At 60.0% G+C, this 57,671-nt stretch carries 47 protein-coding genes (1 of these 47 cut by a window edge); 20 read left to right on the top strand and 27 right to left on the bottom strand.

The genetic code is table 11. The annotated features are described in order from the left end of the window. Together IPJ76_18270 and IPJ76_18275 are read left to right on the top strand one after the other, a co-directional pair. Positions 1-2,010: the 3' portion of an efflux RND transporter permease subunit gene (locus tag IPJ76_18270; GenBank protein QQR86501.1), read on the top strand. Its footprint begins 1,227 nt before the window's first position; only the last 2,010 of its 3,237 coding nucleotides appear in the window; the start codon falls outside the window, past its left edge; it ends in the stop codon at positions 2,008-2,010. A 3-nt stretch (positions 2,011-2,013) separates the two neighbouring features. Further along, complete coding sequence (locus tag IPJ76_18275) at positions 2,014-3,444, top strand: efflux transporter outer membrane subunit (protein ID QQR86502.1); 1,431 nt, start codon at positions 2,014-2,016, stop codon at positions 3,442-3,444. Between the two features lie 17 nt (positions 3,445-3,461). Here IPJ76_18275 and IPJ76_18280 read toward each other — a convergent pair whose 3' ends face one another. After that, positions 3,462-4,955 (bottom strand): hypothetical protein, encoded by a 1,494-nt coding sequence (locus IPJ76_18280; protein ID QQR86503.1) that lies wholly within the window; start codon positions 4,953-4,955, stop codon positions 3,462-3,464. Between the two features lie 93 nt (positions 4,956-5,048). Further along, positions 5,049-5,861, bottom strand: a complete 813-nt coding sequence (gene yaaA, locus IPJ76_18285) for a peroxide stress protein YaaA (protein ID QQR86504.1) — start codon at positions 5,859-5,861, stop codon at positions 5,049-5,051. A gap of 62 nt (positions 5,862-5,923) precedes the next feature. Here yaaA and IPJ76_18290 point away from each other — a divergent pair, with 62 nt between their 5' ends. The 3 genes from IPJ76_18290 (at position 5,924) to IPJ76_18300 (ending at position 12,406) form a co-directional block, all read left to right on the top strand. Beyond that, complete coding sequence (locus tag IPJ76_18290) at positions 5,924-7,132, top strand: MFS transporter (GenBank protein QQR86505.1); 1,209 nt, start codon at positions 5,924-5,926, stop codon at positions 7,130-7,132. 135 nt (positions 7,133-7,267) lie between these two features. Further along, positions 7,268-11,404, top strand: coding sequence for a PKD domain-containing protein (locus IPJ76_18295; protein QQR86506.1), 4,137 nt, complete (start codon positions 7,268-7,270; stop codon positions 11,402-11,404). Positions 11,405-11,407: 3 nt separating this feature from the next. Next, a complete protein-coding gene (locus IPJ76_18300; protein ID QQR86507.1) occupies positions 11,408-12,406 on the top strand; it encodes a type IX secretion system membrane protein PorP/SprF in 999 nt (332 codons plus the stop codon). Positions 12,407-12,463: 57 nt separating this feature from the next. Here the strand turns inward: IPJ76_18300 and IPJ76_18305 are convergent, their stop codons facing one another. The 4 genes from IPJ76_18305 to IPJ76_18320 form a co-directional block, all read right to left on the bottom strand. Further along, entirely contained in the window at positions 12,464-14,254 is a 1,791-nt protein-coding gene (locus tag IPJ76_18305; protein QQR86508.1) for an arginine--tRNA ligase, read from the bottom strand. 62 nt (positions 14,255-14,316) lie between these two features. Next, on the bottom strand, positions 14,317-15,183 hold the full coding sequence (locus tag IPJ76_18310) for a hydroxymethylglutaryl-CoA lyase (GenBank protein QQR86509.1): 867 nt from the start codon (positions 15,181-15,183) through the stop codon (positions 14,317-14,319). After that, complete coding sequence (locus IPJ76_18315) at positions 15,165-16,202, bottom strand: quinone-dependent dihydroorotate dehydrogenase (GenBank protein ID QQR86510.1); 1,038 nt, start codon at positions 16,200-16,202, stop codon at positions 15,165-15,167. The genes IPJ76_18310 and IPJ76_18315 overlap by 19 nt, the downstream gene beginning before the upstream one ends. 33 nt (positions 16,203-16,235) lie before the next feature. Continuing rightward, positions 16,236-18,461, bottom strand: coding sequence for a TonB-dependent receptor (locus IPJ76_18320; GenBank protein QQR86511.1), 2,226 nt, complete (start codon positions 18,459-18,461; stop codon positions 16,236-16,238). A gap of 67 nt (positions 18,462-18,528) precedes the next feature. Here IPJ76_18320 and IPJ76_18325 point away from each other — a divergent pair, with 67 nt between their 5' ends. The 10 genes from IPJ76_18325 to IPJ76_18370 all read left to right on the top strand — a co-directional run bounded on the left by IPJ76_18325 (position 18,529) and on the right by IPJ76_18370 (position 27,755). Further along, the gene (locus IPJ76_18325) at positions 18,529-19,176 is read left to right on the top strand and encodes a metal-dependent transcriptional regulator (GenBank protein ID QQR86512.1); all 648 of its coding nucleotides are present in this window, start codon (positions 18,529-18,531) and stop codon (positions 19,174-19,176) included. After that, a complete protein-coding gene (locus tag IPJ76_18330; protein QQR86513.1) occupies positions 19,173-19,994 on the top strand; it encodes a ZIP family metal transporter in 822 nt (273 codons plus the stop codon). Before IPJ76_18325 ends, IPJ76_18330 begins: the two co-directional genes overlap by 4 nt. Before the next feature lie 25 nt (positions 19,995-20,019). Continuing rightward, entirely contained in the window at positions 20,020-21,186 is a 1,167-nt protein-coding gene (locus tag IPJ76_18335) for a site-specific integrase (GenBank protein QQR86514.1), read from the top strand. Between the two features lie 123 nt (positions 21,187-21,309). After that, complete coding sequence (locus IPJ76_18340) at positions 21,310-21,888, top strand: hypothetical protein (protein QQR86515.1); 579 nt, start codon at positions 21,310-21,312, stop codon at positions 21,886-21,888. 259 nt (positions 21,889-22,147) lie between these two features. Then, the gene (locus tag IPJ76_18345) at positions 22,148-22,549 is read left to right on the top strand and encodes a hypothetical protein (protein QQR86516.1); all 402 of its coding nucleotides are present in this window, start codon (positions 22,148-22,150) and stop codon (positions 22,547-22,549) included. A gap of 176 nt (positions 22,550-22,725) precedes the next feature. Continuing rightward, positions 22,726-23,679, top strand: coding sequence for a glycosyl transferase (locus IPJ76_18350; GenBank protein QQR86517.1), 954 nt, complete (start codon positions 22,726-22,728; stop codon positions 23,677-23,679). 342 nt (positions 23,680-24,021) lie between these two features. Next, on the top strand, positions 24,022-24,894 hold the full coding sequence (locus IPJ76_18355; protein QQR86518.1) for a ParB-like nuclease domain-containing protein: 873 nt from the start codon (positions 24,022-24,024) through the stop codon (positions 24,892-24,894). Positions 24,895-25,136: 242 nt separating this feature from the next. Further along, positions 25,137-25,577 carry an SsrA-binding protein SmpB gene (gene smpB / locus IPJ76_18360; GenBank protein ID QQR86519.1) on the top strand — a complete coding sequence of 147 codons (441 nt, stop codon included), beginning with the start codon at positions 25,137-25,139 and terminating at the stop codon, positions 25,575-25,577. Beyond that, complete coding sequence (locus tag IPJ76_18365; protein ID QQR86520.1) at positions 25,574-27,418, top strand: glycosyltransferase family 39 protein; 1,845 nt, start codon at positions 25,574-25,576, stop codon at positions 27,416-27,418. The genes smpB and IPJ76_18365 overlap by 4 nt, the downstream gene beginning before the upstream one ends. Positions 27,419-27,563: 145 nt before the next feature. Further along, the gene (locus IPJ76_18370) at positions 27,564-27,755 is read left to right on the top strand and encodes a hypothetical protein (GenBank protein ID QQR86521.1); all 192 of its coding nucleotides are present in this window, start codon (positions 27,564-27,566) and stop codon (positions 27,753-27,755) included. Positions 27,756-28,036: 281 nt separating this feature from the next. Here IPJ76_18370 and IPJ76_18375 read toward each other — a convergent pair whose 3' ends face one another. Both IPJ76_18375 and IPJ76_18380 read right to left on the bottom strand, forming a co-directional pair. Further along, entirely contained in the window at positions 28,037-28,444 is a 408-nt protein-coding gene (locus IPJ76_18375) for a hypothetical protein (protein ID QQR86522.1), read from the bottom strand. Between the two features lie 19 nt (positions 28,445-28,463). Further along, entirely contained in the window at positions 28,464-29,228 is a 765-nt protein-coding gene (locus tag IPJ76_18380) for a TerB family tellurite resistance protein (protein ID QQR86523.1), read from the bottom strand. A 219-nt stretch (positions 29,229-29,447) separates the two neighbouring features. Between IPJ76_18380 and IPJ76_18385 the strand changes: the two genes are divergently transcribed. Genes IPJ76_18385 through IPJ76_18395 form a run of 3 tightly spaced genes read left to right on the top strand, consistent with a single transcriptional unit; the run spans position 29,448 to position 31,487 of the window. Next, positions 29,448-30,335 (top strand): WD40 repeat domain-containing protein, encoded by an 888-nt coding sequence (locus IPJ76_18385; protein QQR86524.1) that lies wholly within the window; start codon positions 29,448-29,450, stop codon positions 30,333-30,335. A 26-nt stretch (positions 30,336-30,361) separates the two neighbouring features. Next, positions 30,362-30,859 (top strand): hypothetical protein, encoded by a 498-nt coding sequence (locus IPJ76_18390; protein ID QQR86525.1) that lies wholly within the window; start codon positions 30,362-30,364, stop codon positions 30,857-30,859. Further along, complete coding sequence (locus tag IPJ76_18395; protein QQR86526.1) at positions 30,840-31,487, top strand: CoA pyrophosphatase; 648 nt, start codon at positions 30,840-30,842, stop codon at positions 31,485-31,487. Before IPJ76_18390 ends, IPJ76_18395 begins: the two co-directional genes overlap by 20 nt. On the opposite strand, the gene IPJ76_18400 is transcribed toward IPJ76_18395, so the two are convergent. From IPJ76_18400 to IPJ76_18425, 6 genes are all read right to left on the bottom strand, one after another. Next, on the bottom strand, positions 31,452-34,574 hold the full coding sequence (locus tag IPJ76_18400) for a hypothetical protein (protein QQR86527.1): 3,123 nt from the start codon (positions 34,572-34,574) through the stop codon (positions 31,452-31,454). The genes IPJ76_18395 and IPJ76_18400 overlap by 36 nt on opposite strands. Then, positions 34,571-36,781, bottom strand: coding sequence for a tetratricopeptide repeat protein (locus IPJ76_18405; GenBank protein QQR86528.1), 2,211 nt, complete (start codon positions 36,779-36,781; stop codon positions 34,571-34,573). Before IPJ76_18405 ends, IPJ76_18400 begins: the two co-directional genes overlap by 4 nt. A 169-nt stretch (positions 36,782-36,950) precedes the next feature. After that, positions 36,951-37,715 (bottom strand): DUF3575 domain-containing protein, encoded by a 765-nt coding sequence (locus IPJ76_18410; protein ID QQR86529.1) that lies wholly within the window; start codon positions 37,713-37,715, stop codon positions 36,951-36,953. Between the two features lie 138 nt (positions 37,716-37,853). Further along, positions 37,854-38,672, bottom strand: a complete 819-nt coding sequence (locus IPJ76_18415) for an SDR family oxidoreductase (GenBank protein ID QQR86530.1) — start codon at positions 38,670-38,672, stop codon at positions 37,854-37,856. A 53-nt stretch (positions 38,673-38,725) separates the two neighbouring features. Continuing rightward, positions 38,726-40,375 (bottom strand): DNA repair protein RecN, encoded by a 1,650-nt coding sequence (gene recN / locus IPJ76_18420; protein QQR86531.1) that lies wholly within the window; start codon positions 40,373-40,375, stop codon positions 38,726-38,728. Between the two features lie 207 nt (positions 40,376-40,582). After that, positions 40,583-40,960, bottom strand: a complete 378-nt coding sequence (locus IPJ76_18425; GenBank protein ID QQR86532.1) for a GxxExxY protein — start codon at positions 40,958-40,960, stop codon at positions 40,583-40,585. A gap of 349 nt (positions 40,961-41,309) precedes the next feature. Here IPJ76_18425 and IPJ76_18430 point away from each other — a divergent pair, with 349 nt between their 5' ends. Beyond that, positions 41,310-42,938: an acyl-CoA carboxylase subunit beta gene (locus IPJ76_18430; GenBank protein ID QQR88508.1), complete on the top strand. Its 1,629-nt coding sequence runs from the start codon at positions 41,310-41,312 to the stop codon at positions 42,936-42,938. A 106-nt stretch (positions 42,939-43,044) separates the two neighbouring features. Here IPJ76_18430 and IPJ76_18435 read toward each other — a convergent pair whose 3' ends face one another. The 11 genes from IPJ76_18435 to IPJ76_18485 all read right to left on the bottom strand — a co-directional run bounded on the left by IPJ76_18435 (position 43,045) and on the right by IPJ76_18485 (position 54,554). Continuing rightward, on the bottom strand, positions 43,045-43,389 hold the full coding sequence (locus IPJ76_18435; protein QQR86533.1) for a transposase: 345 nt from the start codon (positions 43,387-43,389) through the stop codon (positions 43,045-43,047). Next, a complete protein-coding gene (locus tag IPJ76_18440; protein QQR86534.1) occupies positions 43,275-43,940 on the bottom strand; it encodes an IS3 family transposase in 666 nt (221 codons plus the stop codon). The genes IPJ76_18435 and IPJ76_18440 overlap by 115 nt, the downstream gene beginning before the upstream one ends. Before the next feature lie 23 nt (positions 43,941-43,963). Continuing rightward, complete coding sequence (locus tag IPJ76_18445; protein QQR86535.1) at positions 43,964-44,230, bottom strand: transposase; 267 nt, start codon at positions 44,228-44,230, stop codon at positions 43,964-43,966. 97 nt (positions 44,231-44,327) lie between these two features. Then, positions 44,328-45,530, bottom strand: coding sequence for a hypothetical protein (locus IPJ76_18450; protein QQR86536.1), 1,203 nt, complete (start codon positions 45,528-45,530; stop codon positions 44,328-44,330). A gap of 90 nt (positions 45,531-45,620) precedes the next feature. Beyond that, positions 45,621-46,145 carry a hypothetical protein gene (locus IPJ76_18455; protein QQR86537.1) on the bottom strand — a complete coding sequence of 175 codons (525 nt, stop codon included), beginning with the start codon at positions 46,143-46,145 and terminating at the stop codon, positions 45,621-45,623. 209 nt (positions 46,146-46,354) lie between these two features. After that, positions 46,355-46,783, bottom strand: a complete 429-nt coding sequence (locus tag IPJ76_18460) for a hypothetical protein (GenBank protein QQR86538.1) — start codon at positions 46,781-46,783, stop codon at positions 46,355-46,357. A gap of 277 nt (positions 46,784-47,060) precedes the next feature. After that, complete coding sequence (locus IPJ76_18465; GenBank protein QQR86539.1) at positions 47,061-49,946, bottom strand: T9SS type A sorting domain-containing protein; 2,886 nt, start codon at positions 49,944-49,946, stop codon at positions 47,061-47,063. Positions 49,947-50,498: 552 nt separating this feature from the next. Then, positions 50,499-50,804, bottom strand: a complete 306-nt coding sequence (locus tag IPJ76_18470; GenBank protein ID QQR86540.1) for a hypothetical protein — start codon at positions 50,802-50,804, stop codon at positions 50,499-50,501. A gap of 533 nt (positions 50,805-51,337) precedes the next feature. After that, positions 51,338-52,102 (bottom strand): serine hydrolase, encoded by a 765-nt coding sequence (locus IPJ76_18475; protein ID QQR86541.1) that lies wholly within the window; start codon positions 52,100-52,102, stop codon positions 51,338-51,340. Between the two features lie 175 nt (positions 52,103-52,277). Beyond that, positions 52,278-53,354 (bottom strand): hypothetical protein, encoded by a 1,077-nt coding sequence (locus tag IPJ76_18480; protein ID QQR86542.1) that lies wholly within the window; start codon positions 53,352-53,354, stop codon positions 52,278-52,280. Positions 53,355-53,567: 213 nt separating this feature from the next. Next, a complete protein-coding gene (locus IPJ76_18485) occupies positions 53,568-54,554 on the bottom strand; it encodes a hypothetical protein (protein QQR86543.1) in 987 nt (328 codons plus the stop codon). A gap of 245 nt (positions 54,555-54,799) precedes the next feature. Between IPJ76_18485 and IPJ76_18490 the strand changes: the two genes are divergently transcribed. Beyond that, positions 54,800-56,725 (top strand): tetratricopeptide repeat protein, encoded by a 1,926-nt coding sequence (locus IPJ76_18490; protein QQR86544.1) that lies wholly within the window; start codon positions 54,800-54,802, stop codon positions 56,723-56,725. 106 nt (positions 56,726-56,831) lie between these two features. Here IPJ76_18490 and IPJ76_18495 read toward each other — a convergent pair whose 3' ends face one another. Together IPJ76_18495 and IPJ76_18500 are read right to left on the bottom strand one after the other, a co-directional pair. Beyond that, complete coding sequence (locus IPJ76_18495) at positions 56,832-57,020, bottom strand: RNA-binding protein (protein QQR86545.1); 189 nt, start codon at positions 57,018-57,020, stop codon at positions 56,832-56,834. A gap of 111 nt (positions 57,021-57,131) precedes the next feature. Beyond that, positions 57,132-57,590: a GNAT family N-acetyltransferase gene (locus IPJ76_18500; GenBank protein ID QQR86546.1), complete on the bottom strand. Its 459-nt coding sequence runs from the start codon at positions 57,588-57,590 to the stop codon at positions 57,132-57,134. Between the last annotated feature and the right edge of the window lie 81 nt (positions 57,591-57,671).

Genomic DNA, 57,671 nt, shown 5'->3' on the forward strand with positions numbered 1-57,671 from the left:
GCGATCGTCGTGGTGGAGGCCGTGCACGCCAAGATGGAGGGCAACCACGCCCTCACGCCATACGCTGCGGTGAAGGAGGTGATGGGCGAGATCGGTGGTGCCATCATCGCCATCACGCTGGTAATGGTCTCCGTGTTCATCCCCGTCTCGTTCATGACCGGTCCGGTCGGTGTGTTCTACCGTCAGTTCTCCATCACGATGGCGGGCTCCATCATCATTTCGGGCCTGGTGGCGCTCACCCTTACGCCAGTGCTCTGTGCGATGCTCTTGAAGGCCCATGGGACGCGCAAGAGGACGTTTCTCGACAAGGGCATCGACGCCTTCAACCGCTGGTTCGAGGGCTTGACCGGTCGGTATGTGGCCGTGCTGAACAGGATCGTCGTTCTGCGCGTGCTCACGTTCGGTGCGCTCATCGGTTTCTGCTTCGCGATCTACCTCACCAACCAGGTGCTGCCGGCCGGCTTCATCCCCAGCGAGGACCAAGGCACCATCTACGCCATCGTGCAAACGCCGCCCGGTTCCACGCTGGAGACCACCAACGAGGTAGCGCGCGACCTGCAGAAGATCTGCGAGGAGATCCCCGAAGTGGAATCGGTGTCGTCGCTGGCGGGTTATGAGATCATGACCGAGGGCCGCGGCTCGAACGCCGGGACGTGTCTCATCGACCTGAAGCCCTGGGACGAACGCGACAAGAATGTGAACGAGGTGATGGAGGAGCTCGAGGAGAAGACGAAGGACCTCGGTGCGGTCATCGAGTTCTTCGAACCACCGGCCGTACCGGGCTTCGGTTCATCGGCCGGCTTCTCGCTGCGCATGCTGGACAAGACGAACGGCACGGACTACCACGAGTTCGAACGCATCAACAACGAGTTCATGGAAGCGCTGGCCAAGCGCAAGGAACTCACCGGCCTGTTCACCTTCTATGCGGCCAACTTCCCGCAGTACGAGATGATCATCGACAACGACCTGGCCATGCAGAAAGGCGTGAGCATCGGTAAGGCCGTCGAGAACCTGAACATCCTCATCGGCAGCACCTATGAGCAGGGCTTCATCCGCTTCGGCCGTTTCTTCAAGGTGTATGCGCAGGCCGCGCCGGAGTATCGCCGGTATCCGACCGATCTCACTGGCCTGTTCGTGAAGAACGAGGAAGGTGAGATGGTGCCCTACTCCTCCTTCATGCACTTCGAGAAGCGCTTGGGCCCGAACGAGATCACGCGCTACAACCTCTACAATTCCGCGACCATCCGAGGGCTTTCGGTAGAGGGCTACACCAGCGGCGATGCGATCAAGGCGATCCAGGAGGTGGCCAAGAAAACGCTGCCGCGCGGCTACGATATCGCGTGGGAAGGGCTCTCGTACGACGAAGCACGTCGCGGCAACGAAGCCATCTACATCTTCCTGGTCGTGCTCATTTTCGTGTACCTGGTACTCGCCGCCCAGTATGAGAGCTTCGTTCTACCGCTGGTGGTGATCCTCTCCCTTCCGGTCGGTGTGCTCGGCTCCTTGCTACTGCTCAAAGCGATGGGCCTGGCGAACGACGTGTACGCGCAGATCGGCATCATCATGCTCATCGGTCTGCTGGGCAAGAACGCGGTGCTGATAGTCGAGTTCGCCGTGCAGAAGCAGCGCGCGGGAGCCTCCGTGCTCGAAGCTACGATCGAGGGTTCGAAGGCACGGTTCCGCCCCATCCTCATGACTTCTTTCGCCTTCGTGGCAGGCCTGATCCCATTGGTCCTGGCTTCGGGTGCTGGTGCGATCGGCAATCGGACGATCGGTTCGTCATCCCTCGGCGGCATGCTCGTGGGCACGGTGCTCGGTGTGCTTGTGATCCCAGGCCTGTACTACGTCTTTGCCAACATGATCAAGGGGCGCAAGCTCATCAGCGACGAGCGCGATGAACCGGTCTCGGAGGAATTCGTGCGGCACGCCGAAGAGGACACTGCCTCCAAAGAGGTCATCCGGTCGCTCTCCGTGCGCTTGCGCGAGGCCTTGAAACGCAAGAAGGACTGAACCATGAGCCGAACGATCAATTTCCTCGGAACCGCCTGCGTGCTGGCCCTGCTCGGGCTCTCTTCCTGTGTTCCGGCACTGAAGGTGCGCGAAGTCCGGAAGGACACGCCCGCGTCCTACGCCAGCAATTCGGACACGACGAATGCCGCGAACACGCCATGGCGCGCATTCTTCATCGACCCCCACCTCCGCATGCTCATCGATAGCGCCCTGGCCAACAACCAGGAGCTTAACATCATGCTGCAGGAGATCGCCGTGGCGCAGAGCGAGGTGCGCGCACGCAAAGGAGAATACCTGCCCTTCGTGGAAGCGGGTGCCGCAGCGGAGGTTGACAAGGTGGGCGAATTCACGCGTAACGGGGCCGTGGAGCACAACCTTGACATCAAGGAGGAGACCAGGTTCCCTGAGCCGCTGCCGAACTATATCGTGGCCGCACGCGCATCGTGGGAGATCGACATCTGGAAGAAGCTGCGAAACGCGAAGAAGGCGGCGATGATGCGCTACCTGGGCACCGTGGAGGGCCGGAACTTCATGATCACTCACCTGGTCGCGGAGATCGCCAACAGCTACTACGAGTTGATGGCGTTGGACAACCAGCTGGAGATCCTGCGCAACAACATCGCCATCCAGCAGGACGCGTTGGAGATCGTGAAGCTGGAAAAGCAGGCAGCGAAAGTCACGGAACTGGCCGTGCGGCGATTCGAGGCTGAAGTGCTCAAGAACTGCAGCAACCTGTTCGATATCCAGCAGCGCATCACGGAGACGGAGAACCGCATCAACTTCCTGGTGGGCCGCTACCCGCAGGCAGTGACGCGCGGTTCCGCATCGTTCGCCAGCCTCGTGCTGGACAGCATCTCCGCGGGCGTTCCATCACAGCTGCTCTCCTATCGCCCGGACATCCGCCAGGCGGAGCTCGAGCTCGCTGCTGCCAAGCTGGATGTGAAGGCCGCAAAGGCGAACTTCTATCCTTCCGTGCGGCTCACCGCGGGCATCGGCCTCAATGCGTTCGATGCTGCGTTGCTGACGGAAACGCCTGCATCGCTCATCTACAGCGTAGCTGGGGATCTGGTTGCACCGCTGGTGAACAGGAACGCGATCAAAGCAACCTACATCGGCGCCAATGCGCATCAAATGCAGGCGGTGTACCAGTACGAGCAGACCGTTCTCAACGCCTACGTGGAAGTGGTGAACCAGCTCTCGAACATCGAGAACCTGCGCAACAGCTACGACCTGCGGAAGCAACAAGTGGATGCGCTCTCCAGCTCCATCAACCTTTCCACCAACCTGTTCCGCTCCGCACGCGCCGATTACATGGAAGTGCTGCTCACCCAGCGCGATGCGCTCGAAAGCAAGTTCGAATTGGTGGAAACCCAGAAGCAGCGCATGACCGCCGTGGTTGGCATGTACCATGCGCTGGGCGGAGGCTGGAGGTGACCGGCAGCCCGTCGGGCTCAGTGTTGCACTACGAAGCGGAAGCTCCGTTGCCCGGTGCGCGCGGCGTAGAGGCCGTTGGGCAAATGCCGCACATCGAACCTGTTGCCGAATCGCGGCACGGCCACTGTCCTACCGTCCGCGTCCAAAACGGACACGATCGCGAGCGGGTCCAAACCTTCCACAACCACCTCTTGCTGTGCCGGGTTGGGGAACACGGATAAAACGGCCAGCGGCGCCATGGCTGAAGGAACAGCCGCTACCAGTGAACTGTCCATCAGCACATCCTCATCACCGGCCTGGTAGCTGGCCCAGATGAAATAGCACAGGAACATCTCATCCTCCGTGGTGCTTCCCAAGTACACGTTCTGCGGTGGGTTGTGCGGATTGTGCGGATTGCCGACCGTATTGTCGTACACGCCCTCGCTCTTGATCACCGCGCCGGCCGGGATGGGCTGCACGTACTGGAACGTGTAGTAGCGCTGCCAGTGGAAGTGCCACCAGGGGATATCGATGAGCGGGATGCTGTCGCCCTGGTGCTCATACCACACTTTGTAGCTCCGCCCCAATTGGTGCATGTGTGGGCAGATGGAGATGAACGAGCGGCTGTTCGGCACGTTGTACTCTTGGTGGAACGTACTGATCGTGTTCGCAGGTAGCACGAAAGGACCATCCACAAGACCTGGCGGGTTCTGGGACAACAACCAACCCACCCGCACAGGGCGCACGTCGCTGGCGTTCGTCACGAATTGCAGGTTCAGCACGGTGCTGTCCACCTGGCCTTGGTGGTAGGGTCCGTAATGGATCTCCAGCACGAAGTCAGCACCGGGCGGCACCGCAATGCCCCAATCCTGCGGATAGCGCACGATGTCACCCCCAGGTTGCCAAGCGTTCATGTAGAACGTGTAGGTGGGTTGGCCGGTTGATCCGTTGAACCCGGGCAGTGGGTCCTGCATGTCGTTCGCCATCGTGTTGCCCGTCATGTCGAACGAGATGTCAACGTGGTGCACTACATCGTCAATACCGGGCAGCACCTCTATCGCGTTCACGTACACGGTGTCGGGGAAGTTTGTCGGTATGGCGAACCAGCGGTACTCGTCGAGGTCGCTCTGCAACGTGTACGGCGGAATGGCCACCACATGATCGACGGTAGTGAGCATGGAGCCTCCGCTGGGGAACGTAGGGGGATCGGGCTCCAGCAAGGGGTCGCCGAAGGGCGTGCCTTGCAGCACCCAATTCGCAACGGCATCGATCTCGCCTTGCGTGAGGATGTTCTCATTGGCGAAATGCCTGTAGTCCGGATCAGCAGGCCAAGGTGGCATGTGCCCGAGCACAACGGCCTCGCTGATGGCGATACTGTTGGTGACCGCATCCTGATAACCCATCAGGTCGAAGGGCGCCGCTGTGCCGGGGTGATGGCAGCCGGTGCAATGCGTGTAGACGATGTTCGCCACATCGGGGCTCCACACCGGGTTCTGCGCAGTGCATAGCGCACTCAGCAGTATGGATGCCATCCAAACATGACGAACACGGCTTTGCATGCAACCAAGGTAGCCGCGCGGCCCACAGACGAGCGCAACGCCCCGTGACCAGTCGAGGCCGGGCACCTACCGTATCCTTCCCCCGGCCAACTTCTTCGGCACCAGTGGCGGCCGTTCAGCCCGTAGGAACACCCATTCGTCCTCGGTGCTTTCATCGGGCGCGAAGCGGTAGCCGTCACCGTCGTACGCCTTCACACGCTCGTGACCCATGATGCGGTGCTGGATGATATAGCGCGCCATGGCCCCGCGCTGCTGCTTGGCGAAGACCATCACCACTTTGTAACCGCTCGGCGTCTTGTCCTTGAACACCGGTGTGATGATGCGTGCGTTCAGTTGCTCGGTGTCCACCACGCTTGCGTATTCGCTGGACGCACAGTTGAGGACCACCGTGCTCTTGGTCGCCTTCAGGTCCGCGTTCAGCGCGTCGGTAACAAGCACGCCCCAATAGGCATAAAGATCCTTGGCCTTGCCCACACCGAAGGGTGTGCCCATCATCAAGCGGTAGTCCTGCATAAGGTCCAACGGACGCAGCACGCCGTACAGCCCGCTGAGGATGCGCAGGTGGTGCTGTGCGAAGTCCAGGTCGGCGGAAGTCAGGGAACGGGCATCGAGGCCACGGTACACTTCACCGTTGAAGGTGAACGCAGCCGGGCGCGCGTTCTTCAGCGTGAAGGGCGGCTTCCAGTCGGCGTAGCGTTGGCGGTTGAGTTCGCCCAGCTTCGCGCTGAGGTCCATAAGGCCCGAGAGCTTCTTAGCGCTGAGGGTCTTCAGTTTCTCCACCAATGGCACGGCATGCTTGAGCAGCACCGGCTGCGTTGCGCTAGCGAGAACAGGCGTTTCTTGGGCGAGGTCCTTTGCAGGAGAGAGCAGTACTATCATGCGTCATCGTCCCGCTGTGCCGGGGGCCGAAAAGTAGTCCTGCCCGATCGCACCTTTGGCCCGTGCTCCGCTCCCGTCCGTTCAACCGTGTTGTGCTGGCCGCCGGCTTGGGCTTCTTCGTTGACGCCTTCGACATCTTCCTCTTCAACATCTACCGCATCCCTAGTCTGAAGGAACTTGGCCTCACGGGCGACGAGCTCAGCAACGCCGGGGAGTGGCTGCTGTGGATGCAGATGGCAGGCATGATGCTCGGCGGCATCCTCACCGGGATCCTCGGGGACAAGCGCGGCCGCGTGAGCGTGCTCTTCGGCAGTATTGTTCTGTATTCGTTGGCCAACATCGCCAACGCGTTCGTTGACAGCGTAGCGGCCTACGCCGTGATCCGCTTCCTCGCGGGCCTTGGCTTGGCCGGTGAGCTGGGCGCGGGTATCACACTGGTGGGCGAAAGCATGACGAAGGAACGCCGGGGCTACGGCACCATCCTCGTGGCCACGCTCGGTGCCTTCGGGGCCGTATGCGCGGGCCTCGCTGGCGATGTGCTGCACTGGCGAACGGCCTTCGCACTGGCCGGAGGAGCAGGCCTGCTCCTGCTTTTCTTCCGCGTACGGAGCATGGAGAGCGGCATGTTCAAGCGTGCGCGGCAAGCCAGCACGCGGCACGGTTCATTCAGCCACCTCTTCAGCAATGGCGCTCGCGCTTGGCGTTACCTCGCTTGCATCGCCATGGGGGTTCCCATCTGGTACAGCGTGGGGCTGCTTATTACGCTCTCCCCTGAGCTGGCGGCTTCGTTCGGCGTGGACGTTTGGTCGTTGCCGAGAGCCTTCACGCTCTTCCAGGTGGGCATCTGCGTTGGTGACCTGGGCACGGGATTGCTGAGCCAGTGGTTGCGCACACGGCGTCGGGTCATGCTGGGTGGTATGCTGCTCGCCATCGCAGCCACGGCGCTCTACTTCGGTGCGTTCTCCTTGGGGGCAGGTAGCTATGCCGCGTGCTTCCTGATGGGGCTGGGATGCGGCTACCTGAGCGTGTTCGCCACGGCCACAGCCGAACACTTCGGAACCAATTTGCGCGTGCTCGTTACTGCGACCGTGACCAACTTCATGCGGGGTTCGGTGACGCTCATGATACCCCTGCACCAGCTCTTGAAAACGACATCTCTGGGCTCGGCCGGTGCGCTCATGCTTATTGGTGCACTGGTGTGGAGCCTTGCCATCATCAGCGCTTGGCGCCTTCCGGAGACGTACGGGGTGGAGATGGACCGCGTGGAATAACCGCCCCGATCGGCCCTCGGCCACGCGAGGTGTGAATGACCGTCTTCGGGCTTGACTTTCCTGCTCTATGCGCTTGGGCGCCTTCGTCGATGCTGGGCCTCTGATCGTCGAAACTGACGAACCATCCCCTTCCGTTTGCGATACGAGTTCCTGCGCGGACCCACCGAGGCGGCGCAGGAGCACATGAGGCGAGTACTACCCACCATCTTCCTGATCGGCACCCTGGCAGGCACCGCCCGCGCCACGCACATCAGCGGTGGCGAGATCTACTGGGATTGCCTGGGCAACAACCAGTACCAGATCACCCTCATCGTTTACCGCGACTGTTTCGGCGTGCAGCTGAACAACAACTTCGATGTGAACTTCGACAGTCCGTGCGGCAACTTCACGCAAACGGTGAACACCCCGAACGGGGTGGAGCTGAGCCAGCTGTGCGACCAGCAACTGCCCAACAGCACATGCAACGGGGGCAACCTCCCCGGTATCGAGCAGTACACCTACACCACCACGGTAACGCTGCCGCCGTGCAACGCATGGACGATCAGTTGGTCACTGGCCAACCGCAACGCGGCCATCGCCAACCTGCAGAACCCGAACAACACGCAGATGTACGAGCAGGCCGTGCTGGACAACAGCAGTGGTGTCTGCGAGGACAGTCCGCAGTTCACCAGCATCGCCAGCCCGTACGTGTGCCAGAACTACCCGGTGACCTACAGCTTGGGTGCCTACGACCCCGAAGGTGATTCGCTCACCTACACGCTCATCAATGCCATGGACCAGGGCGGTGTCCCCATCGCCTATGTGCCTCCTTACTCGGCCACGCAGCCCATCACCGGCCTCACCATCGATGCGCAAACGGGCCTGCTGAGCTTCACGCCAACCCTGGCGGGCAACTGGGTGGTCGTGGTGGAAGTGAACAGCTACGACAGCTTGGGCAACTGGCTGGGCAGCGTGATGCGCGACATGCAGTTCGTGGTGTACCCGTGCAGCAACGTGCCGCCCGACGCCAGCACCGGCACAATCGGGAGCGTGAGCGGTGCCGCGGTGCAGACCGGCCCGAACGCCATCCAGGTCTGCGAAAGCGGCAACATCTGCTTTGACTTCGTGATCAGCGACGCGAACGCGAACAACATCCTGGATGCGGTGACCAACGTGCAGCAGAGCTTGCCCGGCGCAACGTTCAGCTTCACCGGCACCAACCCGATCACCTGCACGGTGTGTTGGACCGGCTCGCAAGGCACCAGCGGCTTCTACCCCTTCATCGTGACGGTGGACGACGGCGCATGCCCGATCCCGGCTTTCCAGATATACGTCTATGAGGTGACCGTCATCGACGGGATCTTCATCGACGCCAGCAGCACCAACGAAAGCTGCGCGGGCCTGAACGATGGCAGTGTGAGCGTGGACGTTACCGAAGGCACCGCTCCCTACAACTACAACTGGGGCATCCTGCCGCAGAACAGCGACAGCATCAATGTGGGCGCGGGGAGCTACACCGTGGTGGTGAGCGACGGTAACGGATGCGTGAGCGCACCGGCCACGGTGACCGTGAACACGACACAACCACCGGTGGCGAACGCCGGCAACAACTTCAACGTGTGCTTGGGCGGAAGCACCATAGTCACCGGCAGCGCGCAGAACAGCAGTGGCACGGACTGGAGCGGCGGGGCAGGCACCTTCATCGGCAACGGCAACAACCAGCAGTACATCCCCACGAACGCCGATATCATGAACGGCGGCGTGGACCTCTACTTCACCGCGAACGGCAACGGTGGATGCCCGCCTGATGTGGACACCGTGCATGTGAACTACTCCAATGCCTTCCTGAACGCGGCCACCAGCGATGTGGACGCCACCTGCAACGGCGGCACGAACGGCAGTGCCTCCTTCACCCCCAACGCGCCGGGCCTCACCTACCAGTGGAACACCAATCCGGTGCAGAACAGTGCCACCGCGACCGGTCTTGGTGCTGGCACCTATGCCATTACCGTAACCGACCAGCTCGGCTGCGACACCACGATGACCGCAACGGTGACCGCACCACAGGCCATCACCATCGGCAACGTGCAAGTGGTGAACGAGGCGTGCGCCGGGCAAGGCAACGGCAGCGTGAGCATCACGGTGAACGGAGGCACTTCACCCTACCAATACCTGTGGAGCAACGGTGCCACCACGCCATCCATTACCGTGGGCGCTGGCACGTACAGCGTTAGCGTGACGGATGCGAACGGCTGCGCACCGGCCACCGCAACAGCTACCGTACAAGCTTCTGGCCAACCCAACCAAGCGAACGCGGGTCCTGACCAGATCGCTTGCGGCAGCAGCGCACCTGTGCAACTCACCGGCAGCGTGGTGAACGCCACGGGCGGCACTTGGAGCGGAGGTACCGGCAACTTCCTGGGTGGTGGTCTCAACCCGCAGTACGATCCCAGCGCTGCGGACATCGCCAACGGCGGCGTGTACCTGTACTTGAGCACCACCGGCAACACCACCTGCCCGCAGGACGTGGACACGGTGCACATCACCTTCTCCACCTCTTTCCTCAATGCCAGCCTCACCACCACCGGCGTGGCCTGCAATGGCGGCAGCACGGGCAGCATTGCCTTCGCCCCTGCCCTGCCCGGCAATACCTACCTGTGGAATGACCCCGCAGCGCAGACCACCCCGAGCGCCGTTGGCCTGCCCAGCGGCACTTGGACGGTGACGGTGACCGACCAATACGGTTGTGACACTACGCTGAGCGCCTTCGTACCCCAACCGGCACCCTTGACCAGTGCGAACCTGGCGTTCACGAACCCCACCTGCGCCAACACCCTGAACGGTACGGTGAGCGTGAGCGCCGTCGGCGGTACACCGGGATACACCTACCAATGGAGCGCCAACGCTGGCGGCCAGACCGGTCCCTCTGCCATCGGCCTGGGTACCGGTACGTACATCGTGGTGATCACCGATGCGAACAACTGCACAGCGCAGGCCAGCGCTACGCTCACCGCACCTGCTCCCATCACGTTGAGCGTGCAGGTGCCTGACACGGTGTGCGTGAACGCACCGGTGATGATGACGGCGCAAGCCAGCGGCGGCAGCGGAGCCTACACCATCACGTGGGGCGGCATCGGTACGGGTTCGCCCATCACCTACTCGTTCCCCGCATCGCAAGTGGTAACGGTGAGCGCTACGGACGGCAACGGTTGCAACTCGCCGGTGGTGTTTGAGCAAGTCATCGTCCTCGACCTGTCCTTGGCCAACCTGGACGTGTACGGTGATACGATCGCGTGCCCCGGGGAAAGTGCAACGGTGAGCGCCACGTTGAACAACTACGCCGGGACCTACGTCATCAATTGGCCGCAATTGGGCACCACGGGCAACGGTCCCTTCAACGTGCCGGTGACCACCAACCAGACGATCACAGCAGTGGTAACGGACCAGTGCGGTGCCACCCTCACCGAGAGCGTGCAGCTGATCCTCGATGTACCACCGACCATCACGCTGCCTCCCGTGATAGCAGAGGGTTGCGCTCCCCTGACGGTGCAGATGCCCGACAGCCTCACCACGCAACCCGTCAGCTACCTGTGGATGTTCGGCGACGGCAACAGCAGCACGGATGTGGCTCCCTCGTACACGTACAACAATGCGGGCTCGTACACGGTGAGCCTCACCGTCACCACCCCGAACGGCTGTAGCGCGAACGCGGTGAACACCGGACTGGTCACAGCCTACCCTTCCCCCACGGCCGCATTCACGGCAAGTACCTATCTCACGGATTTCGCCAACCAACCCATCACCTTCACCGATCAGAGCCCCGGCTCGCCCACCGACTTCGCTTGGGACTTCGGTGATGGCAACAACAGCACCGACCCGACCACGCAGCACAGCTATGGCACGGTGGGTGTGTTCCCGGTGACCTTGACCGTGACGGACGACAACGGTTGTACCGGCAGCACCACGCAGAACGTCCAGATCACCCCGATCTACGATATCGACATCCCCACGGGCTTCACGCCGAACCCCGGTGGTGGCGATGGCACCTACGATCCGAACGACCTCAGTAACGATGTGTTCTTCCCCTTCGTACAATTCGTCAAGGACTTCAATATGCGCATCTACAACCGCTGGGGCGAGCTCGTTTTCGAGAGCAACGACATCCGCATCGGTTGGAACGGTTTCTACCGCGACGCCCTTAGCCAACAGGACGTTTACGCCTACACCATGAAGGTCACGTTCGTGGACGACCGCGAAGTGGAGCGCATGGGCGACATCACCTTGTTCCGATAAGTCATGAGGACCAGCAGGAGCATCATCCTGGCCAGCATGGCTCTGACCTTGCCGGCCGTTGCGCAGGATCCCCAACTGAGCCAGTTCTACGCGGCACCGTTGTACCTGAACCCTGCCCTGACCGGGAACACCGTGCAGGAGCGCGCTATCCTCAATTACCGCACACAGTGGACCGGTCTGCCCAAGGGCTACGACACGTACGCGATGAGCTACGACCATCGCACCGAGAACATGCACCACGGCTATGGCGTCTTCGCCATGCGCGACCAGGCTGGCAGCAACAACCTGTCGTTCACCCATGTGGGCCTCAACTACGCCTATGAAGCGCCCATCGACCGCCGCCGTTCCGTGCGCTTCGGATTGAAGGTAGGCTACACTTTCCGCGCGTTCGATCCCACAAACGTGGTGTTCGCTGACCAGATCGTGCGCGACAATGCGGCCACGAGCATCGAAGCCGGTATGGTGGAGCGCGCCAGCTACTTCGATGTGGGCGCTGGTGGCATGTACTACACCGAGCAGTTCTGGATCGGCACCTCACTGAGCCACCTGAACCGTCCTCAGCAGACCCTCTTCACCCAAGGCGATGTGCGCCTGCCCGTGCGCACCAGTATCCACGCTGGTTACCGCATGCCCATCGACGGCAAGAAGATGCGCCGTAGCCGCTCGTTCGCCACGTTGGCCGCGCACTACAAAAGCCAGGGCAAGTGGGACCAATTGGACCTGGGCGCCTACCTCACCCACCGCAACCTGACCGGCGGCCTTTGGTACCGTGGCCTGCCCGCTCTGAAAGCCTATGCACCCGGCTATCCGAACGACGACGCGATAGTGGTGTTGTTCGGCTACGAGACCGAGAAGCAATTGCGCATCGTGTACAGCTACGATGTTACGATCAGCTGGCTGGGTGTGAAGAGCGGCGGCGCGCACGAGGTGAGCCTCATCTTCGAATGGCCCAAGCGCAGCCCGAGCAAGAAGTTCAGGGCGGTGCCGTGCCCGAAGTTCTGATGATGGGTTTTCACCGCAGAGACGCAGAGAGCGCGGAGAACTCAGGGGTCGGAATTGTCACATCCGCTCCGGCACTTCGATGGCCAGGCACCACATCGCCTTCTTCGTCACTGCTGCCACGGCGCCGCTCAGCGCCAAACGAAAGTCGCGCTTGCCCGCATCTTCTTCCTTGAGCACAGGTACGGCTTGGTAGAAGCCGTTGTAGGCCTTCACCAATTCGTAAGCGTGGTTCGCCACCGATGAGGGGTCGAGGCGCGAAGCTGCTTCATGCAGTACCGCAGGGAACTGGTGGAGGAGCTTCAGGACGTTGCGCTCTTCCGGCAACAAGAGCCATGTGCCCATGTGCTCATGGGACCATGTGGCCATGCTTCCGGACTTGCGCAGCAACGACCTGATCCGCGCGTACGTGTATTGGATGAACGGTCCGGTGTGCCCTTGAAGGTCGATGCTGGCGGCGGGGTCGAAGAGCATCCGCTTCTTCGGATCCACCTTCAGCAGGAAATACTTCAACGCGGCCAGCCCGATCATCTCGAAAAGTCTGGTGCGCTCTTCCTCGCTGAAGTCATCGAGCTTGCTCAACTGCTCGCCGGCCGTGCGTGCTTCGGTAACCACTTCGTCCATCAGGTCGTCGGCATCCACAACGGTGCCTTCGCGGCTCTTCATCTTGCCGCTGGGCAGGTCCACCATGCCGTAGCTCAAGTGGAAGAGCTCGCTGGCCCATTCGAACCCGAGCTTCTTCAGGATGATGAACAGGACCTTGAAGTGGTAGTCCTGCTCGTTCCCCACGGTGTAGATCAACTTGCTCAAGCCGGGATACTCCTCGAACCGCTTGATCGCAGTACCGATGTCCTGCGTCATGTACACGCTGGTGCCATCGCGGCGCAGCAGCACCTTCTCATCGAGACCTTCCTTGGTGTTATCCACCCAAACCGCCCCGTCCTTCTCGTAGAACACACCCTTTTTCAAGCCCTCCAGCACGTCGTTCTTGCCGAGCACGTAGGTCTGGCTCTCGTAGTAGTTCCGGTCGAAGTCCACACCGGCGCGCTGGTACGTGGCCTCGAAGCCTTCGTACACCCAGCCGTTCATCTTCTCCCACAAGGCGCGGACCTGCGGGTCGTTCGCTTCCCACTTACGCAGCATCTCCTGGGCTTCGAGTAGCATCGGGGCGTCCTTTTCGGCTTCCTCTTTCGATCGGCCCGCAGCGATCAACGCATCGATCTCCTTCTTGTAGGCCTTGTCGAACTCCACGTAGTACTTCCCGACCAGCTTATCGCCTTTCAAACCGCTGCTCTGCGGCGTTTCGCCGTTGCCGAACTTCTGCCAGGCCAACATGCTCTTGCAGATGTGGATGCCGCGGTCGTTGATCACCTGCACCTTCACCACTTCGTTGCCCGCGCATTGAAGGATGCGGCTCACGCTATAGCCGAGGAAGATGTTGCGCAGGTGGCCGAGGTGCAGCGGCTTGTTCGTGTTGGGGCTCGCGTACTCAACCATCACCTTCTTTCCGTTCGGCGCGAACTGGAGGATGTCCAGTGCGGTTGCCTCACTGAGGAACGTGAACCAATAGCTGTTGGTAATGACGAGGTTGAGGAAACCCTTGATGACATTGAAGCGCTCGACCTCCGCAACGTTGGTTTTAAGGAACTCGCCCAAGGCCGTGGCCGTTTGCTCCGGCCCCAGCTTGCTGGCCTTCAGGAACGGGAACACGTTGATGGTGACATCACCCTCGAACTCCGGCCGCGTGCCTTGGAAGGTCACGGCCTTGGTGTCCAGGTCGTGCTGGAAGAGCTGTTGGAACGCTTGCTGGAGAGCGGGCAGGAGCCGCGCTTGGAGTCTGTCTTGGAACATCGTTGAAAGCCGTCCGAAGGCGAACGGGCCGCGAAGGAAAGCAATGGCAGCCGAGGAGGCGCCTAGCGGGCAGCGGGGAACACCCCGGCGGCCAGCTCCACGCAGCGTTGCAACTGGGCGAGGTCGAGCCCGGTCCTGGTGCCGCGTTGCTCAAGATCGCCGACAAAGAGTTCCATGGCCAGGTTACCGACCAGGTCATCCTCGGCCATCGGACAGCCTCCGTAGCCCTTCAGCGCCCCATCGAAACGACGGCACCCTGCATTCCAAGCCGCATCGGTCTTCGCCTTCCAGTTGTCCAACCGCGCGTGCAGGTGTGCGCCGAACTCCACATGGGGCATGGCAGGGATCAATGCGCTGAACATCGAACCCACATCCTCGGGCTGTGCCACGCCCACGGTGTCCGCCAACGAGATGATGCGTACGCCCAATTCGTTGACCAACCGGTCGGTCCACTTCAACGCGATGTCCGCATTCCATGGATCACCATAGGGATTGCCGAACGCCATGCTGATGTACACCACGAGTTCCTTCCCGCTGGCCTGCGCCATTTCGGCGATACGCGCCGTCCGCTGCCAACTGCCTTCGATGCTCGTGTTCGTGTTGCGCTGTTGGAAGGTCTCGCTGATGCTGAAGGGGTAGCCCAGGTAGGTGACGCGCTCTTGTTTGCAGGCATCCTCGGCGCCGCGCTCATTGGCGACGATGACCAGCAACTTGCTCTCCGACGTACCAATGCGCGCCAGCACTTCAGTAGTATCCGCCAACTGCGGGATAGCCTTCGCACTCACGAAGCTGCCGATGTCGATGGTGTCGAAGCCGACCTTCAACAGCTCATCCAAGTACCTCACCTTCACATCCGTTGGGATGAAATCGTGCAGGCCCTGCATGGCATCGCGCGGGCACTCGATCAGCTTCACTTGTGGCTTTTCCATGTCACGTAGGCTTCATTGATGCGCTTAAGTAGCGCGGGACCTTCGTACACCAGGCCCGTGTACACCTGCACGAGATCAGCACCGGCTTCCAGTTTCTCCAAAGCAGCTTCAGCACTGTCGATGCCACCGACCCCGATGATGACACACGGACGCGGCAACTGCTCGCGCAGATAGCGCACGACTTCCGTGCTCCGAGAACGCACCGGCGCTCCGCTCAGTCCGCCTGCGCCGATGGCTTCCAGTTGCGCATGGGGCGTCTTCAGGTTGGCGCGTGAGATGGTCGTGTTGGTTGCCACCACACCTTGTATGCCGCTCTCCTTCACCACGGCCACCACGTCGTCCAACTGCTCGTTGGTCATGTCGGGGGCGATCTTCAGAAGAATGGGCCTTGGCTTGCCCGTTGCACGGTTCCGCTTGCCGACTTCGTTCAGGATGCGCAGCAGCGGGCCGCGGTCCTGCAAAGCGCGCAGCCCTGGCGTGTTCGGCGAGCTCACGTTCACGGTGAAGTAGTCAACCACCGGATGGAGCGCATCAAAGCACTTCACGTAGTCGTCCACCGCAAGCTCGTTCGCCGTGACCTTGTTCTTGCCGATGTTGCCGCCAACGATGATGCCCGAAGGCCGTGACTTCAACCGCGCAGCGGCGGCCACCATGCCATCGTTGTTGAAGCCCATGCGATTGATCAGCGCGCGGTCGGGCTTCAAGCGGAACAAGCGCGGGCGGTCATTGCCGGGTTGGGCCAAGGGCGTCACGGTACCGATCTCCACATGGCTGAAACCGATGCACCCAAGAGCATCCACATGCTCGGCGTTCTTGTCCATCCCTGCAGCCAAGCCGACCGGTCCCGGGAACCGCAGTCCCATCACTTCGATGGAAGCGCCGCCGGGCGGCTTCCTCCCGCCGAACATAACCAAGGCACCAGGGACGTGCTTGGCAAACTCCAAAAGCCTGAAGGTGAGCCGGTGTGCCCGCTCAGGAGGAAGGAGGAAGAGCAGCGGGCGAAGAAGCGGGTACAGCATCGGGCCGCGAAGCTATCCCGCCGCAGGTGACCATCAGAACGTGAAGCGCGCACCAAGGAACCCGCGCGCGCCTTGCAACGGTGCGTACATGTAAGCCGTGTCGAACGTGTAGCCGTTCGGATTGGTCACCGGGTCATTGGCGTGTTGATCGAAGGGATCCTCAGGTCTCATCAGCGGATCACTGGGCACGAAGTCGAGCAGGTTCTTCGCGCCCCCGTACAACTCGAACCGTTCGCCAATGGCGCGGCGCACTTGCAGGTTCAGCAACGTGTATGTCGGCGACCAGGCATCGCGGTAATCGTTGGGGAGCACCGGCAAGAGCATAGGGCCGTACCACTGGCCGGTAAGGTCCACGGTCCATTGCTTGAGCACTGTGGCCGTGAGGGTGAACGTTCCCGACCAGTCCGGCGCGAACAGCTGCTCCTGCCTCACGCCATGCTCCACGGTGTGCACGTCCATCCATGTGGCACCCACGAAGGCGCGCAAGTGGCGGCTCAAGCGGCTCTCAACGTTCAGGCTGATGCCTTGAGAGATGCCATGTCCATCGAGGTTGTCGTACACGATCAGGTCAGGGTCCACGTAGTAGTCCGGTAGGATGCGATTGCTGAACCGCGTGTGGAAGAGCGAGAGGTCCAGGACCAGCGCCCGCTTCTCTCCCGGCCAACGCCGCGTTAGGTTCAGTGTTCCGTTGATGGACCGTTCCGGTTGGAGTTCCTCGGTGATCAGCACTTCACGCGCACCTGTGAGGGCCGCGTGGTCCTCCGTGAACAGGTTCACCACTCTGTAGCCCGTGCCGAAACCGGCGCGCAGTGCCCAACGGCCGCTCGGCGCCCACTTGTAGGCCAAGCGCGGTGAGTGCACCGGACCGTGCACAGCATCGTGGTCGAAGCGATAGCCCAACAGGATCTTGTGCGCTTCCGTTGCGCTCCATTCCTCTTGAAGGAAAAACCCTGGCAGGGGTGTTCGTTGCGGGGATCGTGCGGTGGCGGTGGTATTGTCCTCGTAGTAGGTGTGCCGGAAAGCAACGCCAGCCAACACATCGTGCCGTGCGGCGAACCGCTTGCTCCAGATGGCCTGCGCGAAGAACACACGTTGATCCGCCGTGTACCGCGTGTTGCCGTACCACGAGTCCTGCTGGTGCGCGTTGAACGAAGCTTGCAGGACCACACGTTCCTTCATCGGAAGTTGATATTGCCCGATCAATTCCCAGCGGTCGGTGAGGATGTTCTCGCCGTACACCGCACTGCTCCCGCGGTCCTTTGCGGTCCAGTCCATCTCACCGCCCCAGCGGTCTTCGGTAACGTACCGCAAGGCCAGGCTGGCCACACGGCGCTGAGGCCGTTGCAGGTTCACCTTGTTGAAGATGGACAACCGTTCCTGCAAGGTCACGTCGGTGAAGCCGTCGCGATTGCGGTCCACGGGCGCGTCGTAATGGAAGTAGCTCACGCCAAGCAGGTCGCTCACCTTACCGGTTCCGAAGCGCGCACCGATGTCCGCGTTCCATTCCTGCCAGGTGGTGCCGAAGACATCGGCACTGAGCTTGTGCGCCAGGGCCGGGCTCTTGGTGATGACGTTGATGATGCCGCCCATTGCCTCGCTGCCGTACAGCGCCGAACCGGGGCCCTTCACCACCTCAACCCGCTCCACCAAACTGGTCGGTATCCCGCTCAATCCATAAACGGTGCTGAGGCCGCTCACGATGGGCATACCATCGATGAGCACCATGGTGTACGGTCCTTCCATTCCGTTGATGTGGATGTCGCCCGTATTGCACACGCTGCAGTTCACCTGGGGCCGCACGCCGTTCACCATGCCGACCGCATCGAACAATGCCGGGCTCGGGTTCTTGCGGAAGAAGGCCGGGGTGATGACTTCCACCGGCACAGGACTGTCCGCGCGGCTCACCTCGCGCATGGTGCCGGTGACCACCGTTCCGCTGAGTTCGCTGGCTTCGGCTGGCCATTGCACTACGCCGAGGTCCAGTGTTCGGCCGGGTTCCACCATGATGCGAACGTTAACTGGCGTGCGACCGACCGCGCTGATCATCAATTGGCCTGCCCCGGCAGGGACCGAGGCGATCGCAAAGCCGCCGTTCACGCTCGTGGTGGTGCCGACCTGACCACCCACCACTTCCACTGTTGCGAACGGCACCGCCTCGTCCCCGTCACGCACGATCCCACGCACCTCGCCGACTTGTGCGTGCACCCAAGAAGCCAAGGGCAGCGCAACGGCCAAGAGCAATTGCTTTGAGGGACACATGGCGCAAACGTAGTCCATTTTTAGTTGATTCTAAATATTGTTCTATGTTTGCCTCAGTAGACATCGCATGCTCACCCGCTCCGAGGAAGACCACTTGAAGGCCGTGCACCGCTTGCTCGAAGCGGGCATCGCCAACACCAACGCCATTGCCGAACGCCTGCAGACCAAGGCCAGCAGCGTGACGGTGATGCTGCAGAAGCTCGGCGAGAAAGGCTTGTTGAACTACCAGCCCTACAAGGGCGTCACGCTCACGCGCAAGGGCCGCGAGCACGCCATCGCGCTTGTGCGCAAGCATCGGCTCTGGGAGACCTTCCTTGTGCAACACCTCGGCTTCGGTTGGGACGAAGTGCATGAAGTGGCCGAACAACTGGAGCACATCCAAAGCACCCCGCTCGTTGACCGGCTCGATGATTTCCTCGGCAATCCGGCCTTCGACCCGCACGGAGACCCGATCCCCAGCAAGAGCGGGGCATTGAAGGCGGCGCCCTTCAAAGCACTGGCTACGGTGGCCGTGGGTTCAAGAGCCGTGGTGGCCGGCGTGGGCATGCACAGCCGCGACTTCCTCCGGTTCCTCAGCGAGCAGGAACTGGGATTGGGTGCCAAACTGCAAGTGCTCGCACGAAATGAATTCGATGGCTCCATGAGCGTGAAGACCGGCGATGGCCGCACCATCCAACTGGGCCATGCCACGGCCGAACACATCCTTGTCCGATGAACCACATCATAGACTTCTTCTCCTCCATCGACCCGGTGCTGGCCGCCTTCCTGGCCACCACCTTCACATGGCTGGTTACGGCCGCTGGTGCTTCGCTCGTGTTCTTCTTCGGCAATGCCTCGCGCAAATGGCTTGATGGCATGCTCGGTTTCACCGGCGGAGTGATGGTGGCCGCCAGCTTCTGGAGCCTGCTCAACCCCAGCATTGAAATGAGCGAACGCATGGGCAACATCCCGTGGCTTGCGCCCGCACTGGGGTTTGCGCTGGGAGCGCTTTTCCTGTTCGGCTTGGACAAGGTGCTTCCCCACCTGCACATCAACTTCGACCCGAAACAGAGCGAAGGCCCGCAAACCAACTGGCACCGCACCACCTTGCTGGTGCTGGCCATCACACTGCACAACATCCCCGAAGGTTTGGCGGTGGGCGTGCTGTTCGGCGGCGTGGCGGCGGGCATGCCGGAAGCCAGCATCGGTGGGGCCATCGCGTTGGCCATTGGCATCGGTTTGCAGAATTTCCCGGAGGGTTTTGCCGTGAGCATGCCGCTTCGCCGTCAGGGCGTGAGCAAGCTCCGGAGCTTCTGGTACGGGCAGCTCAGCGCGGTAGTGGAACCCGTCGCTGGGGTCGTCGGTGCGGTGGCCGTCATCCACATGCAGGCCGTGCTGCCCTATGCGCTGGCGTTCGCTGCTGGCGCCATGATCTACGTGGTGGTGGAGGAAGTGATCCCCGAGACCCAGCAGGACAAGTACACCGACATCGCCACGTTGGGCTTCATCGGCGGCTTCATCGTGATGATGGTGCTGGACGTGGCGTTGGGGTGAAGGCAAGTGATAACTTCTGCCGCCCATGGCAGACGAAAAACCCGTCGATCGTCGCGTCATTCGCCTCGAAGCGATCGCGCACAACGGCACGCGGCGCCTTGCCCTTCGCTTTCCGTACGACAGTGCACTCATTGCTGCGGCCAAGACCATGGAGGCACAATGGAGCCGCACTCACAATTGCTGGCATGTGCCCAACGGAGGCGAGAGCATGAAGGCCGTGTTCGCGGCGTACAAGGGACTTGCTTGGGTGGATACCACTGCCCTCTTCGCCCCGACCAAGCAATCGCTGAGATCGGCGAAGCCGACGCCATCCGCAGCATCCGCGAAACCAGCGGCACCGGCCATGAGCTCCGCACAACTGGAAGCGTTGGAGCAGATGCGGCGGAAACTGGAGATCGCGCGATACAGCCCGAACAGCATCAAGACCTACCTGAACGCCACCAAGCAGTTCTTCCTCCACTACCCCACCAAGGCGCCGCTCGCGATCAGCAAAGAGGAAATAGAGGCCTACCAACACCACTTGGCCCGTGGCAATGCCAGCAACAGCTACCTGAACCAGGTGGTGAACGCCGTGCGGTACTACTACCACCAAGTGGTAGGCGATGCCTCGCGCGTGTCATTCATCGAACGGCCGCGGAAGGAACGCAAGCTGCCCACGGTGCTGAGCGAGCAAGAGGTGGGCGCGTTGCTCCGCGCGGTGGACAACCCGAAGCACCGCTGCATCCTCATGCTCATCTATAGCGGAGGCCTGCGCCTGAGCGAGCTCACCAACCTGCGGCTCGCCGACCTGGCCACCGACCGTGGGCAACTGATCGTGCGCGGCGGCAAGGGCAACAAGGACCGTATCACCCTGCTGAGCCCGAAGGTGATGGAACCACTGCAAGCGTACCTGAAGGCGCATGCCCCGACACAATTCGTGTTCGAGGGCGCCGACGGCGGCGCATACTCGCCGCGCAGCGTGCAACTGGTCTTCCATCGGGCCAAGGAGAAAGCGGGCATCACAACACCTGCCACGGTGCATACCCTGCGGCACTCCTTCGCCACCCATTTGTTGGAGAAGGGAACCGACCTGCGCTATATTCAAACCCTTCTGGGACACAGCAGTAGCAAGACCACCGAGATCTACACCCACGTAAGCACCAAAGCCCTTGGCAAGATCCGCAGCCCCCTCGATGACCTTGACCTGGGTTGAGACAGTTTCGCTTTGTAGCCCATTATGGCTGGCTTTACGAAACACCCCCCTTCAACCAAGTCCGGATATTGACGCAATGCGTTAACCCACAGTTAGCTGCCATTTTAAAACGAGATACCAAAAATGAACTTTTTCAATAAAAATAAAGAAGACGAAAACAAGAAAAGACTTCAAAATCTTGTCAATCAAACTAAAGTAGTTGACGAGCCGAACGGTTGGAAAAAAAGTACGTTTGCAATTGGAGGTTTGACAGAAATTGGATTTTCAAAACACAATCCAAATTTGTTATTAGTAATTTCAAGTCAAGGAAGAGGGTTAATTGACTGTCAAAGTAGTGAATTAATCGAAAGAGACAATGACACAAATTGGGATTGGATTAACTCATATGAAATGACTTCTCAAGGAATTGGTACTTTATCGAACGAAATAATATTTGTAAGTGGACTTCACGGAGGAGGATTGCCTTTAATGAATAAAAATGGAGACGGACTTTTATATATGGCGACCGAATGGCCAATTATTGACGTTATTTTTGAACCAAATTTTAAAAGTATTTATCAAGAAAATGAAGCAAAAGAATGTTTTAGAATTTTTCACGACTACGAATTAAGAACATATGGTTTTTCATATGACGGAGAAACATTTGTAATTGCGACAAGTAGTGAAATTAATATATACAGAAACAAAAAAAACGGCAGCTAACAAGGGTTTTGCGTCAGGCGGGCTGAAGTGCAAAATTCAGGTTTTGTACTTCTATTGAAATTTGTATATTAGCTGAACGTTTCGGCTTCGAAATCCCGCCCGAACGCAAAGCCCCAAAACGTTAGGTGTAATAGCAACCCAGACGATGTGGGCATATGTAATACTAGGTGTTGTATCGTTACCCTTCATTCTGTATGGACTGCTGCAACTTTGGTTTTGGATTCTTAGAAGGAAAGAAACGGCAGAGAGCAGACGGGTCGTGGAAGAACTGAAGGCAAGAAACACGGAGAAACTGTCGAAACAAGAACAATTTGAATGGCTAGACGGTCAGTGGAACTGGGAAAGAATCCAAAAGATTGTCGGGAAGAAAGAAATCCCCTTGTTCGTATTGGACTATTTTATAGAAGTTACTCCTGATGAATACTTGGAACATCTAAAGAAGCATAACCCTCCGAGTTCATGGACGGAAGATACCTATGGAGAAGTCCAACTCAAGCAATCGCAGGCTGGATATGAAATCATTTATTACAGCCACGGAAAACAAATTGGTTCCGAAACGTTTGACAATTATGATCAGGTACTGCGGTATTTGGTGTACGGCAGGTTGACGAACGTGAGCGATAAGTATAAGAATCAACTAAAAAGAAGCTACTACACCTAACATGCGCTTGCCACAAGCCGCCCTTGTCCCGGTGCCAACTCCCCCTGAAGCATGATAACTTCGCCCAGGAACAAGATCACGAAAGGCGGCCTTCGTCAAGCGCAGGCCCGTTAGCGGCAAGCATTGCGACACAACCCGACCTCACAACAAAACATTTAACATAAACAAAAAATAATATGACAGACAGCGACAGTAGTGCAGAAAATGCAATTTCAAACCAAGTAACAATTGCTTACTTTATTTTGGTTCACAGGTTTCCAGAACAATTCAAGCGACTTTTCAAGGCACTCTATCACCCCGAAAACTACTATTTGATTCATTTAGATAAGAAAACGAGTATTGACATTTATAATGACATTAAAGATTTTTTGACCGAATTTCCGAGTACCTATATTTTAGAAAGTGAAAATGTTGTTTGGGGTGGTTATAGTATGGTTCAGGCAGAACTAAACGGAATGAATTATTTACTTAAATTAAACCTTAATTGGGATTTCTTCATTAATTTGAGTGGACAAGATTATCCATTAAAATCTCAAAAAATAATTAGAGAATATCTTACCCAAAACAAAGGGAACAACTTTATAAAAATTGCTGACCAGTTGGATGTAAGACCTGAAACAATGAACAGAATTGAAAACCATTTTGTAGAAACAGAAAATGGTATTAGTGGAATAACATTTAAAAGAGCATACTTGAAAGATGTAATACCATACATTGGCGGACAATGGATGATTTTAACAAGAGAATGTTGTGAATTTATTTGCAATAGCGGAGAAGCCAAAAAATTTGAAGATTATTATACCAACACACTTATTGCTGACGAATCTTTTTTTCAAACAGTTTTGATGAACACTTCATTTGAGGGAGTACTTATAAATGATGACAAGAGAGCAATTATATGGATACCAGATGGAGATATTAAATTACGACCGAAAACATTTACAGAAGACGACATAAAGTTTCTATTAGAGGGCGACAATTTATTTGCTCGAAAATTTGACGATAACTTAGACAACAAAATTATTGACAATATGGAAAAATACTTTAATCAACCATTAAACGGTAATAGTGTAAGAAATATGCCATCCGCTAACAAGGTATTGCGAAAAGCGGGGCTGAAGGAATTCTAATGAACATTTGTGCTAAAACAAACATTAGTAATTCTATTCAATTTCAGTACTAAAAATCGCCGCCTTCGGCAATACCCAATCCGTTGACCGCCATGCCGCTCAAAAGCAGCGGCACGTCGTACAACTACGAATTACAAGGCTGTACAGGAGTTAGGGTTCTGACCCTCAGGGACCCGCGTGGCAATTCAAGGCCCCCCTCATCTCAGTTCTTGAGGCGCTCGGCCAATTGAAAAACATAATTTATCAACAGCCGGGTCGAACCGGCCTGTGGTTGGTCGCGGGTGCTCACATTCGCCCCGCAGGGGCCCGGAAGGTTGCACGCCCAGGAAACCGAATGAACCAATGAGCACACAGAAGGAGAGCATTGAATGGGTGGCGGTGGCGGAAATCGTGCTGGGCACGAACGCGCGCACCATCAAACCCAGCAAAGACCGCATCAACGAGTATGCCCGCAGCATAGCCATGTACGGCATACTGGTGCCGCTGATCGCTGACAAGAAGGGCGATGGCTACCACCTGCAAGCGGGCTACACCCGTATGGCCGCCCTAGCCCAATTGAAAGAGGACAAGGCATTAACGGCCCTGGCCAAGATCAATGGCGTGGACCTGGAGCGTGTGCCGGTGCGCATCTACAAAGGCGACGACAAGGGCCGGCTGATGCTGCCCATCATCGAGAACAACTTCCACGACGTGATGAACGAAGTGGACGTGGCCACCCAAGTGAAGCACCTGCTGGACGCCGGCGAGGATGTGAAGAACCTCGAGGACTTCTTCGGCAAGGTGAAGTTCACGCTGCTGCTGAGCGTGCTGGCCCTGCCGCCTGAGGTGCAGGAGCTGATCAAGGCCGATCGCATCAAAGCGAGCACCGCCGTGAAGTTCGCCAAGGAGATACCCGAGCCAGCCAAGTTGCTGAAGGCTTTGAACAAGGCCACGGACAAGGTGGAGGAATTGTACAAGAGCGGCAAACGCAAGAACAAGCGCATCACCGAAGGTGTGCTGAAAGGCAAACAAACACCCATGAAGGTGGTGAACGATGTGGCCGCGCACCTGAAGACGAACAAGCTGAAGGGCGCGGACCTGCTGCTCAACTTCCTGCACGGCCTGCAGAGCGGCATGGACGCGCAGACCTTGCTTGAAGCGTTGGCCGAGGGCACCACCATACCAGCACCCCCGGTGAAGAAACGCGGGCGGAAGAAGAAGGTGGTGGAGGCGTGAGGGCCTGCTTGGGGGCTCTTCGAACTCTATCGGATCTTGGGCGCGCCGGACGTGAGACGCAAGTAGTAGCCAGGAGGCTGGAAGGTTCACACGGAGCCACGGAGGCACGGAGCGTCCGTGATGAAGTGGTGGACACGTGGGCCCAACTCCGTGCCTCCGTGGCTCTGTGTGCGCCTACGACAAAGCAGTGCTTGAAAACGCGCTGGACCAAGTCCGGACACTCTTTCCCGCATCTTCGCCGCGTGAGCACCATTGAGGCCAAGAACCGCAAAGCATCGTTCGAGTACCACTTGCTGGACACGTACGAGGCGGGCATGGTATTGATGGGCAGCGAGATCAAGAGCATCCGCGCCGGCGGGGCCAGCATCAACGAGGCGTTCTGCACGTTCCAAGGCGCCGACCTGGTGGTGCGCAACATGCAGATCAACCCCTACGGCACCAACGTGCATTTCGTGCACGAGCCCAAGCGCGACCGCAAGCTGCTGCTGCACGCGCGCGAGCTGGACAAGCTTAAGCGCAAGCTCCGCGACCAAGGTGTGACGATCGTGCCGTTGCGGCTGTTCGTCAATGCCAAGGGCTTCGCGAAGCTGGAGGTGGCCTTGGCCAAGGGCAAGAAGCTGCACGACAAGCGCGACAGCCTGAAGGAGAAGGACGTGAAGCGCGACATGGCGCGTGGCGAATGAGCACGCAATGGCTGCCCGGCGACCGCACCGAACGGTGGGTTTTCATGGGGTTGCTTGTGTTGGCTACGGTGCTGCGCTTGTGGAACCTTCCCAACCTGCCCTTCGCACACGATGAGCTGAGCGCGCTGCTCCGCCTCTACCCTTCTCTTGGTCAGACCATCCACGGTGGTGTGATGATCGGCGACACGCACCCGCCCGGCGTGCAGGTGTTCCTCTGGTGCTGGACGAACCTCTTCGGCACAAGCGAAGTGGCCGTGAAACTGCCGTTCATCCTGCTGAGCGTTGTGGCTTTGTTCTACTGGTACCGTGTTGCAAGCGCATGGGCCGGTGTCCAAGCCGCATTGCTCATAACGGCACTGCTGGCCACGGCGCAATACACCGTCATGTATGGGCAACTCGCGCGTCCTTATGCCTTCGGCTTCTTCTCGGTGGGGCTGATGGCCGATCAGTTGGTGCGCTTCGCGGCAGATGGCCGTCGCGCCCATCTTGTCGGCTTCGTTGCGGGTGCAGTCCTTTCTGCCTACGCACACCACTTCGCGTTATTGACCGCTGCTCTCTTGGCTTGCGCAGGACTTTGGCTCGTGCCGCGCGGGCATCGCCGTGGCTTTCTGCTGGCCTGCACCCTGGCAGTCCTGCTTTATGCGCCCAACGTCATCATCACCCTGCACCAGATGGGCATGGGCGGCCTTGCGTCGTGGCTGCATCCACCAAGTGCAACATGGATCCCTGACTACCTCGCCTGGGTGGTCATGTATTCGGTGCCACTGATGGCTTGTGTTGCCGCGTTGGTTGTTTGGAGCTTGTTCCAGCTAGCTCGCCACAACGGCTTGGGGGAACGGCTGTTCTGGACTTCGCTTTTGCTCGGCGTGGCGCCGCTCGCTATCGGTTATGCGTACAGCGTACAGCGGGCACCTGTACTCCAGTACAGTGTGCTCATCTTCTCGTTCCCCTTCCTGCTCATCGCGTTGTTCATGGGGCTGAAGGCGCTGCCACGCGGCATCACCATCGGTGCATGTGCTGTGCTCGCGGGGCTGTCCGTGTCCGCGCTGGTGCGTGACCGCCAGCACTACACGCTGTTGTACAACAGCCGTTACGAAGCCTATGCCGAAGCCATGGCCAGCGCTGGCCCGCAAGACCTCGTGATCATCGATGCGCAGTCGGCCATGCTCGAGCACTACCTCGACAAATGGAAGTTGAACGCCGGTGCGAACACCTTCACAGTGTCGCAGTTCGACAGCTTGGAGAAAGTGGTGCGGCTGCTCGCCAACGAAGAACTGCGCACGGCCACCATCGGGTTTGCGCCCAACTCGCCGCCTGATCTGCTTGCCGTGGTGCAGGAGCGGTTCCCGGTTGTTGAGCGCGTGGAGCATTTCTGCGAAGGCAGTTTGTACCGTTTCGTGAAGAGCGGGGTTGATGACCACTCGATGGCCTACTCCACTGCCAAACCCTGGTCGGACAGCACGGTGGTGGAATTCCCGGCGATCCTGGAGGCCAAGGTGGGCGATGTATGCACCGATGCGAACGCGTTGTTCGAGGTACGGGCCGTGCTACCTCGCTCGGCCCCTGATCCGGCTGAGCTGGAACTGGAGTTGTACGACGGCGGTGCTTTCGTGGGCTGGTTCGGCGCGCCCAAGTGGGCCGGCCTACCCCGCCCGGACGGCAGCAGAACGCTCCATCTGGCTTTCAGGGCAAGCGAGCATGATGCGTTCGTCCAGAACCTGCGCGTTCGGATGTTCCTGCGGAACAAGACAGGGCGCTGGTTGGGCACACCTGGACTTTCGTACCGCGGTCGCCCCGGCAACCCAGTGCTATACGGGCTGTATGCACCTGTTCCGCGCTAGCCATAAGCTACTGATATCCAGAGCAAAAGAGGAACGGCAATGGCTTATTGCGTGCCGTTCCTGAGCCATTAACCACCGTTAACCGATCGTTGACATCGGGCAGGCATCCCTCCCCCCCTGGTCCACGTCTTCTAGGTGGAACCACATGTCACGCGCTTACAAAATAGCCCTGATCCTGAAGAGCCGCACCAGCCTGCCGGTGTACAAGGATCTTACGAAGCTGAGCGATCGCGAGTTGGACGAACAGGTGGCCACCATGATCGGTCGGATGCGCCGCAATGAGAGCGCGGTGATCGCACGCATGGTGCAGCGCACCCCGACGTTCAGCCTGAACTGATCCGCCGCGAACGGCCGCTCCGGGATAACTCCCGCGGCTTGTTCATGCTTGCCCGTTGGCCGTTTTTATATTCGGCCCACGAAACGAAAGCCATGAGCAGCCACGATCACCACAACGATTTCATTCCACAAGAGGCCGAGCAGAACGAGATCGGCGGACCTGTGCTCGTAGCGCTCCTGACGCTAGGGATGATCGTGCTGATCATCTGGGCTTGGGGAGCCTGAACAAGCTTCAAGTCCCAAGTCCGAAGCTTTAAGCCTCAAGGGGCTGAAGAACCGGTCCTAAGCCTGCGGCTTCTTGGGCAGATCGCCTGAACGTTCCAAGTACTCGGTGCGCAGGACGATGGTGAACCAATCATTGTCCAAGGGCAGATAGCCGTACTCGAAGCAGAAGACGTAGGTGTTGCCCGTGGTCGTCTTGCTGATGTGCGTGTGGTAGTGGAAGTCGAATCCCTTCAACAGGAGCTTCTCGCGGTGCACACGCACCGGCTTGCCTTCAACCACCAGTTCCTCCAGGATGCGCCGATTGCGCCGCAGGATGTTGACGACGTTGCGGACGAAGTTGATGGACGTGTTGTTCGCGCTGTAGTTGAAGAGGCTGCGGCACGCGTCGTTGCAGAACTTCTTGTCGGCACGACCGTGCAGCACTTCGCCGCATTCCAGGCAGGTCCTCTGTTCGGCGGCTGGCATGTGCCGAATGTAACCGGCCCTAGTTCATTCCCCGTTCGCGCTGGATGCGCTCGTAGGCGTCCTGCACTTTCTTGAACTTCTCCGCGGCGGCCTTCTGCACGTCCTCGCCCATCTGCGCCACCTTGTCCGGATGGTGTTTCATCACCATGCGGCGGTAGGCCTTCTTCACTTCATCATCGCTGGCTGTCCGCTCCACTTCCAGGATCTCGTAGGCGCTGGCCGCACTGGGCTTGCGGAACATGGCGCTCATGCTGTCCAGGTCGCGCTCGCTGATGCCGAGGTAGGTAGCGATGCGGCGCACCATCTCACGCTCGGCCGCGTGAACGGAGCCATCGGCCGCTGCAATGCCGATGAGGAAGTGCACCAGTTGCAACCGCGCCGGGTGCGGGACGTTCTGCCGGATCTGCTCGCACACCTGGCCCACCGGAATATCGCGGTCCATGACATCGCGCAGCACCAGCAACAGATCACGCGCCTTGGCTTCGCCGAATTGTTGCAGGAAGAAGCGACGCACGAACTCCAGTTCTCGCTGCGTGGCCTTGCCGTCGGCTTTCATCACCGCAGCAGTAAGCACCACCAAGCTCATGGCGAAATCGCCGGGCGTGGCAAAACCCTCGTGCTGATGCGTGCGCTGTTGCTGGTGCGGCCGCCCTTGGCCAATGGTCTTCGCGCCGGCTTCGGCACTGCGATCGAACAGAGCTCCGAGCGTGAAACCCACCAACGCTCCGATAGGTCCACCCACTGCGAAACCCAACCCACCCACGATCCATTTCCCGTAGCTCATGGGTTCACCAGCTTCCTGCTGCCCCGCTGAGGCACGAACGGCCCATGTTGCTGTGCGGTGCCGGTTCCAGCGCGGTACGAGCTGTACAAATGGTCGTGTTGTTCACCGGAAAATTCTGCGGCCGAAAGTAGCTGCACCCGTTGATCAGGGGAACCTCCGCGTCGTTCAACCTGACGAGCGGTCAGTGTGCCCCACCAACGCACCTTTGCGCCTGCGATCATGCAAGTGCCCATCCCACATTCCGGTCATCGCGGCGGCGTCTATGCCGTGGTGAAGGAAACCCGCTCGACTTTCCTGAGCGCGGGAAGCGATGGCACCGTGGTGCGCTGGCAGACGGGATCGGCAACCGAAGGCATCGCCGTGGCCCAGTTGCCGCGACCGGTCTTCAGCTTGGCGCAGCGGGACAACCTCATGGTGGCAGGACTGGATGACGGTTCCGTCCATGTGCTTGACACTGCGACCCGGGCCGAAACACGCAACCTGACGCTCCACTCCAAAGGGGTGTTCGCTTGTGCTTGGACGGACAATGGTGCGCGTCTCCTGAGCCTTGGGGGCGAAGGCTCACTTGCGGTATGGCACTGGCCCACCATGGACCTGGAACGTCAGATCCTTTTGTCCGAAGCCAAGCTGCGATGTGCCGCCATCAGCACCAACGGGCATTGGTTGGCCGTAAGCGCGAACGATGGGCGAGTGCACGTCCTGGACACCGCCGACTTCAACGAACTGATCACCCTCGACGCACATGAAGGCGGAGCCTACGGCCTGGCTTTCCACCCTACCAAGCCCGTGTTGTTGACAGGCGGCCGCGATGGGAAACTATGCGCGTGGAAAATGGACGGGCAATGGAAGCGCGTGCTGGAGATCCCGGCGCACCAAGGCTCCATCTACAGTGCCATGTTCAGTCCCGATGGTTCGCGCTTGGCCACCGCCAGCCGGGACAAGACCATCAAGGTCTGGGATGCCACATCGATGGATCCACTCATGAAGCTCGACCGGAGCAACGGCGGCCATACCCATTCGGTGAACGCGTTGGTATGGCTCAGTGATCAATGGCTCGTCAGCGTGGGCGATGACAAGCGCGTGCTGCAATGGTACTTGAACCGGTAGCACGGTGCGCGCGGTACTTTGGCCGCATGCGCAAATTCCTCCTCCCCTTGATCGTGCTCGGCACCGCTTGCGGCAGCGGCGATGCATGCAAGGATCACTTCACTCCTTATGAGGATGTTGTCTCAGGCCGACTGCGGACGGAAAGAAATGCAGCGTTCATCGATGGCATGGCGCACTACGCGCAAGGCGACTTCTTGGAGGCTTCAACACTGCTGGCCACCCACGTTGAAGGATCGGACCATGAGCCGCTGCCCCGGCTCTACCTCGCGTGCTCTTACCTGGCAACGGGCAAGCCGTACGACGCCGAACTGCAACTGGACCTCATTGAACGCGACGACCACGACGCCTTCCGCGACCATGTGGATTGGTACCGCGCGCTGTGCCACGTGTGCAGCGACCAAGTACCCCGAGCGCGGACCGAACTGCAAGCGATCGTCGCCAAACCCCGGCACACATTCCACGCCCAAGCCGAAGCTCTCCTGAACGACCTACCCGATCGAACCAATGCGTGCATCGGCTGCTAACCTGGATCAACTTGAGGAGCAATTGACCGGCCCACTTCCCGGCCATGCAGGTTTTCTGGCATTGAGCGGCTGGCGCACGCAGGCCATTGAGGAGGCCCGCAAACGGGATGCGTCCCCGAAGGAGAGCGCCGTCATGGTGCTGTTGCACGATCGCGATGGCCGGCTGCAAACCACGCTGATCCAACGGCCCGAGTACGACGGCGTGCACAGTGGACAAGTCGCGTTCCCCGGGGGACGGCGCGAACCGGAAGACGTCGACCTATGGGCTACGGCGCAGCGCGAAATGCACGAGGAGATCGGCGTGCCGAGCGATGGTCTGCGGCTGCTGGGACGGTTGAGCGAGCTCTACATACCACCCAGCCGATCGCTGGTGAGCCCGCACGTGGCCTACCTGCCCTCCGCGCCGTCCTATGCACCGGACGCGCGAGAGGTGGCTGCTGTTTTCGAGGTTGCATTGTCGGACCTGCTTGCGCCCGCAGCGCTGGGCACGGCGCAACGCTATGTTCAGGTGGTAGAGGTCAAGGCCGATGTGGCCTGCTTCCACTTGGGAGGGCGCGAAGTGTGGGGTGCAACGGCGATGATGCTCTGGGAGCTACGCGAGCTCCTGCTCCGGATGCGCGATACCTAACTTGTCGCGATAGGTCTTGTTGGGCTTGGTCCCGTTGGTGTCGGCACTGTACGTCTCCTTGATGCGCATCACCAAGTACATGTCGATCTCGCCCTTGTTCTTGGCGTCCACCTTGCCTCGGTACACACACTCCACGATGTCCTTCACCAGTTCGTAGGTGGCACCGCTGATGTTCACCTCCCCGGCAACGCCGCTGCTCTCCATCCGGCTGGCGGTGTTCACCGTGTCGCCCCAGATGTCGTATGCGAACTTGCGCTTGCCCACTACGCCCGCAACGACCGGGCCCGTGTGCACGCCAATGCGCAGCACCCAGGGCTCCTTGCCGATGGCCTTCCGTTCCTCGGCCCAAACGCGCATGAGCTCGCGGATCTCCAACGCGGCTAGCACGGCCCGGTGCGCGTGGTGCGGATCGTTGGTGGGCACACCGCCGGCGCACATGTAGCTGTCGCCGATCGTCTTGATCTTCTCGATGCCGTACTTGTCGATGATGGCATCGAAGTGGATGAAGCAGTCGTCCAATTCGCTGACGAGCTCTTCGGGTGTCATGGATTCCGCCACGCGGGTGAAGCCCTTCATGTCCGTGAAGACCACCGTGGCCGCGTTGTGCCTGCGCGCCGTGGCCTTGCCCTTCTCCTTCAGTTCCTCGCTCACCTCCTTCGGCAGGATGTTCAACAACAGGTCCTCGATCTCCACCTTCTGCTTGCTGATCTCCTGGCTCTGTGCCACGACTTCCGCCGTGCGCTCCTCCACGCGTTGCTCCAGCACTTGGTTGCGCAGTCGAAGTGTTCGTTCGCGCACCTTGATGTACGACCATGCGCTCATGCCCATCACCACCACCAACGCGCTATAGAACCACCACGTGCGGTACCACGGCGGCAGTACATCAATGCGCAACTCCGCCGGTGGGTCGCTCCAGATGCCTGCGCGGTTCATCGCCTTTACCTTGAAGGTGTACTCACCGGCCGGAAGGCTGGGATAGTAGGCGTCGCTTTCGAAGGTGAGGGGTTGCCAGTCCTCTTCAAGCCCGTCCAGGATGTACTGATAGCGCACGGCCTCGGGATCGGTGAGGCTCACGCTGCCGTAGACGATGCGCAGGCCCTTGTCGTCGTGCGCGAGTTCGATGGTGGATGCCACCGGGCGGTCGACCAGGTCCACCTTGATGTTGCGGATGGACACGAGCGGCGCGATGGTCTTATCGGCTCCTTTGGTGCGCGCGATCTTGGTGGCACCGCGGGCAGTGCCGAACCAGATGTCGCCGTTGCGCGTCTTGCACACCGCGTTGGGTTTGGCTTCGATGCCCACGAACCCGCTGCGCGCAGTGAACGAGAGGAAGTCGTTCACTTTGGGCCGCCACTTGTTCAATCCCTTGTTGGTGGCCACCCACACATGGCCATCGTCGTCGGCCATGATCGAGCGGATGTTGTTGCTCAACAAGCCGCTCTCCATGCCATACGTGGTCTGCTGCTTGCCGTCCTTCAACACCACGATGCCTTGACCTTCGGAGCCGATCCACAAGCGACCCTCTTTGTCCTGGGTGAAGCAGGTGGGCGTGATCTGGCGGTCCAGGGAGACGGCCGCCGGTTTGCCGTTGTCCACGCGGGCGAGGCCTTTGGTGGTACCGGCCCAAACGGTTCCACGGTCGTCACGGAACAGCGCTGTCACGTTCCTTGATGGCAGCCCATCATTCTCATTGAACACGCTCGGGATGTTCGCGTTCACGTAGCGCACCAAACCATTGATCGTTCCGATCCACAATTCATTGGCCTGTCCGTTCTCCAACGCCGTAACGCGACCATCGGCGATGGCCGCCAACAGATCAGGATGCTCGATCATCGAATAACCGGGAGCGAGATCGATCAATCCCGTGGTTTCCATCCCGATCCACACGTGACCTCGTGAATCCTGCCGCATGCACCGCACACGATTGCTGGTGAGATCGCCTTGCTGCGCGGTGAGCGTCTTCACCCGGGCCGTGCTGTTGTTCGCAGCATCCAGGATGTTGATGCCGCCGTTGGTCCCGAACCAGATGCGGCCGTCCTGGTCTTCAAGGACGGCCCAGACCTGCGGATCCAACAAACCGTCCTGGTCGTTGAAGGTCAGGAAACGTTCCCCGCGGTAAAGGTCCAATCCATGGTCGTTGGTGGCAATGAGCATGTTGCCTTCGCGATCCCGCGCGATGGCCCGGATAACCACGCTGTGCAACCCGTTGTCCGTATCGAAGCGCTGCACCCCGTTCGGCTGCACACGGGCAAGACCCTTGTCCCATGTGCCCACCCAGATGTTCCCCTCTTCATCCTCTCCGAAGCAGGTCACGAAATTGCTCGGAAGGCCGGTCAACAGGTCGTAGGTGCTGCCCCGCTCGGTTCCACGGTCGAGCTTGAAGGCACCGCTCTGGATGCTCCCGAACCACAGATGTCCCTTCGAATCCTCAAAGACGGAGGTCACACCTTCGGGAACACCGTCAAGAGACAACGATGTGAAAGCGCCGCCCTTGACGTCGGAAAGCTTCACACTGCCGCCGTCTTCCATAACGCAGATGGAACCATCGCGCAACGCGAGCACCGCATTGATGTTGTCGCTCAATTTCTGCGCACTTCCGAACACTTGTGTCTTCAAAGCACCGTCAGCGCCGACTTCAAGCACTTTGTGCAGACCCTGCCCGTACGTGCCGAGCCAAACTGAACCATCAACGGCTTGCGCCATGCCCGTGACATCGGCGGTGAGCGCGCCGTTCGTCACCGCCAGCTTCCGGAAGGAACCGTTCTCCAAGAGCGAGATACCACCGTGCAGATGCCCCACCCACAGCCGCCCCTCCCTATCGATCATCAAACTGCGCGCACCATTGGGCGCCATACCCTCACGTTCGCCCATCGCCACAACGGCATTGCCATCGTAGCGAGCTAACCCCGCTTCCGTGCCCATCCACACCAGACCGGTGGAGTCTTGCACGATGCAATACACCTTGCTCGCGGGCAGCCCTTGCTCAACGGAGATGTTCTCGAAGTAGAAATCCTGGGCCGTGGAAGTCAGGCCAACTAGGAGGAACAGAGGCAACAGGATCCGCTTCACGCGCTTACGATCTCTCATCGCGTCAGTTCATAGAAGCTGGCATCGGCACCGGCGGCGTCGCTCACCACCAACGTGTTCGTTACGCTCTCGCTGTAGTTCTCGATGAGCCCTTTGAGCGGGCCGTAGTTGTAGAAGGTGTAGATGTCGTCCTTGCGGGCATCGGTGGGCACCCAGTAAGTGCGGCCGCTCACGGTGCGGCCGTGTCCGGCGTACCACACCAGCACGGTGTTCACCTTGTTGGTTCGCACCAGGTCGCGCAATTCGATGTTGAAGAAGCGCTCGATCTGCTGCTTGCTGAGGTTGCGCTTGGTGATGGTCTTCTGCACGCTGTACTTGGCGAAGGCCTTCTGCATCTTGGCCACGTCGTCCGCAGGACCTTGCAAGGCCGGGAAGTTCTTGTAGTCGGTGTTCTCGATCATGATCACCCAGGTGACACCGGTGGAACTGCTCACCGGTTTCTCCACGGGTTTGTCCGCTGGCTTGTCGGCCGGTTTGTCCGGGCGCACGGGTTCCACCACGGCCACAACGGGTTCGCGGCGCTTGATGCCGTAGCTGCGTTCTGATGTGTTGCCGTGCTGATCTTCTGCCCGCACGGTAACGCGATCGCGGCCTTCGATGGAGAGCTTGATGCTGAACTCGGTGTGCGTAGTGTCAGGGATGAAACTGGCCATGATGCCGTCCACAGTAATGGCGTGCACATGGCTGGCGTCGGTGGCGCGACCTTCCACGAACAGGTCCTTCCTTCCGGCATCCACGGTGATGATGCCATCGGCACTGGCCAATGGCTGAGTGAGTTCCAGCACCGGAGGAACGGCCTCGGTGCGCACCACGTCGAGCACCACGGAATCCATGTTGCCGTAAACGTCCATGGCCAGCACGCTGATGGACTTTGCGTTTGCCGCCAACGGCACGCTGCCGATGAACTGAGGGTCGCGTTCGTCCTTCGGGTAATCCACCGCTTGGCCGTTGACGGTGATGCGGTCCAGCAAACTCTTGTCGCGCACATAGCCGCTCACCTTCACCTGCTTCAGCGCGCTCGATACATGCACGGAGGTGCCTGCACGGTACGGCTCCAGCACGTTGATGACCGGCGCATCGCTCTCGCGCCCCATCTCGAACGCCTGCTTGGCAATGCGCGCTCGGCGCACTTCAATGTCTCGGCGTTGCTCGGGCCCGAAAGCTGTGTTGTCCCCCATGGCCTTCTTGGCAAGGTCGAGGTCCTTCACCGCGCCGTCCAGGTCGAGGTTCTTCTCCTTGCATTCGCTGCGCAACAGCAGCAACTGCGGTTCGTCCGGCTTCAACAGCAGGGCCTTGTTCAGGTCGTTCACGGCGTTCTGGTGCTGGCCGTGGCCGTGGTAGTACTGCGCGCGGTAGTGGTACACGTCCACGTCCTCGCGCCCAAGCGCAATGCACTTGCTGATGTCGTCGATGGCGCGGGCATACTCTTTCTGCAGGGCCAGCGCTTTGCTGCGGGTGAAGAGCGCGTCGGTGCTGCGCGGGTTCAGCTCGAGCGCCGTGGTGGTCTTGCCCACCGCCTGGTCCAGCGTGCGTAGCTGCATGGTGCTCGCCGTGTAGCCCTCGTACATCTTCAACTGCGTCTCGGCGTAGCCCACGTAGGCCTGCTCGTACATGTAGTTCCAGTCGATGACCTGCTGGAAATCCTCGGCGGCCTTGGAGTAGTCGCGGCGCTGCAAGGCCACAAGGCCGTGCAGGTAGTGCGTGTCCGTGGTCCGCTTTACACCGATGGCTGCTTCAGCACTGGTGTGCGCGCAATCGAGGTCGCTGGTGGCCAGGCAGGTGCGCGTGCGGCACTGCAAGGCCATCATGTGCTTCGGGTCCACGGTGAGGGCCCGGTCGCACATGGCCTTGGCCTCGTCATAGCGCTTCAGGTTGTACAGCGACCAAGCGGCTTTGTTCGCGTTCTCCGCGTTGCTCGGGTCAACTTCCACCAAGGCTTTGTAATCGTTGGCCGCATCACTCGCACGACCGGTGCGCTCGTACAGATCGGCCCGGCCGGTGAGCGCCTTCACGCTCTTCGGGTCCACCTGCACGGCCAGTGTGTAGCGCGCGATGGCCTCGTTCAGGTTGCCATCCTTCTCGAAGCTCTCAGCTTCCTTGATGAAGGCTTTGGCCCCTTGTCCGAAAGCAGCAAGACCCGGGAAAAGACCCAAGGTGAGCACGGCGATGGCAAGGCAGGAGGTGCGGGAGGTGAGCGTGGGGTGCATCCGTGGCAAAGCTGCATGGCAGACCTCGCAATCGCAATACCGCGAACGGTCGACTTGGGACGGGGGCCGGGGATCACCGCTCGCACCCGTGGAAGTCGTGCTTCTCGCCTACCGCCCACAACGCCAAAGGCCCCGGTGGTGGGGCCTTTGGAGCGAAAGCGGGAACGGATCAGAAAGCGTAGCCGATGCTGATACCACCACGCAGGATGGGAAAGAGCTTGCCCTCGAAATCAGCCCATGCCTGCGTAGTAGAAGCCCCTGCGGTAGGGTCCGTGAGGATGTCGCCGAGCATGAACACCTGCACATCAGCGTCGTCCTGGTACTTCTCGATGTTCTCCTTGATGGTGATGTAGTCCGCCAAGGTCAGGTCCGGGTCATTGGTTTCAAGGTGCACATTGCCGCTGGCCACACCTGCGCCAACCCCGATGTCCATGTACAGGCGCGGAGCGAGCAGGAACTGTGCACCGAGGCCCAAGCCACCGCCGAATGCACTGGCGTTGCCGTCCATCGCCCCTTTTATGATGCGGCCATCGTTGGTAACGTAGTCGTACGGCAGCTTGAAATCATAGTTGAAGTAGCGCAGGAAGACCTCGATATAGAAGCCGTGGAAAGTTTCACGCGGGTAGAAGCGGAAATACGGATTCACGAAGGGACCGCTGGGCTCCACTTCGCCGCTGTACGTCTGCCGTTCGCCATCAAGTTCACCGAGGGCTTCGACTTTGATGGTGCTGGGCAGCTTGTAGCCGGCCAAAAGACCAACGGAGGTCTTGCCCCCGGTCTTCTGCTCGTAGTTCAGGTTGATCGCAAGACCGGCGTAACCCGCAAGGTTGGTCTTGATGATGCGGCGTGGCTTGAACAGTTCTGCAACGGGGTCTTGTGCGTGCAGCGCGGGAAGGCCCAACAACAAGGTTGAGCAGAGCAGCAGGTGTTTCATCTCTAACAGGGGTAGGTGGAGGTTGGTGGGCGGGAGATCGAATGTAGGCGGCCCCGCGCCACACTGCAAATGACAATTGCCATTTGCACCGCGCCATGGCCCGGGCTGCGTGGCGGACCGTTGATCCGCCGTGGCTGATCAGCCTTCCTTCGAGAACTTGGCCATCACCTCCGGGGTGACGCCCGTGGTGCTGAACCCGCCATCGTGAAAGAGGTTCTGCATGGTGACGTAACGGGTGTAGTCGCTGAAGAGCGAGAGGCAATAGCGGGCACAGTCCTCGGCGGGGGCGTTGCCGAGCGGGCTCATGGCTTGGGCGAAACCGAAGAACCCGTCGAAGCCTTTGATGCCTGCACCGGCCGTGGTCATCGTGGGGCTTTGGCTGATGGTGTTCACGCGCACGCGCTTGGCCCGGCCCAGATGGTAGCCCCAACCGCGGGTCACGCTCTCCAGCAGGCTCTTGGCATCGGCCATGTCGCCGTAGTCGGGGAACACGCGCTGTGAAGCGATATAGGTGAGCGCCACACAGCTGCCGCCTTCAGCCAGGACATCGAGCCGGTGTGCGACCTGCAGCATGCGGTGGAAGCTCATGGCGCTCACATCGAGCGTCTGCTTGTACCACTCATAATTGAGGTCGGTGTAGGTCTTGCCTTTGCGCACGTTGGGGCTCATGCCGATGCTGTGCAGCACGAAATCGAGCTTGCCGCCCAGTTGCTGCACCGCTTCGGTGAAGAGCTTCTCCAGGTCGGCGTCGTTGGTGGCGTCGGCGGGGATGACAGCCGCACCGGTGCTGTCGCTGAGCTTCTTGATCTCGCCCATACGCATGGCCACCGGAGCGTTGGTGAGCACGAAACGGCCACCTTCGGCATGGGCCAGCTCGGCGACTTTCCAAGCGATGCTCTGATCGTTCAATGCGCCGGTGATGATGCCGCGCTTTCCGTTCAACAGTCCGTGGGCCATGGTGGTTCGTTGGATGCGGGCCGAATATAGCCGCCGCGTTCCGGGGCGGTCCGTCACTTGCCCTTCAACAGCACGCGTGCATTCTCCAGCGCGGCCTGCGTGGTCTTGCGGCCGCTGAGCATCTGCGCTACGGCCAGCACACGCTCTTCGTCGTCGAGGAACCGCAGGTTGGTGTGCGTGCCCTTGGCATCGGAGGTCTTGGTGACCAGCAAGTGCTCATCGGCCTTGCTGGCGATCTGCGGCAGGTGGGTGATGGTCACCACCTGACGTTGCTTGCCCATGCGGGCCATGAGTTCGCCCACACGATCGGCCGTGCCACCGCTCACACCGGTGTCGATCTCGTCGAACACGATGGTGGGCAGGCCAGTGCTCTGTGCGGCGAGGGTAAGCAGGGCCAGCATCACGCGGCTCACCTCTCCCCCGCTGGCCACGCGCTCCAACGGCTCGGGCGCGCGGTCGGCATTGGCGCTGAAACAGGCTTTGATGCGGTCGGCACCTGTGGGGCCCGGCTCCGCAACTTGGTGCTCGAACACGAAAACCGCGTGCGGCATCCCCAGTTCGTGCAACAACGTGCTCACCTGCTCGGCCAAGGGCGCCATGGCTTTGCGGCGGGCTTTCGATAGGCTATCGGCGAAAACGAGCAGCGCCTTCCGCGCGGCTACCTCTTCGAGCTCCAGCTGAACGATGCGATCGGCCATGGAACCGATCTCGCCGCAACGCGCGGTGAGCTGCTCGCACAGCGCGATCAGTTCGGCTTCGTCCTTCACCCTGTGCTTGCGCAGCAGACGGTTGATGGTGTCCACGCGCTCCGTCAAACGGGCGGCCTCGGCGGGGTCCATCTGCACCTGCTCGGCCTGGCGGGCGGCTTCGTCGGCAATGTCCTGCAGTTCGATGCGGGCGCTCTCCACGCGTTGGAGCAGTTGCGCCAGCGCGGTGTCGTGCGCGGCGGGTTTCTGAAGTTGTTGCTTGGCGGCGGCCACGGCGTTCAACGCGCCGTTCTCATCCGTAAGCGCGGCTTCCACGTTGAGCAGTGCGCGCAGCGTGCCTTCGGCGTTCTCGGTCCGCGCCAGGGCCTGCTCGGCTTTGGCGAGCTCGCCGTCCACGAGCTGCGCGGCTTGCAGTTCGTCGCTCTGGAACTTCACGTAGTCCAGTTCGGCCTGTGCCTTGGCCTCTTCTTCTTTCAGGTGCGCCAGTTCGCGGTCCAGCGTCCACCAAGCCGCGTGCAGCTCGGCACATTCGGCCACCTTGTCCTTCAGTCCGGCGTGGTGGTCGAGCAGGCGCAATTGGAAAGCGTGGTCGTGCAGCAGCAGCGTTTGATGCTGGCTGTGCACGTGCACCAGCCCGGCGGTGAGGTCGCGCAGCTGCTCCAGCTTCACCGGGGTGTCGTTGATGAAGGCCCGCGAGCGGCCGCCAGCATCCACCTGCCGGCGCAGCAGCGTGCGCGGCTCGAAGGGCAGTTCGTTCTCCGCGAACCAGGTCTTGCGGTCCTTGCCCACCTCCACCTCCACTTCCACGACGCACTTGCGCTGCGGGTCGCGGGCCACGTTGCCGTCCATGCGGTCGCCCATGGCCAGCCCTAAAGCTCCCAGCAGAATGCTCTTGCCGCTGCCCGTCTCGCCGGTGATGGCGGTGAGCCCTTTGCGCAGGTCGAGCTCCAGCTCTTCGATGAGCAGGTAGTTGCTGATGGAAAGGCGGGTGAGCATGGAGGCGAAGATGATGCGATCGGGGGATCCTCGTATGTCTTGGGGACATGTTGGGAAACGATCCGCAGAGTACAACTATCCGCACGGAAAGGACTGTCCACAGATGACACAGATGTCACGGATAAATACAACCGCCGAGCTGTCCGGGCATTTCATCTGTGTCATCTGCGCCATCTGTGGAAAAGGCCTGGGCGAGCTTGCGAGCCCCTACCTCGGCGTGAACACCATCCGCTTCACCTCCAACCGCGGACTTCCGAAGTTCAATAGAAGACCTCTTTCGATGCCGGTCGCCTTCAGGTAGTTCAGCAGCTGCGACTCCTCCACGCCGCTGAGCGCTCTCAACGCCTTCAGTTCCACTACAACCTCACCGTAGCAGATGAAGTCCGCGCGGAAGGACGTGTTCAGGCGCTCACCCTTGTAGTGTATCGGCAGTTCGACTTCCACAGCGAACGGAATGCCTCGGGCACGGAACTCTCGGGCCAATGCCTCCTGGTACACGCTCTCCAAGAACCCGGCACCCAACTCCGACTGCACCTCCATCGCCGCACCGATGATGGCATGCGTCTGTGGGTCGCGGTCGTCCATAGAGCAAGTATATCAGGGATGGACTATCCACAGGAAGAGCTATCCGCAGGAAGAACCTTCCACAGATGACGCAGATGACACAGATAAATACAGATGCCGAGCGGTCCGGGCATTTCATCTGTGACATCTGCGACATCTGTGGAAAAAGAAGGCGAGCCTGCGAGCCGCACTATCTGCGACGTCTGCGCCATCTGTGGAAAGCAAGGCGAGCCTGCGAGCCGCATTCTCTGTGACATCTGCGTCATCTGCGGAAAAAGAAGGCGAGCCTGCGAGCGCATTCATCTGTGACATCTGCGCCATCTTTGGATAACCCCTCTGCGGCCTACTTTCGGCTCCGATGGCAGAAAAGATCGACATCGAAGCCTCCAAGAACGAGGACTTCAACAAGCTGAAAGTCTCCGACCTCAACTCCCGCCTGAAGAAGATCCACCTCGGCGGCGGCGAAAAACGCATCGCCAAGCTCAAGGCCGATGGCAAGCTCACCGCCCGCGAGCGCATCGACGCCCTGCTCGACCCCAAGAGCCCGCGCATCGAGATCGGTGCCTTCGCGGCCGATGGCATGTACAAGGAACATGGAGGTGCCCCCAGCGCGGGTGTGGTGGTGGTGATCGGCTACGTGAGCAAGCGCCAATGCATCGTGGTGGCCAACGACGCCACCGTGAAGGCTGGCGCCTGGTTCCCTATGACGGGCAAGAAGAACCTGCGCGCGCAGGAGATCGCTATCGAGAACCGCCTGCCCATCATCTACCTCGTGGATAGCGCGGGCGTGTACCTGCCGATGCAGGACGAGATCTTCCCCGACAAGGAACACTTCGGACGCATCTTCCGCAACAACGCGGTGATGAGCAGCATGGGCATCACGCAGATCGCCGCCATCATGGGCAGCTGCGTGGCGGGCGGCGCCTACCTGCCCATCATGAGCGACGAGGCGCTGATCGTGGAGAAGACCGGCAGCATCTTTCTCGCCGGCAGCTACCTGGTGAAAGCCGCCATCGGTGAGGACATCGACAACGAGACCCTCGGCGGCGCCACCACGCACAGCGAGATCAGCGGTGTGACCGACTACAAGTGCAAGGACGATGCGGATTGCCTGAAGAAGATCCGCGCCATCATGGACAAGCTGGGCAACCCGAAGGACGCGGGCTTCAGCCGCGAGAAGTCACAAGCACCGAAGGCCGACCCGAAGGAGATCTACGGCATCCTCCCCTCCGAGCGCGCCAAACCCTACGACATGCGCGAGGTGATCGCGCGACTGGTGGACGACAGCGACTACACCGAATACAAGGAGGGCTACGGCCAGAGCATCATCACCGCCTACGCCCGCATCGACGGCTGGGCCGTGGGCATTGTGGCCAACCAGCGCAAGGTGGTGAAGAGCAAGAAGGGCGAGATGCAGTTCGGCGGCGTCATCTACAGCGACAGCGCCGACAAGGCCACGCGCTTCATCGCAAACTGCAACCAGAAGAACATCCCACTGGTCTTTTTGCAGGACGTCACCGGCTTCATGGTGGGCAGCCGCAGCGAGCACGGCGGCATCATCAAGGACGGCGCGAAACTGGTGAACGCCGTGGCCAACAGCGTGGTGCCCAAGTTCACCATCATCATCGGCAACAGCTACGGCGCCGGCAACTACGCCATGTGCGGCAAGGCCTACGACCCGCGCCTCATCGTGGGCTGGCCCAGCGCGCAAGTAGCCGTGATGGGCGGCGAGCAGGCCAGCAAGGTGATGCTCCAGATCGAAGTGGCCGCGCTGAAAGGCAAGGGCGAAACGATCACTCCCGAGAAGGAAGCCGAACTGCTGAACAGGATACGCGGGAAGTATGAGGAGACGATCAGCCCGTACTATGCGGCGAGCCGGCTGTGGCTGGATGCGGTGATCGATCCGTTGGAGACGCGGACGTGGGTGAGTTTGGGGATAGAGGCTGCGAGCCAGGCTCCGGCGACGCGGGCGTTTAATATGGGGGTGTTGCAGACGTGATGTGGCTGGGCGTGCCCCCGCCTCAAATGCAGGCGGGGTCCGGCTTTCCGCTGCAAGTCCGCACTCGTCGTTCCTCCTCGCTTGCGGGCTTGTAAGCACCCCCATTTTAGGCGCAGCGGTTTGTAAAGGTACTTTTGAGTGTGGTGGTGTTGTGGATGTCCTGTTGAACTGTGGGGAAGTCCGCGCGTGAGCCTGTGTAGTGGGCAGGGAGTTGTCCACATTTCAACAGGAACGCACGGGGCGATAAGCGCAGCAACGACCTGTGCGGGCGCTGGTTGTTATAGCGCCACATCCACTCTTGCGTGATGGTGCGTACTTGGTCCAGGCGTTCGAAGATCACGCATTGAGCACTTCGGTCCGGTACGTTTTGTTGAAGCGCTCGACCAAGCCGTTCTGCATGGGCATGCCCGGCTGGATGTAGGTGAAGGCGATCCCGTTGGATGTGGCCCATTCCTGCATGGCGTGTGCGATGAACTCCGGGCCATTGTCCATGCGAAGGCGTTCGGGCTTACCACGCCAGGCGATCAGCTGGTCCAGCTCACGGATCACGCGTGCAGCAGGCAGAGAGGTGTCGACCGCTATGCACAAGGCTTCCCGGTTGAAGTCATCGATCACGTTGAAAGTGCGGTACTTGCGACCGGTCACCAGCGCATCGCTCATGAAGTCCATGCTCCAAGTGATGTTCGGGCCGATGGGCAGCACGATCGGGTCCTTCACCCGCTCGGGCACCCGGCGCTTCGTACGCCTGCGCAAGTGCAGGTCCGCCTCCTTGTAGAGCCTGTGCACCCGCTTGTGGTTGGCCCCGGTCCCCTCAGTGACCATCTGGTCGAAGGTCAGACCGAACCCCCATGTGGGGTTCTGATCCACCACTCGCATCATGTGCTCGATCACTTCCGCATCGTTCTTCTCCTTGGGCGCATAGCGATACACGCTCGCACTCAAGTTCAACAGCTTGCAGGCCCGGCGTTCGCTGTACTGGCGCTGTTCGACCAGTCGGCGCACGACCTCTCGTTTGTCGTCCGGGCCTACAACTTTCCCTCGATGATCTCCTTGAGCACCTGGCGGTCCATCTGGGCCTCGGTGTACATCTTCTCAAGGCGCGCATACTTGGCCTTCAGCTCCTTGAACTCCTTGAGCTGGTTGGCGTCCAGGCCGCTGTACTTGGCCTTCCACTGGTAGAACGTCGGCTGGCTCACGCCATGTTCCCGGCACACGTCCGAGACCTTCTTGCCTGCCTCATGCTCGCGCAGCATCGCAATGATCTGCGTCTCGGTGAATCTGCTCTTTCTCATCCTGATCAAGTTTAGGTGGTTCTACTTCCACCTGCACCTGTTTCAGGGGGTGCTTACAGGCTTTCCGCTGCAATCCGTCACGCAAAATCAGAGCAGTCTACCCTACAGGAAAGCCCACCGGGAAACCGTCAAAGAACTCCGGCTTGATCTTGTTCACGATTGCGTCATGGCGCTGTTGCCCTATGGCGACAAGCTCCTCCGTTTGGTAGTCATTCGCATCTCGGCCACTTACGCTGATATCCTCCAGCCATTGGTGGATAGTTCCGGCATTCTCCTTTTGATTGACGGCAAAGTCCATCATGCCCTGCTCCGCATAACCCAACGAAGACCGGTAGTGGTCTGAAATAGCGAGCACTTCCCGCAATCCTCCATAGGTCAGAAACGCAGTAATGTCCGCACCATGCTGACAGGACATGATCATGCGCGCGCGATTTGCAAGTGACTCGTAGGCCTTGTTGCCGTAGAGCCCAATACTTGATGACAGGAACATGTAGCCACTGATGAACAAGTGGAAAGTGTTGAGGTCTCTAGGTATTCGCGCAATCAGTTCACGTGAGAACAGTTGGGCAATGGATGACCCTACGGAATCCGCGAAGAGGGTGTCCCAGTATGCGCGCTTGTTCCGCACCCCAATGGACGATGCTTGAAGAAGGTGGTAGAACGCGTTGTCCAACTTGCCCAAGTACAGATAGCGCGAGCCAAGGCTGAAATGGACATACGGGTGAGCAACTGCTGTGTAACGGCCACGCACTTCCCCAAGGGCTTCGAGACTCCCGGCAGAAAAGAACTCTTGATTGAAGCGAGCGAACCATTCCGGTATCGCACCGCCACTCCCAGTCGCGGGACCAGTTTGCGTGCGACTGATGAGATAGGTCTCCATCACATCGCAGAAATCCTTGAGTTGCGCATACGTCCCGTTCGTCCTCATCTGTTGAACATGGGAGGCCAATAACGCCTGGCAATCTCCATAGTTCTGAGCTGAGCCAAAGCTTCCACGATGATTGGCTTGCATAGACTCCAACTTCTGTCGAAGAATCTGGCCGTTGTCATAGGATAGATGTCCTCCTGCAAGGCCCTGCGCAATCAGGTTCAATCCTAACTCCATTCGGTTGCTCTTCATGTATGCCATCGAGAGCTTGTCGAAGACGTTGATGTTGGCTGGGTCATAGGCCCGAACGTCCTCGAGAATCTCACACCGGTCCTTTGGTGGCAACAAACTCAACAGGGACATGACAGGTGGCTCCGAACCGAATCGGCGCTGTTTGAAATAACCAATGAAACCCAAGTGCTCTGCTCCCATGACCTTCTGTTTACCCAAACATAGTAAACCAGCTTCAATAAATGAGGCCTCCGCCAGGCTGACTGGCTACTTGGCATATGCCGCGAATGACTACGGTCCGAAGAGAACCACCGGTGTGTAGGAAAGGATCGCATGCGCGCGAGCGAACATCGGTTTCATACTAGCAATATCGAGGACTTGGGCATCAAACACCTTTGCACCGTTCTGGTCCTCCGTGTACCGAAACGACGATGCGCTTGGCATCAACCTGATCAGACTTTCCATGCACATACACTCTGCTCGGAAGTAGGCGAGCGTGTCATCGTCCATCCTACCCTGCTCGACCACCAATGCAACGAACTTTCTGTGAAGCTTGCTTAGGTCATGTGTGTTCGCCATCTGTTGACCTGAAGCGTTCTGACCTTCTTGGATCATACACTGAATATTGGCTTTAAGTCCAACCTCGAGAGCATGTCTCATCAAATACAGCAACGGGTAGCTGCAATGGTCGGCGGAAAACGAAGTCTGTTCAATCGCCCTGTACAGATAATCGACCGCACGGGCATATTGGCCGAATACACCCATGAATCCTTGGGGGTATTGCCCCGGCCGTACTTCGAATTGACCTCTTCTCATGACGCCAATTTAATGCGACTGAGAATCACCGGTTGAACCGGTCCCCTTTCCAATTCATCGGGTTGTCGCGCGTTGGGGCCTATCATTATCGGCCCGCCCCGCCACCGAACCGGTCGTGTCGCCAATTCATCGGGTTTTCGCGGATGTATTTCGTCCGCCGTACGGCGGCCTCCGGGCTTTCCACTGCTGTCCCTAACGCGAAATGCGGATCACCGGTTGAACCGGTCCCCTTTCCAATTGGCGGGGTTGTCGGCGATGTACCTGGCGATGCGATTGTGTTCGCCGACATCGCGGATGATGCGTTCGAAATACCCACGTTGCCATATCGGGGTGCCGCGTGGCATCAACCCATCGCGCACGGCCTGCCGCGATACCGCGGCCTTGAACGTTTGCATGATGTGGCCCAACGAATTTTTGACCATGATGGCGATCGGTGGTCGGCGGGGAATGTCGGAACCGTCCGGTGGCGGCGGTTCACCGGTATCGTAGGTGGCGGGTATTCGTAGGGGCGGCGAATTCGCCGCCCCTACCGCCCCGTCACCATCCAACGAACCGCCCGCCGCCACATCCGTGATCACGATGATCCCATGCACATGGTTGGGCATCACCACGAATGCATTGCATACCACCATGGGCATGACCAAACGCACCTTCGACAAGCACAAGGGCAGGCTCTTCCAGAAGCTTGGCGTGAACGAACGCCCCCGCGTCATGCGGATGTGGATGTTGTTCGGAAAGGCCTGAGGCGCTGGTGTGGGTAAGGCAGTACCAGCACCGTGCACAGCCCGCGCTACTCGCCCGCGCGCAGGATGCCATGCGGTTGTGTTCCACCCCACGGTCCGGCGACCGCCTGGATCCATGTCCCTCGGTTCCTGCGGATCGGTAGCCCGTTGGGAAGGTTAAAGCTGCCTCGCGTTAACGCATGCGTATGACCGATCGTGTCCAACGTGATCCGTCACCAAGTTCAATGAGCACTTGATAGGTGCCCGGTGCGAGGTGATCAACAGTTAGTATGACCGGTTCGACCATCCACCGTTCCGTGCGCCCGACCATTCGACCGGCAGCATCCATGATCGTAACATCTACCGGGAGTTCGATGCCTTTAAGAAATATCGAAGCGTGATCGTGCATCGGGTTTGGAGCAATGCTGATGCCAGGCCCTTCATGCTCAGCGATCCCTGTGGTCAGAATAAGCTCACACGCGCTGGTATCCATGCATGTTCCGACGATCACCTCCACCGCATAGCTTCCGGAATTGCCGATGTAGCTCTGCTGATCCGCATTGGGGATGATCGCAAAGGCCGCATTGCAATCGAGCCACTGGTACTGTGCGCCTGCTTCACCCACAGTGATGGTGTTGCCATTCGTCAGCAGGGCTACATCGATGTTCACGACCTGCACGGCCACTGGTGTACGGGCGGCGCTTACCAAGCAGGTGCTATCCTGTGCGTAGTAGGTCTGGTCGGCGAACAGCACCGGCGTATTGAAACTGCTACCGCTGCCTAGCAATGTGCCACCCGTTGGGGCATTGTACCAGCGGATGCTACCTTCTCCTACAACGCTCAACGCAGTGGAACTGCCAGCACAGACCGATAGGTTCGCCGGTGGTGTGTTATCCACAGGAGCCGGTGGTGCGGTTGTACACTGCGCACCGCTAACGAAATTGGGATACTTGGTGGTGTTGACGAAGTAGGAAACGCCGGTATGTGTGCCGTTCTGGAGCATGTTGATGTACGAGCCTACGTAGTCGGACGTATCGAGCCGGACCGGCGTGCCCCAACTGCTTCCCGTGGCGTTGTTGGCGCGTACATACTTCGCTCCTCCCACCGCGCTCTCGGAGTAGGCAATGGCCGGTGCGCCATCCACAACGGCCAGCGAAGAGTACAAACCGACAGTGCCGTTGCTCTGCACCGTCACCGGACTCCCCCACGTGGTGCCATTCGCAGCCGTGGCTCGTATGTACATCAGGTCTGCCGCAGCCAGGCGATAATAGGACAACGCGGGCATGCCGCTTACTATGGTACTGGAGATCTGCCCGTTCGCTAGGCCATCGGGGTGCTGGAGCAAAGACCAAGAGGTACCTGCCGCATCCATTGCCGTTGTGATACTCAACCCGCTAAGATTGTTGAACACCAACATAGGCATCCCGCCAACATCCAACAACGCTAAGCCATTCTGGTTGCCACCATTGAGTTGGAACGGGTTTACGGGCCAGGTGGAACCATCGGCATCCAATGCTCGCTTGTACCGCACGGACGTGCTGGCCCTGTATGCGAGTGCTGGCCAACCATCGATGACCGCTGCACAGATGGCTCTGAAGTCCGAGAGCGAGTTTTCCACGAGGACCGGTGTGCCCCAAGTCGCGCCTAGTGCATCGTTCGCACGCACGCACATCACATCACCGAAACCGAATGAACCAACCCGTCGGTAAGCGATCATCGGGCGGCCATTCGCTACGAACAGAACGCAAGCATCGGCACCGAGCACCCCGGGGTCCACATCCACAAAGCTGGACCAGGTGGTACCCGTGCTGTCCTGTGCCCGTATGTAGCGCAGGGTCGAATCCGTTGTATTCCAATAGGCCAAAGCGGGATACCCTTCCACAATGGCTTGGCTCACGTTCAGGCCCACGGATGGATAGCTATCCATGGTGATCGGCGTGTCCCATGTACCGCTGCCTTGTGCATTCAGGGCACGCACGTACACAAGGTCGTTCCCGCTCATTTCGTATTGCGCCACTGCGGGATGGCCATCCACCACCTCAAAGGCGATGTGCTGACCGTACTGCAACGAGGACGTGATGACCTGTGGCGGGTTCCATGCCGATCCGTTCACATTGGTCGCACGCGCATAGCGAAGATCCAAGTTGGTCACATCCATGTACGCGATCGCCGGCAACCCATCCACTTCACGAAGTTCCGCGTACCACCCCAACGACACTCCGAAGATCGCATCCACCAGCACAGCTGACGACCAGGATGTGCCATCGGCGTCGTTCGCACGAACGAAGCGTACATAGGGTGTTTGACCTGAAGGTGTTGTGGCTATCGCCACGCACGGTACACCGCCGATCACTTCCAAGGAAGCCGCATTCACGTTGTCAGCGTTACTCACTACCAACGACGTTGTGCCCCACGTATCTCCGTTCACGTCGTTGGCGCGGACGAAAAAGGGGGCACCGGCGTTCGTGTGGCAGATGGCCGGTGATCCATTCACCACCTTCAGATCGGCATAGTACCCGGTACCCGCCACGCCACAGGTAACAGGTGCGCCCCAATCCGCACCGTTCGCATCGTTGGCGCGCACGTACCGCACCCGGTTCATACTCTCGTCCCGGAAAGCGATGGCCGGTTTCCCATTGACCACCGCCAAGCTGGAGAATTGGGCAACGGACAAAGCGGCGTCATACACCACCACGGGCTCTCCCCAAGTAAGCCCATCCGGATCGAGGGCGCGCACGTACATCAAATTCAAGCCGATATTGGAAAGGTAGGTGAACGCAGGAAAGCCATTGACCACGGCCAAAGAGAACCGGGTGCCGGCCAACGCCGAATTGAACAAGGCTTGGGGCTCGGCCCAGGTGGTCCCTTGCGCGTCCAAGGCCCGTACCCACAGGATGCGCTTGTGGACCTGATCCGCAGAAACGATGCAGGGCTTGCCGTTCACCACGGCCATGCTGTTGTACTCGCCGCCGCCGCCGCCGCTCCCACGGTAGTCGGGAACCTCTACGGGGGCGGACCAGAATTGAGCGTGAACGTGCAGGCTCAAAAGAAGGATCAGTAGGGTAATGGGTTGGCGCATGGACTGCATCGTTAGGTTGTCGGTTGAACGGTCGCTTGAAGATCCAACATGTGCGATCAATACACGCGAAGTAACAGAGAAACGACCCGATCCGCCCACACGGCACTCCATCGTTGGAGTTGTTCGAGAGCACGATCACGGTCTTGCACTGATCGGGCAAGCGCAGCATGAAGCAGAAGTAGCCCCGCCAGCCGCTCGTGTGGTAGATCACTCATTCCGAAGCCTCATCGCCACGAACGAAGAAGTCATGGCCGTATCCGGAGGACGTTCCATCCTTCAGCAAGGGCGCGGTTGCGGCTTTGTCACACACGCTCGGCGGAAGAAGCTGCGGTGATCGAAGCTCATTCTCCTACACAGCAAGAGCACGTGTGCTGGAGACCACGGTCACATCACCGACGATGGCATCCTGATGGATCACTTGTTCGAATTCCTTCAGGCTATCCGGTTCCGGGTACCGGCCAAGACCTTCGGAATGGGCGTAACCTACGGCGAAGTTTTCGAGCCGCTCACCGGCCGAACGACATGTATTGTGCACCCGTGTGTGCTGGATACCTAGCGGCTCGAATATGGACGACCGCATGAAAGCGCCGAAGGACGTTCCCATATCACCACGATCCCATGCACGTGGTTCGGCATCACCACGAATTCGCCGACATCCGCATGCGGCATGTGTTCGGGGATTGCATCCCAACACCGTTGCGCCAATTCACCAATGGGCGATCGGTGCATCACGCCATCCGCGATCCGTCCGAACAGGTGCAACCGGTCCTGCGTGCAAATGGTCAGGTAATACGCACCGACGTTGGCGTAATCGTATCCCTGCCAGCGGATGGGGGCGCGTTGTGGCAATTCGGACATGGCATCCGAATATCGGCATCACCGGTTGAACCGGTCCCCTTTCCAATTGGCGGGATTCTCCGCGATATAGTGCGCAATGCGATCATGCGATGCCGCGTCGCGGATGATGGATTCGTAATACCCACGTTGCCATATCGGCATACCACGTGGCATCAAACCATCGCGCACGGCCTGCCGTGACCCCGGTTCGGGGACCGGGGGCGGCCTTGAACGTTTGCATGACGTGGCCCAACGATTTTTTGACCATGATGGCGATCGGTGGTCGGCGGGGTGTTATCGTTCCACCGGGATCATCGGTCCGGCCGGGATCCGTAGGGGCCGCGAATTCGCGGCCCCTACCATCCCCGCCCGATGATCCGAAATCCACCGACGTTCCCGCCGCCACATCCGTGATCACGATGATCCCATGCACATGGTTCGGCATCACCACGAATGCATCGCACACCACCATCGGCATGTGTTCCGGTATGGCATCCCAACACCGTTCCACGATGTTGCCCATGGCATTGGGCACCATCACGCCGTCCGCGATATCACCGAACAACGGCAACCGGCCCTGCGTGCATACCGTGACGTAATACGCCCCGGCGCGGGTGTAATCGTACCCCTTCAAACGGATGGATCGGCGATGGAAACGGTCGGCCATGGCAACCCGAATATCGGCATCGGGGCCGGATATATCCGGCCCTACCGTTGCCACACGGGCGTGCCTTGGGGTAACAACCCATCGCCGTAGGCCAAACGCGTAACGGCGGATTTGTACGACGCCACGATCTGCCCCAACGCACCGAGCGGGATGCCCGGCGGTTTCCGCGGATCCCGTAGGGGCGCGTCATGACGCTGTCCATGAAGCCGTAGAGGTTGTAACTGTCCACGCCGCTGGTATGGGTGAGCAGGTGCGTGAGGGTGATAGCCTGCAGGTCGTAGCCATCGCTGGCGAAGAAGGCGCGCGTGCGGTCGGTGAGCAGCGGACCCACCGGCTGGTCGATGGTCAGTTTGCCCTCTTCCACGAGGCGCAGGATGGTGGCGGAGACGTAGGTCTTGATGTTGCTGGCGATGAGGAAGGGTGCCTCCGGATGCAGGGCTTCTCCCCCTTTCGCGGATCGGCCGCTGGCGCCGCTCCAGGCGATGCCGCGGTCCGGTGCTTCCACGTGCAGCATGAGCCCCACCATGGTGGTGTCGGTGCGGTAAACAGAATCCAGCACGGCCTGCGCGCGATGCTGGAAGGTTTGTGCGCTGGCGCTGGTGGCCAGGCCGATGAACAGGAAGAATGCGGAACGCAGGGAGGGTGAACGCATGAGGGCGGTGGGTGTGGGCGGAGGTCTGGAGTTCTTGTGGATGGCATGACTTGTCCCGCATCAGCGGGATCCGCAGTAACGAGAGGCGGCAGTGCTGTTGCGAACGACCTGCGAGGAACACCCGTTTTGCGAACGCGGACGCGTGGGGCCATCGGCTCCTAACAGGCGCCTTCGGTCATTCGACCAGGATCATGCCCTCGACCGATCCATTGACGATCCTCCACAACCCCGCACCACCACCGACCCAGATGGCCCCTGCCCGATCCTCCACGATGAATTGCACATGGCCGAACGGAACGCCATCGGCCAACTGGACCTCGGTGAACGTGGTTCCATCGAAGACGCAGAGGCCACCTCTACCGCTCCCGATCCACAACTTCCCGGTGGCGTCCTGGAGCAGGGCATGGATGCTCGGGTCACACAGGCCGTCCGCGGTGGAATAGGTGGTGAAGACGCCCTCCTTGTACATGGTCAATCCACTGGCCCGGTTGCCGTTGAACCCGAACCAGACGGTGCCGCTCCGATCGGTGTATATCGTACGGACCATATCCTCGCTCAAACCATCCTTCACCAGGAACTGCGTGAAGCTCCCATCGGCGTAGCGCATGGCACCACCGTGGGTCATGGAGGCGAACCACAGGTGTCCGTTCTGGTCCGCTTCGATGCACGGGATCCAGTTGTAGGTGCGGCCGTCCGATTGTTTTGTTCCGATCTCCGTGAGGTATGACGCGAACGCTTTTCCGCTGTACCGATAGGCCCCACCTCCGGCGGTCCCGATCCAGAGGTCGCCGTTCGTATCCATTTCCAAGGCATGCACGGCATTGGGATCGATCATCGGATACATCTCATCGAGCCATCCACCGGTGGTGTCCTTGAAGGGCAAGGGGATGGCTGTGAATGCGCGCCCATCGTACCGGCACAGGCCCTTTGCGGTGCCGAACCAGAGCGCTCCGTCCTGGTCCTGGACGATGTCATGCACCTTCGCGTTGCACAGGCCGTCCCGCGTGGTCAGTTGGTTGAATGCGCTGCCGTCGTAGCGGAACACGCCGGAACCGAACGTCCCGAACCAGAGGATGCCATCCCTATCCAATAGACCGCTCGCGAACCCGTGCTTGGAGGTGATGTCCTTGGCCGCTTCGGTGCGTGGCGTATCCGACCCTGGAAGGCCTTGTTCACCCACCTGTTGTTCCGGACGATCCTGTGCCGTGCAGGAAACGATGATCAAGGCTGTGGCGAGCACGGTGTAGCGCATGATGGCATGGGTGTGGGCGAAGGTCAGCACTTTTCGCGGAGGCGCGGGTTTCGGCGCTTGGTGGACGGACCACTGGAAGTCGGCCCCGCATTTCGCGAGAGGGATGGCTCGACTGCGCTCGGCACGCCACGCTCAGCGGAAAGCCCTACGGGGAGCCTGCCTGCGATGCAGGTCTTCGAGCCGGCACGCCCCCATCATCCAACAACCACTGCCCTACTCCCCCGCCATCGCCGCACGGAAGAACATCATCACATCCTTGTAGATCATGCGATCGGTGGCGTGCCCGATACCCGGATAGGTGCGGAAGCTGGCGTTCACCTTGTGCTGTACGTACACGTTGCGACATTGTGTCCAGCGGTCGGCGATGGGGCGGCCGATGGCAGAGTGCACCACCTGCTGTTCCTGCCGCGAATAGGCATCGTCGAAGAGCACGGCATCGTTGTCGTCCAACGCGCCCAGGTAGAGCAGTTGCGGCACACGCTTGAAGGCGGCGGTATCCGGCGCAGCGCCGAAGAGTTGTTCAGCATCGTGCGTGCCCAACGGATAGTCCAAGGCAATGCCGTTGAGCGAATCCACGGGCAGGATGGCGAGACCGTTGATGCCGCCACAGGCCATGGCCGCCACGCGTTCGGGATGCAGCAACGTGAAGCGGTTGGCGAAGGTGCCGCTGGCGGAGAATCCGTTCAGGAGCACCTTGTCGTGCACCTCATAACCGAGCGCCTTCAGCCGGGGCCGTGCATGCTCCATCATGGCGATGAGCTGCAGGTCGAGCCGCCGCATGGCACCCGTGTCGAGCAGGGCCACGTCGCGGTCCAGCGCGTGGGTATAGTACTGCCAGGCGGTTTGCGGGCGCGGGAAGGCGGGCATGAGGAAGGGCACCTTCAGCCCCCAACTGAGGCTGTTGCCCAGCGATGCGTTGGTGACCTGCTCAGCGGCGGCGCGCACGTGGTAGGCCAGCGTGTCGTTGGTGCCGGTGTTGTTGGTTTCCACCAGCAGGTGCTGCGGGCCGCTCACCGTGCCTTCAGGTATGTAGAGGTAGTACGGGAAGTGGAAGCCCGCGGCGGTGTCGGCGTCGATGAGGAGGAGCGTGTCGTGCGCGAGGGTGTCGCGCTGCTCCGCAACCGGTTCTGCATGCGGCGCTGGGCCACGACCACAGGCAAGGAAAGTCGCGAGCACGAGGAAGAGGGCGGCATACTTCATGGGTTGAAAATAGGCGGCAGTCCGACCAGTGGATGGTGAATGGCGGCTAGCAGATGGTGGATCCACCCATTCACCAACCCCCATTCACCATTCACCATTCACCCGCATTCGCATTCACTCGTCGCGGCTTGGCCTGCCCCGGTCTCCGAGCCGTGGTGCAGGCGAAGGGCAAGGGGGAAATGGCGATGTGCTTCGTTCGGAGCGATTGAATAAGTTCGAGCATCCACCACCCACGTCCTCCCGCCATGCCAAAGCCATACCTGCACGCCCTTCTCATATGCCTGCCGCTTGCGGCAACAGCCGGTCCATCCGCCGACTCACTCCGGCAGGTCCTCGCACGGACCGGTCAGGACACGGCGCGCGTACATGTCCTGAACACGCTGGCGCAGACGTATACCGATACCCGTCCGGACAGCGCGGTCAGCTATGGGACGCAAGCCTTGGAACTGGCCCAGCAACTGGCATTCGAACCCGGTGTTGCCGAAGCCCTGCGCATCATCGGCATCGGCCACATGCGACAGCAGGAGTACGGCATTGCCACCAGCCATCTTCAACGTGCGCTGGCGCTCTGGACCTCCTTGGGCGATGCGGAGAAGCAGCGGCGGACCCACTTCGCACTGGCCCATATCGCGGAGCAACAGAGCGACTTCCCGGAAGCGCTCAAGCAATACCTCACCAGCTTGAAGTTCGCGGAGCAGTTGGGGGACAGCGCGGCGGTGGTGGACATGCGCATGAACATCGGCGTGGTGTACTCACATATGGGGGAGCATGCGAAAGCCATCGCCCTACTGGAGCAGGTGCTGCATGCCCATGAGCGCACAGGGGACAGCCTGGGCATTGCCAAGGCATGCAACAACCTGGGCAATACGCTGGACGACGAAGGCCGCTCCGATGAAGCGCGGACCTACCTCAACAGGGCGGTGGCCTTGGCGCGCGCCTTGGGTCATCCGATGGGTGAGGCCATCACCCTCGGCTCCCTTGCCAACCACTACCAGCGCATGGAGCAGTTCGATACGGCTCTGGTCTACAACGAGCGCATCCTGGTCCTCCTCGGGCAGCTCGGCGACCCGTTCAGACTTGCGGCGGCCTCCATCAACACGGGCGAGATCCTCACCCGGCTCGAACGCTACGACGAAGCGGAGGAGTACCTCAACAAGGGCATCGAATACGCGCGGTCGGTGGGCGCGAAGCAATGGCTGTCCAATGCGCATGCCGGCCTGTACGACATCGCCAATGCGCAGGGCGACGTTGCCGAGGCCCTGGAACAATTCAAGATCCATATCGCCTACCAGGACAGCATCACCAACGAGGCGAACACCCGCAAGACCGTGCAGGTGCAGATGCAGTACGACTTCGACAAGAAGGAGGCCGCCACGCAGGCCGAGCAGGAGAAGAAGGACCAGCGCCAACGCCTGGTGCGCAATACCATCGGAGGCGGGCTCGCCTTCGCACTGCTCTTCCTCGGCGTGGTGTGGCGTCAGCGCAACAAGATCAATGCGGCGCGCAAACGCAGCGATGAACTGCTGTTGAACATCCTGCCGGAAGAGGTCGCGGAAGAGCTGAAAGCGAAAGGCTCAGCCGAAGCCGTGCACATCGACCAGGTCACCGTGCTCTTCACCGACTTCAAGGGCTTCACCGCGATGAGCGAGACGCTGAGCCCACAGGAACTGGTGCGCGATCTGAACGAGTGTTTCAGCGCGTTCGATCACATCACCGCCAAATACGGCATCGAGAAGATCAAGACCATCGGCGATGCGTACATGGCCGCTGGAGGATTACCAACTCCGAACACTACCCACGCCACGGATGTGATCAACGCCGCACTGGAGATGCGCGATTTCATCGCCGAAGGAAAGGCAAGGAAGATCGCCGCAGGCCTCCCCTACTTCGAGATCCGCATCGGTGTGCATACCGGACCGGTGGTCGCAGGCATCGTTGGCGTGAAGAAGTTCCAGTACGACATCTGGGGCGATACGGTGAACACGGCGAGCCGCATGGAGAGCAGCGGTGAAGTGGGGCAAGTGAACATCAGCGAGGCGACGTATGCGCTGGTTCGCGAACAGGCGGGACGCCTGTTCGACTTCACTCCGCGCGGCAAAGTGCAGGCGAAGGGCAAGGGGGAGATGGAGATGTACTTCGTCGGGCGAAGCTCCGAAGAAGCGAAGGCGTGACTTCGTTCACCCGGCCAGAACCCGCGCATCGCGATGGCCGATGCTGGCCGGCTGGTGCACCGCCCGGCCCCGGGATCTCTTGACTGGAGCGTTCCGACCTCGCCGATCACACCACTGCCACGTGCCTCGCCAACGTTTTGAAGCGCACCCCGTTGGCCTGCACCACGGTGATGGTGAGGTGGCCGGTCTTGCTTACGTTGAGGTCGCGAACAACGCCGCGCTTGTTCTTGTGCGTGCCGGCCACCACCACGCAGGTGTCGCCGTCCTTCAGTTGCTTGGTTTTGGCAGTGGGCATGGTGCGCGAGTGATGGTCCGAAATAATGCGGCCCGCTTCACCCTTGAGCCCTGTACACGTCGCACGCATTTCCGTTATCCATGGGTTGGGCCGGTGCGGGGGTGAAGGAAATCACACCAACGGCAGTTCCATGTAGATGTCTGCGCGGGCATATGCCTGCGAGGGCAAGGGCAATTCGCGGAAGCCGAGCGTGCGGTAAAGCGCAATGGCGGTGGCTGCACCAGCGCGGTTGCTGTAGAGCATGAGCGTGTGCCCGCCCTGCTGCCGGGCCCGTTCGATGATGGCCTCGCACAGCACGCGGCCGTAGCCCCTGCCCTTCCACGCATCGTCCACGGCCATCTTCACCATTTGGTACACACCGGGTTTGCTGAAGAGCAGCGCGCAGGTGCCCACCACCGCATCGCCTTCCATGGCCAGTATGATGCATCCGCCGGGCGCGATGATGTTCTCCTGCGGATGGTCCAGCACTTCCAGGTCCACATCCTCCACCACGAAGCTCTTGGCGATCCAAGCCACATTGATGCGTTTCCAGTCCGACTGGTACTGCGGCGCGTAAGTGATGATGCGCATGGTGCGAAGGTCGGTTGCCCGTGGCCTTCCCGTTCATGCTGAGCTGACCGTGGGGTCCGCGCGCCTGCCGCTTCGTCCGCC

The organism is Flavobacteriales bacterium, from assembly GCA_016699575.1.
Lineage (GTDB): Bacteria > Bacteroidota > Bacteroidia > Flavobacteriales_F > PHOS-HE28 > PHOS-HE28.

Bases quoted from the DNA above. Each gene is read 5' to 3' on its own strand.
- IPJ76_18275 (QQR86502.1), top strand. From the start codon at position 2,014: ATGAGCCGAACGATCAATTTCCTCGGAACCGCCTGCGTGCTGGCCCTG.
- IPJ76_18280 (QQR86503.1), bottom strand. From the start codon at position 4,955: ATGGCATCCATACTGCTGAGTGCGCTATGCACTGCGCAGAACCCGGTG.
- yaaA (QQR86504.1), bottom strand. From the start codon at position 5,861: ATGATAGTACTGCTCTCTCCTGCAAAGGACCTCGCCCAAGAAACGCCT.
- IPJ76_18300 (QQR86507.1), top strand. From the start codon at position 11,408: ATGAGGACCAGCAGGAGCATCATCCTGGCCAGCATGGCTCTGACCTTG.
- IPJ76_18305 (QQR86508.1), bottom strand. From the start codon at position 14,254: ATGTTCCAAGACAGACTCCAAGCGCGGCTCCTGCCCGCTCTCCAGCAA.
- IPJ76_18310 (QQR86509.1), bottom strand. From the start codon at position 15,183: ATGGAAAAGCCACAAGTGAAGCTGATCGAGTGCCCGCGCGATGCCATG.
- IPJ76_18315 (QQR86510.1), bottom strand. From the start codon at position 16,202: ATGCTGTACCCGCTTCTTCGCCCGCTGCTCTTCCTCCTTCCTCCTGAG.
- IPJ76_18320 (QQR86511.1), bottom strand. From the start codon at position 18,461: ATGTGTCCCTCAAAGCAATTGCTCTTGGCCGTTGCGCTGCCCTTGGCT.
- IPJ76_18325 (QQR86512.1), top strand. From the start codon at position 18,529: ATGCTCACCCGCTCCGAGGAAGACCACTTGAAGGCCGTGCACCGCTTG.
- IPJ76_18330 (QQR86513.1), top strand. From the start codon at position 19,173: ATGAACCACATCATAGACTTCTTCTCCTCCATCGACCCGGTGCTGGCC.
- IPJ76_18335 (QQR86514.1), top strand. From the start codon at position 20,020: ATGGCAGACGAAAAACCCGTCGATCGTCGCGTCATTCGCCTCGAAGCG.
- IPJ76_18340 (QQR86515.1), top strand. From the start codon at position 21,310: ATGAACTTTTTCAATAAAAATAAAGAAGACGAAAACAAGAAAAGACTT.
- IPJ76_18350 (QQR86517.1), top strand. From the start codon at position 22,726: ATGACAGACAGCGACAGTAGTGCAGAAAATGCAATTTCAAACCAAGTA.
- IPJ76_18355 (QQR86518.1), top strand. From the start codon at position 24,022: ATGAGCACACAGAAGGAGAGCATTGAATGGGTGGCGGTGGCGGAAATC.
- IPJ76_18365 (QQR86520.1), top strand. From the start codon at position 25,574: ATGAGCACGCAATGGCTGCCCGGCGACCGCACCGAACGGTGGGTTTTC.
- IPJ76_18370 (QQR86521.1), top strand. From the start codon at position 27,564: ATGTCACGCGCTTACAAAATAGCCCTGATCCTGAAGAGCCGCACCAGC.
- IPJ76_18375 (QQR86522.1), bottom strand. From the start codon at position 28,444: ATGCCAGCCGCCGAACAGAGGACCTGCCTGGAATGCGGCGAAGTGCTG.
- IPJ76_18380 (QQR86523.1), bottom strand. From the start codon at position 29,228: ATGAGCTACGGGAAATGGATCGTGGGTGGGTTGGGTTTCGCAGTGGGT.
- IPJ76_18385 (QQR86524.1), top strand. From the start codon at position 29,448: ATGCAAGTGCCCATCCCACATTCCGGTCATCGCGGCGGCGTCTATGCC.
- IPJ76_18390 (QQR86525.1), top strand. From the start codon at position 30,362: ATGCGCAAATTCCTCCTCCCCTTGATCGTGCTCGGCACCGCTTGCGGC.
- IPJ76_18395 (QQR86526.1), top strand. From the start codon at position 30,840: ATGCGTGCATCGGCTGCTAACCTGGATCAACTTGAGGAGCAATTGACC.
- IPJ76_18400 (QQR86527.1), bottom strand. From the start codon at position 34,574: ATGAGAGATCGTAAGCGCGTGAAGCGGATCCTGTTGCCTCTGTTCCTC.
- IPJ76_18405 (QQR86528.1), bottom strand. From the start codon at position 36,781: ATGCACCCCACGCTCACCTCCCGCACCTCCTGCCTTGCCATCGCCGTG.
- IPJ76_18410 (QQR86529.1), bottom strand. From the start codon at position 37,715: ATGAAACACCTGCTGCTCTGCTCAACCTTGTTGTTGGGCCTTCCCGCG.
- IPJ76_18415 (QQR86530.1), bottom strand. From the start codon at position 38,672: ATGGCCCACGGACTGTTGAACGGAAAGCGCGGCATCATCACCGGCGCA.
- recN (QQR86531.1), bottom strand. From the start codon at position 40,375: ATGCTCACCCGCCTTTCCATCAGCAACTACCTGCTCATCGAAGAGCTG.
- IPJ76_18425 (QQR86532.1), bottom strand. From the start codon at position 40,960: ATGGACGACCGCGACCCACAGACGCATGCCATCATCGGTGCGGCGATG.
- IPJ76_18435 (QQR86533.1), bottom strand. From the start codon at position 43,389: ATGGGCCACATCCAACGGGATCGCCTTCACCTACATCCAGCCGGGCAT.
- IPJ76_18445 (QQR86535.1), bottom strand. From the start codon at position 44,230: ATGAGAAAGAGCAGATTCACCGAGACGCAGATCATTGCGATGCTGCGC.
- IPJ76_18450 (QQR86536.1), bottom strand. From the start codon at position 45,530: ATGGGAGCAGAGCACTTGGGTTTCATTGGTTATTTCAAACAGCGCCGA.
- IPJ76_18455 (QQR86537.1), bottom strand. From the start codon at position 46,145: ATGAGAAGAGGTCAATTCGAAGTACGGCCGGGGCAATACCCCCAAGGA.
- IPJ76_18460 (QQR86538.1), bottom strand. From the start codon at position 46,783: ATGCCCATGGTGGTATGCAATGCATTCGTGGTGATGCCCAACCATGTG.
- IPJ76_18465 (QQR86539.1), bottom strand. From the start codon at position 49,946: ATGCGCCAACCCATTACCCTACTGATCCTTCTTTTGAGCCTGCACGTT.
- IPJ76_18470 (QQR86540.1), bottom strand. From the start codon at position 50,804: ATGTCCGAATTGCCACAACGCGCCCCCATCCGCTGGCAGGGATACGAT.
- IPJ76_18475 (QQR86541.1), bottom strand. From the start codon at position 52,102: ATGCGTTCACCCTCCCTGCGTTCCGCATTCTTCCTGTTCATCGGCCTG.
- IPJ76_18480 (QQR86542.1), bottom strand. From the start codon at position 53,354: ATGCGCTACACCGTGCTCGCCACAGCCTTGATCATCGTTTCCTGCACG.
- IPJ76_18485 (QQR86543.1), bottom strand. From the start codon at position 54,554: ATGAAGTATGCCGCCCTCTTCCTCGTGCTCGCGACTTTCCTTGCCTGT.
- IPJ76_18490 (QQR86544.1), top strand. From the start codon at position 54,800: ATGCCAAAGCCATACCTGCACGCCCTTCTCATATGCCTGCCGCTTGCG.
- IPJ76_18495 (QQR86545.1), bottom strand. From the start codon at position 57,020: ATGCCCACTGCCAAAACCAAGCAACTGAAGGACGGCGACACCTGCGTG.
- IPJ76_18500 (QQR86546.1), bottom strand. From the start codon at position 57,590: ATGCGCATCATCACTTACGCGCCGCAGTACCAGTCGGACTGGAAACGC.